This window comes from Roseivivax sp. CAU 1761 (genome assembly GCF_054482755.1).
In genome coordinates this window covers 56,018-111,114 of record NZ_JBTLRM010000001.1, presented here as the reverse complement: position 1 = coordinate 111,114, position 55,097 = coordinate 56,018, and the positions used below count along the sequence as shown (strand labels likewise).

The following is a 55,097-nucleotide window of genomic DNA, read 5'->3' as shown; positions in this document are numbered from 1 at the left end:
GCCACTGAGCGCGCCATGTCAATGCCCGTCGCCCTCATCACCGGTGCCTCGCGCGGCCTGGGCTTCGCCCTCGCCGAGGCCCTCTCCGCCAGCCATCACGTCGTCGCCGTGGCCCGCACCGTGGGCGCGCTCGAGGATCTCGACGACCGCATCCAGGCCCGCGGCGGGGCGGCGACGCTGGCGCCGATGGATGTCGGCAACCGCGACGCCATGGCGCAGCTCTGCCGGTCGATCCACGACCGCTGGGGCGGCATCGCGCTCTGGGCGCATACCGCGATCCATGCCGGTCCGCTGAGCCCGGCCGACCATCTCGACGAAAAGGACTGGGCGCGCTCGGTGGCGGTCAACGTCACCGCGATGGGGCATCTCGTGCCCTTCGTGGCGCCGCTGCTGGGGCGGGACGGCCGGGCGCTGTTCTTCGACGATCCGCGCGCGGGGGAGAAGTTCTTCGGCCTCTACGGCGCCACCAAGGCGGCGCAGATCGCGCTGGCGCGCTCCTGGGCGGCCGAGACCGCCCGCATCGGCCCGCGGGTGGAGATCCTGACGCCGCAGCCGATGCGCACCGCCACCCGCGGCCGGTTCTTTCCCGGCGAGGACCGCGCGGCGCTCGCCGATCCGCACGACGAGGCGGCCCGGCTCTTGGCCGCGCTCGCCTGACCCGCCGCGCGTCTCCCGGAACGGGGCGACGCGGCTTGCTCCGGGCGGCGCCATTTCCTATTGAATGGCGCAAAGACAGGGGCAGGTCCGACATGCGCATCCTCATCACCAACGACGACGGGATCAACGCCCGCGGGCTCGCCGTGCTCGAGGCGATCGCGGCGGAAATCGCCGGACCCGACGGCGAGGTCTGGATCGTCGCGCCGGCCTTCGAGCAGTCCGGCGTCGGGCATTGCATCTCCTATTCGCGCCCGATGATGGTCAGCGAACTGGCGCCGCGCCGCTTCGCCGCCGAGGGCAGCCCGGCGGATTGCGTGCTGGCCGGCGTCCATGACGTGCTCTCCGGCCAGCCCATCGACCTCGTGCTGTCGGGCGTCAACCGCGGCAACAACGCCGCCGAGAACACGCTTTACTCGGGCACCATCGGCGGCGCCATGGAGGCGGCGCTGCAGGGCCTGCCGGCGGTCGCGCTGTCGCAGTTCTACGGCCCCGAGAACGCCCAGGCCGACGACCCGTTCGAGGCCGCGGCGGTGCACGGCGCCGAGACCATCCGCCGGCTGCTCGACTTCACCCCCAACGCCTCGGACGATTACCGGCTGTTCTACAACGTCAACTTTCCCCCGGTCCCGGCCGCGCAGGTGCGCGGCACCCGGGTGGTGCGCCAGGGCCGCCGCCCCGATACCGGCTTCGGGGTCGAGCCGCAGCTCTCGCCCGCCGGCCGCCGCTTCCTGTGGATCGCCGGCGGCGATCAGCGCCGCCCGACCGGGCCCGGCACCGATGCCAGCGCCAATCTCGACGGCTACATCTCGGTCACGCCGATGCGCGCCGACCTCACCGCGCATGACGCGCTGGCGCCCCTCGAACGGGTCTTTGCATGAGCGACGACGCCGAACGCAAGATGCAGTTCCTCTACGCCCTGCGCTCCAAGGGCGTCACCGACCGGCGGGTGCTGGAGGCGATGGAGCGCATCGACCGGGCGCCGTTCATCCGCAACTACTTCACCGACCGCGCGCATGACGACATGCCGCTGCCGATCGCCTGCGGGCAGACCATCTCGCAGCCCTCGATCGTCGGGCTGATGACCCAGGCGCTCGACGTGTCGTCGCGCCACAAGGTGCTCGAGGTCGGCACCGGCTCGGGCTACCAGGCGGCGATCCTGTCCTGCCTGGCGCGCCGGGTCTACACCGTCGACCGCCACGCCCGGCTGGTGCGCGAGGCCCGCGAGGTCTTCGAGGCGATGGGCCTGGCCAACATCACCGCCTTCGTCGCCGATGGCAGCCACGGCCTGCCCGACCAGGCGCCGTTCGACCGCATCCTGGTCACCGCGGCGGCCGAGGATCCGCCCGGCCCGCTCTTGGCCCAGTTGAAGATCGGCGGTATCATGGTGCTGCCCGTCGGCCAGTCCGACAACGTCCAGCGGCTGATCCGGGTCACCCGGCACGAGAACGGTTTCGACTATGACGAGCTTCGCCCGGTGCGCTTCGTGCCGCTGGTCGAAGGGCTCGGCAAGGACAGCTGATGGCCGTGCAGGCGGCCCGAACGACAGACGCTCCGGCAACAAGGGGCGAAGCCGAGGACAGATGATGATTGAGCAGTTTCCCCGCTTTCGCCCCGGATCCGTGCTGCGCCGGCCGGTCAGCCTGCTGGCCCTGCTGGCCGCGACCGCCTGCGCCGGGCCCTTCGACCCCGACATCCGCGGCCGGCTCGGCGGCCCGCTCGACACCTCGCACGCCGCCGTGGCGGCGACCGAGCCGCGGCCCGAGCCCGACGATCGCGGGGTGATCTCCTACCCCAATTACCAGGTCGCGGTGGCGCGGCGCGGCGACACGCTGGCCGATGTCGCCCAGCGCGTCGGCCTGCCGCCCGAGGAACTGGCCGCCTATAACGGCGTCCAGACCGGCGACCCGCTGCGCCGGGGCGAGATCGTGGCGCTGCCGCGCCGGGTCTCCGAGCCGACCGCCGAGACCGGCGCCAAACCCAGCACGCCGACCGGCGCGATCACCTCGGCACCGCTTGGCCAGCCGAGCCAGGTCGACGTCACCACGCTGGCCTCGGACGCGCTCGACGCCGCGCCCTCGACGCCGCCGCAACCCGCCGCCAGCCCGGCCCCGGCGGGCCGCAACGACGCGGTGGAGCCGGTGCGTCACCGCGTGCAGCGCGGCGAGACCGCCTACACCATCGCCCGGCTCTACAATGTCAGCCCGCGCGCCCTGGCGGACTGGAACGGGCTCGACGCCAACTTCACCCTGCGCGAAGGCCAGTACCTGCTGATCCCGATCGCCGCCGAGAGCGCCGCGCCCGCGGCCTCCGGCCCGGCCCCGCAGAGCCCGGTCAGCGCGCCGGCCCAGCCGGCCGCGGTGGCGGTGACGCGGCCGGGCAGCGGCTCGCCCACGCCGACGCCGCCCTCGGCCACCAAGCCGCTTCCGGTCGAGACGCCGCAGCCCGCCGCCGCGCCGGCGCCGAAACCGGCCGCCCCGGCCGCCCCGGTGGGCGAGACCACGCGCGCCGCCAGCAATGCGCGCATGACCATGCCGGTCGAGGGCAACATCATCCGCGAATACGCCAAGGGCCGGAACGACGGCATCGACATCTCGGCGCCGGCCGGAACCGCGGTGCGGGCCGCCGATTCCGGCACCGTGGCGGCGATCACCCGCAACACCGAGGACGTGCCGATCCTGGTGATCAAGCATGCCGGCGACCTGCTCACGGTCTACACCCACATCAACGAGATCCGGGTGAAGAAGGGCGACACCGTGACCCGCGGGCAGACCATCGGCAAGGTCCAGGCCGGGGACCCCGCGCGGATGCATTTCGAGGTCCGCGACGGCTTCGACAGCGTCGATCCGATGTCCTATCTGCGCTGAGGCGCGCCGCCAGCATTGGCGCGCTCCGGCGCGGCGTCGGGGGCGCCCCGCGCGCACCGGCGCGGCGGCCGGCCGCGCGCGGGCCCGCCGCGCCGCCGGAAACCCGGCCGCGTGGCTCGTATGTCTGCAAGAAGAGCGTCACCGGGCGCTGCGGCGCGCGTCCCTGCCGCCGCCCCTGCCCTGCCGGGCCTGAGCCCGCGGGACCGTTAGAGGCGGATGTCGTGCCGGCCCGCCAGGTCGGTGAAGAACTGCCAGGCCACCCGGCCCGAACGGCCGCCCCGCGTCGCGGCCCATTCGATGGCCTCGGCGCGCAGCGTCTCGGCATCGATCTGCAGCCCGTAAGCGGTGCAGTAGCCGTCCACCATGGCGAGGTATTCGTCCTGGGTGCAGGGATGGAAGCCGAGCCACAGGCCGAAGCGGTCGGACAGCGACACCTTCTCCTCGGTCGCCTCCGAGGGGTTGATCGCCGAGGAACGTTCGTTCTCGATCATGTCGCGCGGCATCAGGTGGCGCCGGTTCGAGGTGGCGTAGAACAGCACGTTCTCCGGCCGCCCCTCGATGCCGCCGTCGAGCACCGCCTTCAGGCTCTTGTAATGCTGGTCGTCGCCCGAGAAGGACAGGTCGTCGCAGAACAGCAGGAAACGGTGCGGGGCGCGCCGCAGATGGTTCAGCAGCCGCCCCACCGAGGGCAGGTCCTCGCGCTGCAGCTCGACGATCTTGAGATCACCGCCCTCGGCCCGGACGGTGGCGTGCACCGCCTTCACCACGCTCGACTTGCCCATGCCGCGGGCGCCCCAGAGCAGGGCGTTGTTGGCCGGCAGGCCGCGGGCGAAGCGGCGGGTGTTGCCGAGCAGCGTCGCCTTGGTGCGCTCGAGCCCGATCAGCAGGTCGAGCGGCACCCGCGACACCTCCGTCACCGGGTCGAGCCGGTCGGGCGCGGTGTGCCAGACGAAGGCGTCAGCGATGGCGAAATCCGGCGCCGGCATCGGCGCCGGTGCCAGGCGCTCCAGCGCCTCGGCGATGCGGACCAGATCGGCGCTCATGCCTTGCCGCCCTCGTCCGCCGCCGCGGCCTCGTCGTCGGCTTCTTCGTCCTCGAACCACAGGCCCTGCGCCTTGAGATCGGCGATGCGCTTCCGCTCGACGCGGGCGACCAGCAGGATCGACACCTCGTAGAGCCCGTAGACCACCACGAAGAGGATCAGCTGGGTGATCACGTCGGGCGGCGTCACCAGCGCGGCCAGCACCAGGATCGCCACCACGGCGTATTTGCGCACCGCGCCCAACCCCTTGGCCGAGACCAGGCCCGCCTTGCCCATCAGCGTCAGCAGCACCGGCAGCTGGAAGCACAGGCCGAAGGCCACGATGAACTTGATGGTGAGGTTGAGATATTCCTGCGCCGAGCCCTGGAAGACCACCGACAGGCCCTGGCGGACTTCCTCGCCGACCACCGCCTCGCCGCCCGAGCCGAATTGCTGGAAGCCGAGGAAGAAATCGTAGGCCAGGGGCGTCACCACGTAGAAGGCGAAGGACGCGCCGAGGAAGAACATGAAGGGCGAGGCGACGAGGAAGGGCAGGAAGGCGCCCTTCTCCGACTTGTAGAGCCCCGGCGCCACGAAGCGCCACATCTGGTTGGCGATGTAGGGGAAGGCCAAGATGAAGCCGCCGAGGAGCGACACCTTCACCGCCACGAAGAAGCCCTCCTGCGGCGAGATGAAGATCAGGTCGCAATTCTGCCCGCGCTGGGCCAGCACCTCGCAGAGCGGGTCGGTCAGGAAGTTGAAGATCGGCGTCGCCACGGTGAAGCAGATCACCATGCCGACGATGAAGGCGACGACCGAATGGATCAGCCGGGTCCGCAGCTCCGCCAGATGCTCGATCAGCGGGGCGGAGCTGTCTTCGATCTCGTCGGAGGGGTCGCGGGCGCTCATGTCTCGGTCTTCCGCTCCTCGGCCGGCGCCGCCGGGGCGCTCGCGGCTTCCAGTTCCTCGGCCTTGCGCAGCGCCGCGTCGGCCTCGCGCTTCTTGCGCTCGGCCGCGGCGCGGGCGGTGGCCGCCTCGATCTTGCGCCGCTTGTCATCCGAGGCCGGCGCGGCCGACGTCTTGGGCTCGTCGTCGAGGTCGAACCGGCCCAGATCCTTGGCCGCGCTCTTGACCCCGTCCATCGCCGAGCCGAGCGGGTTGGTCGCGCTCTTGAACGACTTGGCGGCGTCCTTCACGCCGGATTCGTCCGCCGCCTCGTTCATCGCGCGCGAAAACTCCCGCGCCATGCCGCGCGCCTTGCCGACGAAGCGGCCGACATTGCGGAAGAGCACCGGCAGGTCCTTCGGGCCGACGACGATCAGCGCGACGATCCCGATGACCAGAAGCTCGGTCCAGCCCAGGTCGAACATTTAGACCTTGTCTTTCTCGCGCTCGGGCGTGACGTCGCGGGCGCTGTCGGCCCGGGCGGTCTCGGCCCGCTCGTCGTCCTCGAGTTCCTTGGACCCGTCCGACACGCCCTTCTTGAAGGCGGTGATGCCCTTGCCGACCTCGCCCATCAGGCTCGAGATCTTGCCGCGGCCGAACAGCACCAGCACCACCACGGCGATCAGCAGGAGGCCCGGAAGGCCGATATTGTTGAGCATGGTCTCTCTCCTCATGCGCGCCGCGGCCCGGGGCCACAGCACCGACATCTCTCGCCCGTTCTCTAGCCCGTCGCGGGCTTGCGGAAAAGCGGTCCGGGCATGGATTCCGGCGCCTGCGCACGCGAAAGTGCGTGACCTTGTGCCATCATCCTGTCAGGTGTCAGGATAATGACAAAACGCGCGCGCGCGGCAGCTCCGGGAGCCCCGAATCACCCATGACGCGGACCCGATGAAACGCGGCGACCGGCTCTACGCGCTGATGACCCGGCTGCGGGACGGCCGGGTGCACCGGGCCGAGGATCTGGCGCGCGCACTCAACGTGTCGCTCCGCACCATCTACCGCGACATGGAGACGCTCGCCGCCTCCGGCGTGCCGGTCGAGGGCGAGCGCGGCCGCGGCTACTCGGCGCGCGCGGCGATCACCCTGCCGCCGCTCAACCTGACCGAGGCCGAGCTCGAGGCGCTGCATCTGGGGCTGGTGGCGGTCGGCGCCGCCGGCATGGCCGATCTCGCCGACGCCGCGCGCAGCCTGTCGGCCAAGATCGAGGCCGTGCTGCCCGAGGATACCGGCATGGCGGCGCAGCGCTTCGGCTTCGCCACCTACCCCTTCGCCGAGGCCGCCGAGGGCTTCCGCCACATGCCCGCCTTCCGCCGCGCCATCCGGGCGCGCCAGAAGCTGCGCGTCGCGCTGGCCGGCGAGGCCGCGCCGCGCGACGTGCGGCCGCTGCATCTCGATTACTGGGGGCGCATCTGGACCTGCGTGGTCTGGGACGAGACGGCGGGCGATTTCGCCACCTTCCGCATCGACCGGGTGACGCGGCTGGCGCCGCTGCCGGGGCTCTTCGTGGACGAGCCGGGCAAGCGCCTCTCGGATTTCCGGGCCCGCAACGCGTAAAGGGCGCAGCCCCGGTCCCGGTGCCACGCCCCTTCCGTTTCTCCGCTGCGCGCCGGCTCAGCTCGCCTTGGCCATCCGCTTGCGCTCGTGCGGGTCGAGGAACCGCTTGCGCAGCCGCACCGCGTTCGGCGTCACCTCGACGAGCTCGTCGTCGTTGATATAGGCGATCGCCTCCTCGAGGCTGAAGGTCGTGGCCGGGGTCAGCCGCACCGCGTCGTCGGACCCCGAGGCGCGCACGTTGGTCAGCTTCTTGCCCTTCAGCGGGTTCACCTCGAGATCGTTCTCGCGGGAATGCTCGCCGATGATCATGCCCTGATAGACCTTTTCCTGCGGGCCGATGAACATGCGGCCGCGCTCCTCGAGGTTCCACAGCGCGTAGGCCACCGCCTCGCCGGCCTCCATCGAGATCAGCACGCCGGCACGGCGGCCCTCGATGGTGCCCTTGTGCGGGGTCCAGCCGTGGAACACCCGGTTCAGCACGCCGGTGCCGCGGGTGTCGGTCAGGAACTCGCCGTGATAGCCGATCAGGCCGCGCGCCGGGACATGCGCCACGATGCGGGTCTTGCCGGCGCCGGCGGGCTTCATCTCCACCAGCTCGCCCTTGCGCGCGCCGGTGATCTTCTCGATCACCGCGCCGGAATAGTCGTCGTCGACATCGATGGTGACTTCCTCGACCGGCTCCTCGAGCCCGGCTTCGCCGTCGCGCATGATCACCTGCGGGCGCGAGATCGACAGCTCGAAGCCCTCGCGGCGCATGTTCTCGATCAACACGCCCATCTGCAGTTCGCCCCGGCCCGAGACCTCGAAGGCCTCGCCGCCCGGGGTGTCCTTGACCTTGATGGCGACGTTCGATTCGGCCTCCTTCAGGAGCCGTTCGCGGATCACCCGGGACTGCACCTTCTTGCCGTCGCGGCCCGCCAGCGGGCTGTCGTTGATGCCGAAGGTCACGGTGATGGTCGGCGGGTCGATGGGCTGGGCGTCGAGCGGTTCGTCCACCGCCAGCGCGCAGATCGTGTCGGCCACGGTGGCCTTCGACATCCCCGCGAGCGAGACGATGTCGCCGGCCTGGGCCTCCTCGATGTCCTGCTGGCCGAGGCCGCGGAAGGCCTGGATCTTGGTGACCCGGAACTGCTCGATCTTCTGGCCGATGCGGCTCAGCGCCTGCACCGTGGCGCCGACCTTGAGCTTGCCGCTCTCGACCCGGCCGGTGAGGATGCGGCCGACGAAGGGGTCGGAGCCCAGCGTGGTGGCCAGCATGCGGAAATCCTCGCCCTGACGCTTCAGCTGCTTGGGCGCCGGGACGTGGTTCGCCACCAGCTGGAACAGCGCCGAGAGATCCTTGCGCGGCCCGTCAAGCTCGGCATCGGCCCAGCCGGAGCGGCCCGAGGCGTAGAGATGCGGGAAATCGAGCTGGTCCTCGTCGGCGCCGAGATTGGCAAAGAGGTCGAAGCATTCGTCGAGCGCCCGGTCGGGCTCGGCATCGGGCTTGTCGACCTTGTTCAGCACCACGATCGGGCGCAGGCCCAGCGCCAGCGCCTTGGAGGTCACGAACTTGGTCTGCGGCATCGGCCCCTCGGCCGCGTCCACGAGCAGCACCACGCCGTCCACCATCGACAGGATGCGCTCCACCTCGCCGCCGAAATCGGCGTGGCCGGGCGTGTCGACGATGTTGATCCGGGTGCCCTTCCACTCGACGCTGGTCGCCTTGGCGAGGATGGTGATGCCGCGTTCGCGTTCGAGGTCGTTGCTGTCCATCGCCCGTTCGGCCACGGCCTGGTTCTCGCGGAAGGCGCCCGATTGCTTGAGCAGTTCGTCCACCAGGGTGGTCTTGCCATGGTCGACATGGGCGATGATCGCGATGTTGCGCAGATCCATGATGTGCTGGTCCCGTCAGAAGGTGTCGCGCGCGGCCTAACCGCTCCGCCGCGATTTGACCAGTCCGCGCGGGTCCGAAATGCCGCGCCCCGCGGTGCCGCGGCGCCGCTTGGGGGCGCGCCGCTCATGCCTGCAGGGGGGGGATGGAGGCGAGTACCGGAATCGAACCGGTGTGCACGGATTTGCAATCCGCTGCGTAACCACTCCGCCAACTCGCCAGAGCCTTTGTTTTCCTAGCCTTCTGCTCGGTGAGGTTCAAGGGGTTATCACTCCGGTTATCAGGTTTCTGTTCCGTACCTGTTCTGTTCACAGCGCCCCCCAGAGCTTTCGCTTCTCGGCAGCGGTGCGGGCGCGCGTGATCTGGCGGGCGATGCCGGCGTACTTCCGGATCATTTCCTTGGAACTGTGGCCGCTGTAGCTGGCAATCTCGTCGTCGTCGCAGCCCGCCCATGCGAGTTCCATCACGCCCAGGTAGCGAAGCGCGTGTTGATCGAAGGTCATGAGCCCCAGGCGCTTGCGCTCTTTGGCCATCACGCGCGCCATGTAGTGATAGCTCATCGGCGTGCCATCGCGCTTTGTGAGGATGAAGATGCCCTTCTTCGGTGCGGCATCGAGTACGGCCTTCAACTGCGGCGTACAGGGCAGCCAAAGCGGCTTGTCGGTCTTGCTCTGTGACAGGCAAAGGCTCTCGCCGTCGTAGTCCGACCACTTGAAGCGGGTCCAATCGTAGGGACGCTGAACGCTGCCAACGCCCATCTCGAAAATCAGGCGGGGCAGCGACCTCGCCTCTTGGCGCCACTTCGTCACCGCCCATTCCGGCCACGGACGGTGCGGTTGCTCGCGATCCTTCGGCGTGCTCATCAGACGCACGCCCTTTGCCGGGTTGTCCCGCATCCAGCCGATGTTGATGGCGTGCTCGAACAGCACAGACATCACCTGAGGGATGTAGTTTGCGAACCGGGTCCGATGCCGGTTCTTCTCCATGGCCGCGATCACATCCTTTCGGATCGTGCGCGTCGCATCCTTCTTCCCGTTCTTCTCTTCAATGTAGATAAGGACCTTCTCGTAGTCCTCGCGAGTACGAGGCTTAAGGCTGGACCAGCGATCCGAGTGCCTGTAGGAGGCAATGAGGGCCGTCCACGAGGTTTTGCAGTCGACCGCGCGACCCCGGAGGATTTCCCAGTATTCTCGGTCGAACTCGGCGCTGGGAAACGGCGCGGTGATCCTACCGAGATACTTTCCGGCTTTGCGGACGTAGACGTATCCCGGTTTGGTCTCGATCAAGTACTTCTTGCCACCCCAGCGGTTCACCATTCCATGCCTCCATCCTCCATGGCCTCGCCACGCGCAATGCGTTGGAGCTCTTCGACATCCCAGCGTTGAATGCCGCCGAGGTTGCGTGGCGGGGGAAGAAAGCCGCCATCCACAAGGCCCATGAATTCCGGTCGTTTCATGCAAAACAGGTCTGCCGCGGTCTTTTCGTCAGCAAACAACGGAGCAGGTCGCGTAGTCATCCTTCTTTCTCTCTGTAGTTCGTCGGCGTGACTACCCCGTGTCGGTTTCATACAAGTTTATGTACTTGCCCAACTACGTCGCGCCGATGAGAGTGACCTGAGACCCGTTTCTTCTTCCAGTTTGAGGTAGAGTCCGTTCCTACGAGGAGACGGACAATTGAGAGATCAAGGTTCAGCGAAGAGCAGATCATCACCCCGCTTGCTCGGTTTCGGTAGCGCCTGCGCAGTCACCAGGGAGGAAGGGCGAAGACCAGTTGATCCCTGCAATAAGGTCAAGCGGCCGGTCTGAGGCTCAAACCAGGCGCAGTCAGTCATTATCGCAACCTTCGTCATCCTCGTCTCCGCCGAACAGATCGGGCTGGTCTTCGGAAGCCGAAGCCTTACCCGGAGCCTTACGTTGCTTGGGCGTCGGCGCGGGCAGATCGGAGGCGGCGAAGCACGGCCCGGCGACGACCTTGTCCAGCAACTTCTCTAACTCGGGCTCCATCGCAAGGGTCGATTCCAGAACCCACAGCAGTTCCAGAAATTCGTCGCTCATCCGAGCTGTCCAGCGGTCGGGGCGAATGTCGTCAAGCGGCGACGATTTCTTGCCGGCGCGCTTTTTCATCCGGTAGCCCAGCCAAGACTTCACGACCTCAAGGCCGGATACCTCGAAGTCCCAGACCTCGGGCGCTACCGGGCCGAAGCGACCGTCGCCCACGGCAATCTCGCGCTTGGCAGGATCGTAGGCGTATTGCTCGGGGTAGTGCTTCGGGTCGGACGACACGCCCTTGATGGTCGTCGCCTTGCCTTGCGGCAACTCGTCGCCGCGACCGTCGCCCCGGAAGCGCTCGGCATAGGTATGCAGCCAGATCAGCTTGCGGCCCAGCTTCGCCGCCTCGGCAAAGGTCGCACCGTCCTCGGTTATCGGGACGCGCGGGCCGGGCGTCTCAAGCTCGTTCCAGAAGCGCCCGGTGTAGGACTGGCCGCCGAGCAGCGCATAGACGTAAGCCGCCAAATCCTCGGGCGATGGCGTGGTGCCGTATTCTTTGCCGAGCGCGTCCAGCAGACCAGCGGTCACGTTGGGCTCGGACCCTTCGGCGTCCCGATAGAGGGGGATCACGTCCTTGCCGCCCCGCCCGCAGAATGCGTCCTTGTCCGGCACCGCTGAGCTTGCGCAAAGCCCTGCCCCCACTCCGATAACTTTTGTGCTCATAGTCATCAGGAAGATTTGCTGTTCCGAGACTATGTCCCAAAGCAATCCGCCCATACGGTCATTCAACCGATTGTCTTCAAAAGCAAAATGCCGATCCAGAAAGCGCCACTGATAGGGACGGATTTGCGGTCTTGCGTCTTTCTTTGTCAGCCCAGCTATTGGCGGCATCGCCGCGCGCGACGAATGGTGGGGATAGGCCCGAGCAACATCACGGTAGTTGTTGTTGTGAAATAAATTTGGTTTCTCCAACGCCGGCGCCGAAATCAAGCGATCCCATCTTGTTGCCAGAAGTTGGGCGCTTTCAGCAACAGGCCAAGCTCTACCAAACATAGAACCACTTCGCTGGAACGGGAATAGATCAATCACAAGCGGCCAAGCGAAATAGTCTCCTTTGCCGGAGGGAAGAAAAGGTGCGTGCCAACCACTATCGCAATCACGCCAGGCCAGACCCGAAAACCCTTCAATCGTGTCAAGCCGGGCTAGCTTCTCTTCACGATCCGCACCGTCCACTTTCGCGTAGCGAACTTTTGCCGGTTTATCGGACGATGGCTTTTCAGATCGGACACCGATAGCAACCGCAACCGGTGTCTTAATGGCAAACACATTAGGCGTCTTTCGGGTGCCGATATTGTCGCCGCCTAAGTCTACTACCCAGAGCTCATCGAATGTCCGGCGCATTGTTTCCCGGACACCGATAAAGCCCGGCCCGGCAAGATAGCTCGACGCGGTAATACACGTCACCACACCCCCGCATTTTTGTTGCTCAAAGAGCCGCCAGAGCGCCCACCGCCAGAAATAGACATAGTCGTTATACAGGTTCTTCAGATGGACTCCGGCACCGGCTTCCGACGCTGGTTCCGTAAAGTCGCGGAAGATCGGGCGCTCACCCTGTTCCTCTTGTTTCGCGCCGCCTTCGAGTTGATCACCAAACCGAACCCAACCTCCCTTGCGCTTTGTCTTTGTGTCCTCAAAATCAATCTGTTGGCGGTCATAGGGTGGGTTGCCAAGGCACACGAGTACTTCACCCGTGTTCTTTACCTTCCGCGCGGCCTCGTGTTCTTCGGTAAAGGCCCGATAGGTCAACGTCAGGATCGGCGGCTTCGAGTTTGGGCTTTCCAGCGTGTCGGCCAGGTAGATGTTCAACCGCTTGCCGAGCTTTTCTTCGGGCTCGCCCGCCGCCGCCTTGGCGTCGTTCATCGCGCCTTCCAGCGCCTGCGTCAGGCGCAGATGGGCAACGGCATAAGGGCCGACCAGCACCTCGAACCCATGCATGTTCTCGGCCATCTGCCGCGCTCGCGCCGCGACCGCGCCGGGGCCAGACCGCTTTCGCACTTTCTCCAGCCCGTGCTTCACCGCGGCGACCGGATAGGTGCCAGTGCCCACAGCGGGGTCAAGGAACACCACGCCATCGTCGGCAAAGCCGAGCTTCTTGCCGAACCGCTTTTCCAGAAGCTCGGACCCGAGGCGCACTTGCAATTCAACGACCTCGCGCGGCGTATAGTAGACGCCATAATCCTTGCGCAGCTTTGGATCGTAGGCAGCGAGGAAGTCCTCGTAGAAATACAGCCAGAGGTCGGGTTTCGATTTCAGAAAGTCGTGTGGGTCCAGCGCTTCCAGAGACCGGCGCAGCATCTCGAACCCGACCACCAGTTCGTCGCGCGCGGCCTTCTGCCCAAGAAGCTCAAGGGTCCGGGCCAGCAGGCCGTTGTTCGTGTCCAGCGTCTTCGCGGCCTCTGCCGGTTCCAGTTTCGTTGCGCCAGACAGGCGCGCCAGCAGCATCGCGTAGGTCACGGTCTGGGCGTAGGCATCCGCGAACTTGGCGTCGTCGGAATCGGGGAAGAAGAACTGTCGCCACTCGTTGGCGAGAAGCCCAACCGCCGATCCGGTCTGGGCCAGCGCGTTTTCCACCTCGGAGCGCAGGAACCGGGTCAGCGGCGCAAGGTATTGGGCCAGCGGCGTCGGCTGGTGCGGCACGACCGGCTTCCAGCGCAGGAACGGTTCCAGCAGGCGCGCGAGGTCCGCGAGGTCGGTTCCGCCGATGGCGGCCTTGCCCTTCACGGTCGGGTCGTCGGTCAGCTTCACGATGGGGAATCCGTCCGGTCGCTCGCCCGAATGGTAGAGCGCCCATTCCTCCCCGTCCGTATAGATCAGGTTCGGCAGACCTTTCAGCTTGGCCCACTGCTTCTTGTTGTGGTCGCCTTTCAGCTTCGGCGCGTCGGCCCCGAGGCCGGGGGCCTTCAACTCGACGTAGCCGCAAATCAAGCCGCCAACGTAGATCGCTATGTCGGGCCGGACCTTGTAGTCGGAGAGATGCGTTTCCGTCCGGGTCTCGACCTGCAAACCAAGCTTCGCGCCAGCGGCGACGAAAAGCGCTGCCACATCGGGCTTCAACTGGTCCTCGGGCGAGGCCGATCCGGGCAGGAGGAACTTGGCCTTCAGGTTTTCCGCGAATGTATTAAGATCGGCTGCGTTCACAACTCACCCCAAGAACTATTTTTATTTTCTACGGAATAGCAGAAGGTTGCTCACAAGGATACAACGAAAGCGAGCAACATCCGCAAGACCCAGATGATGTATATATTCGTGCGAAAATTGGAATGCGGCATTCAAGACGACCGAGACATGTATTCAAGGTGGACGTAACGCATGAGGAAACACAGTATTCGCTACGGGCCGTTCGCGGCGGGGCACGTTGCGCTTCAATGCAAGCGCGATGACCGAAGCACAGCGATAATCAAATGGACTCCAATCGGTTGTCAAGATCCGATCCCTGACAACTTCCGCCTGCACCACGAAAAGCAAAGGGCTGGGTTCTGACCCACTCTCTTCAAGAACAGGCCCTAGCTTCAAGAATCCTTGCTACAGATGACCGCGCGATACCGAGATTTCGTGCGATCTGGCGTTGACTCAATCCATACTCAGCGAGCCGTTCCACCGCCTGGCGGTCTATGCTCTGGGGCCTACCTTTGTATCGGCCGGCGGCCCTCGCTTTGGCGATCCCCTCTTTTTGGCGCTGTCTCAGGATGTCCCTTTCGAACTGACCGACGGCGCCGAGTAGGCGCATCATTAGGTCCGTGAAAGGGTCGTCGGCTTCAGGTTTGAAGCTGAGGCCTTCAGACTTGAAGTGTATCGCCGCGCCAGCCGCACGAACCTGCTCGACGATGGCCTCTAGGTCCACAACGGAACGGGCAAGGCGATCCAGCGACCACACATGTATCTCATCGCCGGGACGTAGTTGGTCGAGCATCAACTGAAGCTGAGGCCGATCTCGGTTGGACCCTGTGACCTTTTCCTCGAAGGTCCTTTCCGCATCAAGATCCTGGCGGTCGAAGTTCTGACTGTCGCTGCTGACGCGACGGTATGCGATCCGCATGTGAGCTATCTCCTGTCCATTTGGCTCTAGGGGTCAGTCGGCATCCCCTGCCGGAAAGTACGTCGACCACATTAATCGGCCGTTTCGGCGGATGGCCGGTTTGGCTCTACCCAATCCGGCCGCCTCTTGCGTGGCGGACTCAGCTGCGCACATGCGGATAAGACCTCGGAGGAGATAGAGATGGGAAGATCGTTGAAACGGCGTCGCGAAATCGGAGATGCTGGATATGTACGACCGGTTCGTGACCGGATCTTACAGACGGCTGCCGAGGAGCACCGTGATATCACGCCGGATGAGCGAACACGTCTCTATGCGGAGTCCTGGGAACTCGCGCGAGCGGGATACTACATCCGCGAAGTTCACGATGACGACGAACGAGCTATCGAAGCGGCGCAACTGACTGTACGCAGAGAGCGTAGACGTCGGCGTGAGACAGACGAGGTCGAGCGGAGACGACAGCGGTCGCTGTCCAAGGCCTACGAGGAAAACGAGCGGCAGAACCGCCTGCGAAGGCAGCGGCGGCGACAGCGAGACCGTGACGAAGATGGCGAGTCTGGACCAGGGACTATCGGGTCGTGGCTGATGTGACGTAGGTTTGCGGGACGTCACGACGTCGTTCCTCTCGGATGCGAGGTGTATGGATCCCAGTTCTGTTTGGATTCTTCTTGACAAGAGAAGTAGGATGGATCGCCGCCTCGCCGCAGCCAATCAAACCGCGCGGCCATTGCCTTTCGGCGAATGAATGCGAGGCCGAGCCATCCGGCTTCGGTGGTTGGGAACTCGGTATATCCTTCCACGAGCAGAGCGGGCTCCGCGTGGCCCGACAGAAACATGTTCCCGAGGTCGCGCAGTATTCGGTTTTCGACCAAAGTCGACGAAGTGTTCTTCTTATGATCTCCGCAGGATTTCTTTGCGGGATTTTCGCGGTTCCGACATCTGTTGCACTTCACCTCAGCAGTTTGCAACGAAGTAGATTGCTCTTGGTTCGCTTCGCCCGAAGGCTCAGCGGTATCCGGGTCCTCGGCCTCAACTATTTCCGTTGCCACCGTCGGGATGCTTTGAGCGCGCCGGTGTAGCTGACGCCCTTGCGTCGCTCTGTGATACGCGACGGCCTCGCGCGCGGTTGCCGCCCTGAGGTCCGGGCTTTTGGTCACGTAGCTGGCCAATCGGTCTGCATCTCGGATGACGCCACCGTCATACCAACCGTCACTGCCGAACCTGCCGTCGGCCATCGCTTTGACTTTCCGCATTGTGGGTTCGGAAGCTTGCGAAACGAGGTTCGCGTGGACGAGAAAGAGGCCGCCGTCTTGATGTAGGACCTCGATGCTGGTCCAGACTATTTGCCCGCCGTGTCGTCGCACGGCGTTTGAAAACGCCTGGATGTCGTCGTTCAACATATCCAGACGTTCACGCAGTTCCTCTGCGGCGCATGGCCCATGCGGATGCAGAACCTCGTACCTCAATTTATCCCGATCCGGATGTTCCGCGATGATTCCTCTCAGCACTTCGGCGCGCACCATTGCGTCGGGAATGGAGTAGTATGGGAGCATCGAGATGCGACGCGTCGAACTCGGAGTGAGAGTGCGCCTTGTGATTGCTCCCACGATCTGGATATCGCGGGTTTGCGTGTGTTCGGTCTCGATCCCGGCGTCGGCAAGGTATCGCAGTAGGCGGCGATCCTCCGCACTGAAGCCATGCGGGTAGTAGCCCTGGACAGCAAGGCGGGCTCGGTAGTCGGCTGCGGTTTCCCCGGGCAGCGGGCGCGGTTTGTCATGTATCATAGGAGCGCAGTTGGCGCTCCGAATGTCAGCGCGGGTTAACGCCAAGCGCGAGTTGCGAACGCACTCTCTCGACCCAGGCGCGCAGAGCGGCGGCGGCGTCCCGAATGGCCGCTACAGGGATCGGAGAGGGCTGCGCGCGTGCTGACCCGTGGCCGCGGAACGCAACTGCCACTCCTACTCGGGAGCGAGATCGTCGAGGACGTCGATCATCTCGAGTATCAGCTGCTCGATCCGCTCCTGGCGATCCAAGAGCTGCTGGATTGGATCCTCGTCGGTCCCCTCCGGGAAGGACAGCATGTCCTCCAAGCGCATCAGCCTGGCGCTGTTTTGTTCCAACGCCTTCAGAATGGTCGTTGAGATTTGTTCGGGCATGTTCGAGTCTCCGTAGGATTTCATGTGTGTCTTTGCGACGCGCCTGTAGCGGTCGGCTCGCGGAACACAGATACCTGCCGTCTCGCGCGGTAATCACGAGCGGCTGTGCGCCCTTCCCGCCTCGTCGCACGCCTTGTGCGCAACGAACGCCATAAGCATCTTCGATCTTCGCCAAAGCGCGGCCAAGTTCCTGAACTGGCGTCTGGCGAAGGCCTTTTAACGCTTCGACAAGGACAGGGAGATCGACACTGTGCCGGTGGGCTGCTCGTTCCGCTGGCCGATTATATGCCGCGCGCGGTCGCTCCTGGTCAGCGGCCGCACGCAAAGAGGCGGCAACGTCTGGGTCACCTTCCTTTTCTAGTCGGGCGATGACGGCTTGGTGATGGCGCCCAATAAGAACTCGATGGCCGAATTTGACCTCAAGTTGGCGCGAGATTTTTTCCTGCCGCTCCCAGCTGTGGCGGCTACACAGTACCCGTCCGTGTTCGTCGCACTCGGGCGCAACGATATGGTAGTGCGGAACGGACGAAAGATCGGCGCGTACGGATTCATGCTGAACGACGAGGAGTGGGCGGTTCCCAACTTCGAACTCGGCACGAATTGCGTGCACGGCTTCGGCGAGTTCCCAGCGTGAGACCGGCTCATTTGGAGAGAGCTGCCAATGGCGGAGGCTGTATTTCCCTCCTGAAAGAGCCGCGCGAATATCGGCGTCTTGCGCGACCGTCGCGTCACCGGAGATGATCACGGGCTCCCCATGATCGAGTAGGTACGCAACGGCGCGGCCAGCATCGCCGGATCGGATGCGAGTGCTGGCAAGGATCATCGACGGGGTCGGCGGATTCGCACGAGTTCGGCCTGCATTTCATCGAGCGCGCGAACGATGGGCTCATACATCTTGCGCAGTTCATCGATTGCCGCACTTGCGTTCCTGGCGTCGAGATGTCCCGCCTTGGCGCCTTCGTTGACGCGTCGTGCAACTTGGTTCAGATTTTTTGCGGCGCCAGCGGCTTGCCGGACCGCTGATGCCAGGAGGTCGCGTGATGGCAGCGCCTTGGTCGCATTGGGGCCCAGGACTGCTGCTCTAACAAGATCGGCAGCGGTTATCCCGTGGTTCCGAGCGCGAGCATGGAGCCGCTCCCTTTCCGTCTTGCTCACCCAGATCGTAAACCGTTTCGTACGTCCCGTCGGCATCGTGTCCTCCTCGCATCCCCGCCGAGATGTGCTGGGCGGATTAACGAGAAGTATGCGCAGCTAGATGCAAGCCGGAGCAGGATGTCGATCCGGGAGCTTCTATAGCTGCATCTTGCTGGGGGGTTCGTGGGGGCTGCGCCCCCCGACAAGGACTGGCGGCTGTACGTACGTGCGCACGGCGCCATGCCTTGCTACCGATGAAATTTCGCGCGACTTGCGACACGAGGGCGGGCGAGACCTCGACCGTTTCAGGGCAGCCGATGCGGCACTTTTGTTTCCGCGGCGGGCATTCTGCGGCGACAGCCACTGGAGTGCCCTCCACTGCTCAATTTCGCCGGAAAAGGGGCCGAGAACGCTTGCGGTTGTTCTGCCACCCGCTTTGTGACGTGCGCCCTGTACCGGAGCATCAGCTGCATCTTGCAGGGAAGGAGGGCCATCTTCCGAGTTTATCAGGTTCACCCACTGTTCGGGCTTTGTCCTGATAACTATATGAGGTTAAGGCATTGCAGCGGAAAGAAAAAGTCATGGATTTGCAATCCGCTGCGTAACCACTCCGCCAACTCGCCGAAGTGCCGCCTCTTTAGTCGCCCGCCCGCCGCGCCGCAAGAGGGCTTGGCGGCCATCGGGCGCGGCGGGCGGAATTTTCCCCGGCGCTTGCCCCGGCGGCGCGGGCCCGCGAGGGTCGGCCGGGAAATTCGCAAGAGGGGGCAGGCCATGCCGTGGCAAAACCGGGTCGATCCATGGGGCGCGTTGCATGCCGTGCCGGAGCGCGGCGCGCTGATGGGCAATCGCGGCATCCTGCACGACGCCGACGGCAGCATCGCTCGCAAACACGCGCACCCCAACTGGGTGATCTGCACGCTGGAGCCCAGGGGCGCGCCGCAGACCCTGATGGCACCGAGGCATTACACCCAGCTCTTCTTTCTCGACGAGGCGACGGCGCTGGCGGCCGGGCATCGGCCCTGCGCCTCCTGCCGGCGGGCGCGCTTCAAGGAGTTCCGCGCGCTCTGGAGCGAGGTCCACGGCACCGGCGGCGCGGAGCGGCTGCGCGCCGCGGCGATCGACAAGGCGCTGCACGCGGCGCGGCTCGAGAACCGGCGCAAGCGGACCTTTTTGGCGGCGCCGGACGACCTGCCGCCCGGCACGCTCTGCGCGGACGGCAAGGATCCCGTGCTGATCCACGAGGACGGCGCCTTCGACTGGAGCTTCGCGGGCTACCGGCGGCGGGCGCTCCCCCTGCCCGACCGCGTCGCGGTGCTCACCCCGGCCCCGGTCGTGGCGCTGTTCCGCGCGGGCTTCCGGCCGGCGATTGCGGCGCTCCCCGGGGCCTGAGCCGGACTCAGCGCAGGCCCTGCCGGGCGATCTGCTCGGCCAGCGCGGTGACCGCCGCGCTGCGGGCCGCGGCGATGACACGGACCGAGGGGTTCTCGGGCAGCGGCACCTCGATGCGGAAGCTGCCGGCGCGGTCGCCGACGCCCTCGCCCTCCTCGGGCGCCACGAAGAACTGCCCCGACATCATGAAGCCGCCGGCCAGCGTCGCGCGCATGTCCTCGAGCCGCACATCGACCTTGGCGGCCGGGAAGGTGCGGAACGGCCAGGGCTCGGGCGCCACCTGCGCGCCGGTGATCGCCCCCAGGTCGCGCGAGAGCTGCAGCGTCACCGCGCGGGCCGGGTCGTCGGCCCAGAGCGGGCCGAGCTCGGTGATCGCGCCGCCCGGCTCCTCGACGAAGATCTCCTCGCCGGCGGCATAGGTCGGCAGCGTCACCTCGACGACTTCCAGGGTCGGGTAGCGCGAGGCGACGCGCGCCTCGGGCGCCGAGGGCGGCGTCGCGAAGCGCTGGTCGCCGGGGCCGCAGGCGGCCAGCAGGCCGAGGGCGAGAAGCGGCGCGAAGCGGCAGGCGCGTGCGGCGCGGCGGGCGGTGGTCAGGGTCATGTCAGCGTCCCAGTATCAGCGAATTCGGATTGCGTTCGATGGTGCGGGCCAGCTTCTCGACCGCCGCGGCGGCCTCCTCGACCTGGCGCAGAGCGGCGCGGGCATCGCGGCTGAACTCGGCATCCGCGGAATAGGCGGCGAGCGTGGTGCCGGCCTGCCCGGCGAGGATCTGGATCTCCGAGGACAGGGCCGGCAACGACCGGCTGGCCTCGGCGATGGCCTGCGCCGCGTTGCGGGCGGAGGCCAGCGTGGCGTTGGCGTTCTCCACCAATCCGCCGGCGCGCAGCTCCTGCAAGGTCGCCCGCAGCGCCGCCAGCGACCCGTTGAGCTCCGAGGGCAGCGCCCGCGTGGCCTCCTGGTCGATCAGCCGCTCGGCGGCGTCGATCAGGTCGGTGGCGCGCGCGGCCAGTTCCTCGATCTGCACCTCGCCGGCGGAGTCGAGGATGCCGCGGGCCTCCTCGACCAGCGCCGGCAGGCCCTCGGCGGCGGCCTCGACGTCCTCGACGGCGCGGGTGATCTTGCCGGTCACGTCCTGCGCCTCGAGCTCCGCCATCAGCCGCGCCAGCGTCTCGCTGGTGCCCTGCAGCTCGTCGAGCAGGGTCGAGACCTGGGTCGGCAGGCCCTGCACGTCCTCGCTCTCGACCACACCGCGGGCCGATGCCAGCAGTTCGCGCAGCTCCACCGGCACGTTCTGCACCGCCTCGCCGGCGACCAGGCCCTGAAGCTCGGCCAGGAGCAGCTCGGCGGCGGCCAGCAGGTCGCGCACCTCGGTGCCCAGCGCCTCGAATTCCATTGCCCCGGCATCGGCGGCCAGCGCCTGCACCTCGTCGATCAGGGCCGGCAGCCTCTCCGCCGCGAGCCCGACCGAGCGCACCGCGCCGGTCAGCGTCTCGGCGGCGCCCTCCTCCTCGAGCCCGGCGGCCAGATCGGCCACGGTGCCGGCGGTGACGCGCAGATCCTCGACCAGCCCCGAAAGCTCGGTGGGCAGCGCCTGCAGCGCCGGATCCTCGGCCAGGCCGCGGGCCGCCGCGAGCAGGCCGCGCAGCTCTTCCGGCGCCGCCTGCAGCGCCTCGTCGCGCACCAGGCCCTCGACCTGCCCGAGCAGGCCCTCGGCGGCGGTCAGCAGCGTCGCGAGCCGCGCCGAGAGATCGGAGAGCGGCACCTCGCCCACCCGGGCCACAACCGCCTGGGCCTCGGCGACCAGCGGCGGCAGGCTGTCGGCGGCCCGGCCCACGGCCTCGACCGCGTCGGTCAGGGTGCCAGCGGTGTCACGCTCCTCGATCTGGGTGACCAGCGCGGAGATGGTCTCCGCGGTGCCGCCGAGATCGCTCAGCAGGCCCGAGACCTGCGCCGGCAGGCCCTGCACGTCCTCGCTGTCGACCAGCGTGCGGGCCGAGGCCAAGAGGCCGCGCAGCTCGCCCGGCACCGCCTGCACGTCCTCGGCGGCGATCAGGCCCTCGGTTTCGGCCAGCAGGGTCTGCGCCGCGACCAGCAGCTCCGAGAGCTCGGCCGAGAGCCGGTCGAAGGGCACTTCGCCGGCGCCCTGCACCACCCCGCGGGCATCCTCGATCAGCCCCGGCAGCGCGCCCGCGGCCTCGCCGATGGCGGCCACGGCGTCGCTGACCGTGCCGGTGACGTCGCGCTCGCGCAGATCCTCGACCAGCCCGGTCAGGGTCTCCGCGCTGCCCTGCAGGTCGGCGATCAGGCCGGAGATCTGGCCCGGGATGCCCTGCGTGTCGTCGCTCTCGGCAACGCCGCGGACCGCGGCCAGGATGCCCAGAAGCTCGTCCGGCGCGTCCTGCAGCGCCTGGCTGCCGATCAGCGTGGTGGCGTTGTCCATCAGCGAGATCGCCGATTGCATGACCTCCTCGATGGGCAGGTCGGAGACCCGCTGCAGCACGCCCTGCGCGGTCGCCGTGACATCGGTGATCTGGGCCGAGGCGGTGGGCAGGCGCGGGAAAGGCTCGGCCGCCATGTCGAGCTCGGCGGGATCGGCGGCGAAGACATCGACCAGCTCGACCTTGAGCCCGCCGGTCAGGATCGAGGCATTGGTGAGCCGGGCGCGCAGGCCGTCGGCGATACGGTCCTCGAGGAAGGCGAAGAGCGCCGCCTCGTCGGCCTCCTCGCCGAGCCCGATGCGGCTCGGGCTGAGCCGCGCGGTGGCCAGCAGCCGCACCTCGCTGTCGCCGAACCGCTCGCGGTCGACGATGCCGGTGATGTTGACCACCTCGCCGACCCGGAGACCGCCCAGTTCCACCGCGGCGCCCGAGGTCAGGCCCGACAGGTTCTCCTCGAACACCATCATCACGTCGACGGCCTCGCTCTCGCCGGCCACCAGGAAGTCGTCGCGTGCCGCCTCCTCGTCCGGGAAGAGCTCGTAGACCGCGCCGGGCTCGATCGGCGCGCCGCCCGATCCCAGCGTCTCGAAGGTGACCCCGCCCTGGATCAGCGAGGCGAAGGAGGTGAAGTTCAGCCGCGCGCCGGTGGCGCCCAGCGTGAAGTTGAAACCGGAAATGTCCCAGAACCGCGTCGAGCTGGTCACCAGCGAGGCGTAGTCGCCGTAGATCACCGCGTCGGCCTCGACCCCGAGCCCGTCGCCGGCGATGCGCGCGGCATCGACCATGCCGACCTCGACGCCCTTGAACAGGATCGGCGTGTCCGAGGTCGGCAGGCTGTCGGAGGAGCGCAGGGTGAACTCGACCCCCTGCTGCCCCGCGGTCAGGAGCGGCGCCGCGTCGAGCCCCTCGTAGCGGCCCGCCCAGGTGCCCGGCTCGGTGTCCCAGACGCCCCGGATGTAGACCCCGGAGAGCACGGTATCGAGCCCCGAGACGCCGCGCGCGCTGACCTCGGGCCGCACCACCCAGAAGCGCGCCTCCTCGTCGATGTAATCGGCCACGTCGGGATCGACCCGCACCGAGACCACGACTCGTTCCAGGTCGGCGCCGAAGGCCACGCTCTCGACGACGCCGACGGCCACGTCGCGGTAGCGCAGCTCGGTCTCGTTGGCGGCGACGCCGGCGGCGTTGTCGAAGGCGATGTGGATCACCGGCCCGCGCGCCGCGTAATTGCGGTAGGCGGCCCCCAGGGCCACCGCCAGCGCGACGATCGGGATCAGCCAGATCAGCGAGACCCGGTCCCAGAGCGTGGGCTTGCCCTCGGCAAGCGGCAGGTCTTCGGGCTGGGCGGGATCGTTCGGGGAATCGGTCACGTGGGGCGGGTCCGTTGCGGGCTGCGCGCCTTGTCCCAGATCAGTCGGGAATCGAAGGATTGCGCGGACAGCATGGTGAAGATCACCGACAGCGCGAAGGTCAGCGCGGCCGGTCCGGGATGGATCTGCGCCACCGCCGACAGCTGGACGAGGGCACTGAGGATGGCGACGACGAAGACGTCGATCATCGACCAGCGGCCGATGAACTCGACGATCTCGTAGAGATGCTGGCGGCGGCGGGCCGACAGGGTGGAGCCGCGCCGGGCCGAGATCGCCAGGTAGGCGATGGCCAGGAACTTGCCCACCGGGATCAGCACCGAGGCGATGAGGATGATCGCGGCGATGGCGTAGCTGCCGCTCTGGGCGATCTCCACCGCGCCGCCGACGATGGTGCTCTCGGAGCGGCTGACCAGCGTCCGGGTGACCAGCATCGGGTAGAGATTGGCCGGGATGTAGCAGACCAGCCCGGCCACCCACCACGCCCAGACGCGCTGCAGGCTGGTGTGGTCGCGCGACGACAGGCAGCTGCCGCAGCGGCCGCAGCGCGGCGTGCCCCCGGGCCAGACCCGGGCGCAGCGCGTGCAGGCGACGAGGCCGGCCTCGCGGGCCGTCACTCCCGCGGCAGTTCGAGCGATTTCCATACCGACCATGTGCAGAGGTAGTTGTCGTTGACCATCACCACCACCACAAGCGCCGAGAACATCCAGAAGGCCGGACCGAAGCCGATCTGTGCCAGATCGGCCACCTTGACCAGCGCCACGGCGCAGCCGATGGCGAAGATCTCGGCCATCGCCCAGGGCTTCAGGCTCTGGCTGTAGCGGAAGGCCTGGCGGGCATGGGCGTAGGGCGCCCGGTCGCGGACGATGGGCAGCAGCGTGTAGAGGATCAGCAGCGTGCGCAGCAGCGGGATGATGATGATCGTCGCCGCGGTGACCAGCGCGAGAAAGGCCATCGGCCCGCTGTTGAAGGCGGTGGCGGCGTCGAGGATGGTGGCCTGGTTGCCGAGCCCGGCGGCGGTGATCTCGAGAAACGGGAAGAACAGCGCCCCGGCGACCAGGATCAGCACCGTCAGGGTCAGCGCGATGATCTTCATCCCGGCCTTGCGGCGCGGCGCGATCAGCACCGTGTGGCAGCGCCGGCAGACGGCGCGCTGGCCGCGCGCCGGCATCCGCACCCGGTAGAGCAGATCGCAATGCGGGCAGGCGATCAGCTCGTCCAGCGGCGCCGGCGGTTCGGCCGGCGGATCGGCGAGCGGGGAGAGGCCGGGGGCGATCTCGGCGGACACGGGGGCGGCTCCTTTCGGGATGCGCGAACGGGGGCTGCCCGTATCGCGCCATTCTGCGCCGGACGGGCCGGGTTGCAAGGGCCGGGGCGGCGAATTCCACGCAACCGTGACCCCGGGCGCGCGCTCCGAACCGCCACAACGGCGCGTTTTCGGCATGCCGGGCATTGACCGGAGCGCGGCGCTGGGCTTTGCCGGCAGCATGACGCAGACCCCCGACCTGGTGATCTTCGATTTCGACGGCGTGCTCGTGGACAGCGAGACGATCAGCGCCCGCATGCTGGTGGCGGCGCTGGCGGATTACGGCGTCGCCATCGACGAGCCCTATGTCGCCCGGCATTTCCTCGGGCGCTCCTACCCGGTGGTGCTAGCGCGCATCCGCGAGGAATTCGCGGTCGCCCTGCCCGAGGGCTTCGAGGCCGAGTACCGCGCCGCCCTGCTGGCCGCCTTCCGGCGCGAGCTGCGGGCCATGCCGGGCGCCGCGGAGGCGCTGGAGCGGCTGGCCCTGCCCTGCTGCATCGCCACCAGTTCGAGCCCGGCCCGGGTGGCGGAAACGCTGGAAATCTCGGGGCTTGCGCGCTTCTTCTCGGGCCGCGTGACAACCGCCTCCGAGGTCGCGCAGGGCAAGCCCGCGCCGGATCTCTTCCTGCTCGCCGCGGCCCGCGCCGGGGTCGCCCCGGAGCGCTGCCTGGTGATCGAGGATTCCGGGCCCGGCCTGCTCGCCGCCGCCGCGGCGGGCATGCCGGCCTGGCACTTCACCGGCGGCAGCCACTTCGCCGCGGGCCTGCCGCCGCTGCCCGCGGGCGCCCGTCCGGAGCGCCGAATTGCCTCCTTCGCCGAGTTTTGCGATGCTGTCGCATCCTTCACGGAGATCGATACGCCCGATGACCCGCCTCGCGCCTGAGGACCTCGAAGCCTCGCCCCTCGACCAGGCGGCCCGCGCGGCGTGGCTCTACTATGTCGGCGGAATGCGCCAGGACCGGGTCGCCGAGGAGCTCGGCATTTCCCGCCAGCGCGCCCAGCGGCTGGTGGCGCGCGCCATGGCCGAGGGTCTGGTGCGGGTCCGCATCGACCACCCGATCACCGCCTGCATGGAACTCGAGGCGCGGCTTAAGACGCGCTTCGGCCTGGCCCGCGTGCGCGTCGCCCCGGATGCCGGGGCCGAGGCGCAGCGCGCCATCGTGCCGGTGGCGGCGGCCGAACTCGACGCGATCTTTGCCGGCGAACGGTCGCTGACCATCGCGCTGGGGACCGGGCGGACGCTGCGCGCGGTGATCGACGCGATGCAGAACCGCGAGGGCCGGCATCACCGGCTGGTGTCGCTGATCGGCAATGTCTCGCCCGACGGCTCGGCCTCGTTCTACGAGGTCATCATGCGGCTGGCGGACCGGGTCGGGGCGCCGCATTTCCCGATGGCCGCGCCGGTGATGGCGCGTGATGCCGAGGAGCTGGCGCTCTATCGCGGCCTGCCCCATGTGCGCACCGCCAGCACCGTCGCCGAGGCCGCCGACCTGACCATCGTGGGCATCGGCCAGATGGGCGACGACGCGCCGCTCTACGTCGACGGCTTCCTGACCCGCGAGACCCTCGAGGCGCTGCAGGACGCCGGCGCGGCGGGCGAGATCTGCGGCCATGTCTTCGATGCGCAGGGGCGCTATTTCGACCCGATCCCGGGCTACCTGCCGGTCGGGCGCCGGGCCAGCGGCCGCGTGCTCTGCATCGGCGGCGGCCCGGTGAAGCTTGCGGCGCTCGCCGCGGCGCTGCGCGGCGAGCTGATCACCGACCTCGTCACCGACGAGATCACCGCCCGCGCCCTGCTGGCCTGACCGGCGCCGCAGGCGGTCCCGCCGATAAATCTTAACGAAACGTTAACGTCTTGGCAAGCCGAATGGATTCCCGTTCGGCGCCGCATTGCCGCGCGCTTTGGCCGCGGCTGCGGACAAAACAGGCTTGACCGAATCGCGGGTTCGTGAGCATCTGCTCGATACACGGGCACTTGCTCATGTCTAGGGAGGACATCATGACAAGCACCATCCGCGCCCTCTGCGGCGCCACGGCCTTGACCACCGTGGCCTTTGCCGCAGCGGCCCAGGACACCACGCTCACCATCGCCACCGTGAACAACGGCGACATGATCCGGATGCAGGGCCTGACCGACGACTTCACCGAGAAGCACCCCGGCATCGCGCTGGAATGGGTGACGCTCGAGGAGAACGTGCTGCGCCAGCGCGTGACCCAGGACGTGGCCACCAAGGGCGGTCAGTTCGACGTCATGACCATCGGCACTTACGAGGTTCCGATCTGGGCGGCCCAGGGCTGGCTGGTGCCGCTCGAGGACATGGCCGAGGACTGGAACCCGGACGATTTCCTGCCCGCCATCGCGGCCGGCCTGTCGGTCGACGGCAAGCTCTATGCCGCGCCGTTCTACGGCGAGAGCTCCATGGTCATGTACCGCACCGACCTGATGGAAGCCGCCGGCATGGAGATGCCGGACGAGCCGACCTGGGCCGACATCCAGAAGGCCGCCGAGGCGATGACCGACAAGGATGCCGGCATCTACGGCATCTGCCTGCGCGGCAAGCCCGGCTGGGGCGAGAACGCGGCCTTCCTGACCGCCATGTCGAACAGCTTCGGCGCGCGCTGGTTCGACGAGAACTGGCAGCCGCAATTCGACAGCGAGGCGTGGAAGGAGACCCTGACCACCTATCTCGATCTGATGAACAATTACGGCCCGCCGGGCGCCGCCTCGAACGGCTTCAACGAGAACCTGGCGCTGTTCCAGCAGGGCAAGTGCGGCATGTGGATCGACGCCACGGTGGCCGCCTCCTTCGTCACCAACCCCGACGAGAGCACGGTGGCCGACAAGGTCGGCTTCGCCATGGCGCCCAACAAGGAAGGCGTCGAGAAGCGCGCCAACTGGCTCTGGGCCTGGTCGCTGGCGATCCCGTCTGGCACCGACGCCGAGGAGGCCGCCAAGACCTTCATCTCCTGGGCGACGGGCCAGGGCTACACCGAACTGGTGGCCGAGAACGAGGGCTGGGCGAACGTTCCGCCGGGCACCCGCACCTCGCTCTACGAGAACGAGGAATACCTCGCCGCGGCGCCCTTCGCCGAGAGGACCATGCAGTCGATCGACGCCGCCGACCCGACCAACCCGACGGTCGATCCGGTGCCCTATACCGGCGTGCAGTTCGTCGCGATCCCGGAATTCCAGGGCATCGGCACCGCCGTCGGCCAGGCCTTCTCCGCGGCGCTGGCCGGGCAGACCGACGCCGAACAGGCGCTGGCCCAGGCGCAGTCGCTGACCGAACGCGAGATGAGCCGCGCCGGCTACCTCAAGTAGGTCCTCCCCGGGCGGCGCCCCCTTCCGCCGCCCGCGGTCCGGCCCGTGACGGGCCGGACCCCTTGCAACGCTGATCGGTTCCGACGAGGTGCGCCATGGCGACCCAGCATTCCCGCGCGGCGGCCCGCGTGATGATCTCTCCGGCGGTGATCCTGCTCCTGGGCTGGATGCTGATCCCGCTCGGCCTCACCCTGTACTTCTCGCTGCTGCGCTACAACCTGCTGATGCCGGGCGCCAACCCCTTCGTGGGCTTCGAGAACTACGCCTATTTCCTCTCCGACCCGACGTTCCAGTCGGCCCTGGTGAACACCCTGCTTCTGGTCGGCGGCGTGCTCCTGATCACCACCGTCGGCGGCATCCTCTTCGCGCTGCTCCTCGACCAGCCGATGTGGGGCCAGGGCATCGTGCGCATCCTGGTGATCGCGCCGTTCTTCGTCATGCCCACGGTCTCGGCGCTGGTCTGGAAGAACATGTTCATGAACCCGGTGAACGGGCTCTTCGCCTGGATCGCCGACCTGCTCGGCCTGCAGCCCTACGACTTCCTGAGCCAGGCGCCGCTGATGTCGATCATCGGCATGGTGAGCTGGACTTGGCTGCCCTTTGCCACGCTGATCCTGCTGACCGCGCTGCAATCGCTCGACAGCGAACAGCTCGAGGCGGCCGAGATGGACGGCGCCGGCCCGTTCTCCCGCTTCTTCTACATCGCCCTGCCGCACCTCGCTCGGTCGATCACCGTGGTGATCCTGATCCAGACCATCTTCCACCTGTCGATCTTCGCGGAGATCCTGGTGACCACCAATGGCGGGCCCGGCACCGCGTCCACAAACCTGACCTACCTCGTCTACGCCGAGAGCCTGCTGCGCTTCGATGTCGGCACCGGCTCGGCCGGCGGCGTGGTCGCCATCATCCTCGCCAACATCGTCGCGATCTTCCTGATGCGGATGATCGGCAAGAACCTCGACGCCTGAACGCGGGCACGCATTGGAACCGCGCGGACCGCGCCCGGTCCGCATCCGCCAGAAGGGGACCGACATGGCCCGTGCCGTCAAACCGAGCCGCAAGGCCGTCAACACCGCCATCGCCTGGAGCCTCGGGCTGCTGATCTTCTTCCCGATCCTCTGGACCGTGCTGACCAGCTTCAAGACCGAGGCGCAGGCCATCGCCGATCCGCCGCTGTTTCTGAACTTCGACTGGACGCTGGAGAACTATGCCGCGGTGCAGGAGCGCTCGGACTATTTCCGGCATTTCTGGAACTCGGTGATCATCTCGGTGGGCTCCACGGTGATCGGCCTGATCATCGCCATCCCGGCGGCCTGGGCGATGGCCTTCGTGCCGGGGCGGCGCACCAAGGACGTGCTGATGTGGATGCTCAGCACCAAGATGCTGCCGCCGGTCGGCGTGCTGGTGCCGATCTACCTGATCTTCCGCGATGTCGGCCTGCTCGACAGCCGCATCGGGCTGATCATCGTGCTGACCCTGATCAACCTGCCGATCATCGTCTGGATGCTCTACACCTACTTCCGCGAGATCCCCGGCGACATCCTCGAGGCGGCGCGCATGGACGGGGCCTCGCTGCGCTCCGAGGTGCTCTACGTGCTGCTGCCGATGGCGGTGCCGGGCATCGCCTCGACGATGCTGCTGAACATCATCCTGGCCTGGAACGAGGCGTTCTGGACGCTCAACCTCACCGCCGCCACGGCGGCCCCCCTCACCGCCTTCATCGCGTCGTATTCGAGCCCCGAAGGCCTCTTCTACGCCAAGCTCTCCGCCGCCTCGACGATGGCCATCGCGCCCATCCTGATCATGGGCTGGTTCAGCCAGAAGCAGCTGGTGCGCGGTCTCACCTTCGGCGCGGTCAAATAAGGAGTTCCGGACAATGGGACGCATCACGCTCGAAAACGTCACCAAGGCCTTCGGCGAGGTCGAGGTCATCCCGCCCCTCAACCTCGAGATCGAAGATGGCGAGTTCGTGGTCTTCGTCGGCCCCTCGGGCTGCGGCAAGTCGACCCTGCTGCGGCTGATCGCCGGGCTCGAGGACGTCACCTCCGGCACCATCCGGATCGACGGCACCGAGGCCACCGACCTGCCCCCGGCCAAGCGCCGCCTGGCCATGGTGTTCCAGTCCTACGCGCTCTACCCGCATATGAGCGTGCGCAAGAACATCGCCTTCCCGATGAAGATGGCCGGCGTGCCGCAGGACGAGCAGACCCGCCGCATCGAGGCGGCGGCGCGCGCCCTCAACCTCACCGACTACCTCGACCGCCGCCCCGGCCAGCTCTCGGGCGGCCAGCGCCAGCGCGTCGCGATCGGCCGCGCCATCGTCCGCGAACCGGCCGCCTTCCTCTTCGACGAGCCGCTCTCCAACCTCGACGCGGCGCTCCGGGTGGGGATGCGGCTGGAGATCTCGGAGCTGCACACGCGGCTCGACACGACCATGGTCTACGTCACCCACGACCAGGTCGAGGCGATGACCATGGCCGACAAGATCGTGGTGCTGCGCGCCGGCCATATCGAGCAGGTGGGCAGTCCGCTGGAGCTCTACCGCCAGCCGCGCAACCTGTTCGTGGCGGGCTTCATCGGATCGCCCAGGATGAACTTCCTCGACGGCGCCGCGGCCGCCGGGCACGGCGCCCAGACCATCGGCATCCGCCCCGAGCACATCCGCCATTCCGCCACCGAGGGCGCCTGGAAGGGCACCGTCGGGGTCGCCGAGCATCTGGGATCGGACACCTTCTTCCACGTCCATCTCGACGGCCGCGAGGAGCCGATGACGGTGCGCGCCAGCGGCGAAGTCGGCCTGCATCACGGCGACACGATCTGGCTCACCCCCGATCCCGACTGCATCCATCGCTTCGACGCGCAGGGCCTGCGGGTCGCCTGACCCCGGGCCCCGCCCCGGCCGCCGCACCGGCCGGGAGCGCCGCCGCAGCCCCCCGACCGGACGCGGCCCGCCGCGGCCCGGCCCCCCTGTTCGCCCGAAAGGTTCGACCATGGCTCTTCGTCTGTCCAACGCCGCGCTCGGGGCCCTGCCCGAAGGCGTCACCGGCCCCGCCTATGACCGCGCCCGCCTCACGCCGGGGATCGTGCATGTCGGGCTGGGCAATTTCCACCGCGCCCACCAGGCGGTCTATCTGGACGACCTGTTCGGCCGCGGGCTCGACCATGACTGGGCGATCTGCGGCGCCGGGGTGCGGGCGCCGGATGCCCGGATGCGCGCCCTGCTGCTGGACCAGGACTGCCTCTCGACGGTGATCGAGCTCGAGGCCGGGACGGCCCGGCCGCGGATCGTCGGCGCGATGACCGATTTCGCGCCGGTGGCCGCCGACAACGCGCCGTTGATCGCCCGCATGGCCGATCCCGCGACCCGCATCGTGTCGCTCACCGTGACCGAGGGCGGCTATTACGTCGATGCCGATACCGGCACCTTCGACCCCGACCATCCCGACATCCGCGCCGATGCGGCGACCCCCGAGACCCCGGCCACGGTGTTCGGCGCCATCGTGGCGGCGCTCCGGGCGCGGCGGGAGGCCGGGCACGCGCCCTTCACCGTGATGTCCTGCGACAACCTGCCCGGCAACGGCGCGGTGACCCGCGACGCGGTGGTCGGCACGGCCGGCCAGAGCGACGACCGCCTCGCCGCCTGGATCGCCGAGACGGTCGCCTTCCCTAACGCCATGGTCGACCGCATCACCCCGGCCACCGGCGACCGCGAGCGCGCCCTGGCCCGGCGGCTCGGCCTCGACGACCCGGTGCCGGTGACCTGCGAGCCGTTCCGGCAATGGGTGCTCGAGGATGCCTTTACCGCCGGCCGGCCGCGCTTCGAGGAGGCCGGGGTGACCCTGACCTCGGACGTGCACGCCTTCGAGCGCATGAAGATCCGCATCCTGAACGGCGGCCACGCCATCATCGCCTATCCCGGCGGGCTTCTCGACGTGGAGATGGTGCACGACGCGATGCGCCACCCGCTGATCGGGGCGTTCTTCCGCAAGGTCGAGACCGAGGAGGTGCTGCCGCATGTCGCGCCGGTGCCGGGCTACACGCCGGAGGCCTATCTCGACCTGATCGAGACCCGGGTCAGCAACCCGGCGGTCGAGGACACGGTGCGCCGGCTCTGCTTCGACGGCTCGAACCGGCAGCCGAAATTCATCGTGCCGTCGATCCGCGACAGCCGCGCCGGCGGGGTGCCGGTCAGCGGCCTGGCGCTGCTCTCGGCGCTGTGGTGCCGCTACTGCGCCGGCCGCACCGAGAGCGGCGCCGAGATCGCGGCCAACGATCCCGCCTGGGACCGGCTGACCGCGCGCGCGGCGGCGGCGCGCGAGGCGCCGCACACCTGGCTCGAGCAGCGCGACGTCTACGGCGACCTGGCGCGCGACAGGATCTTCGCCGACGCCTTCGCGGGCTGGCTGACGCGGCTCTGGCGCGACGGCACCGAGGCGACGCTGAAATCCTATCTCGGCTGAGTCCGGCCGCCGCGCCGGCCCGGCGTCAGGCAAAGAGCGCGCGGAGCTGCGCGCAGCCGGCCTCGGCCGCCGCGATCTTGCCGTCGCGCAGGAAGCGCTGCATCCGCTCCAGCGCCAGTCCGGTGGTCTGGATGTCGAGCACGAGGCCCGGATCCGCCGGGTCGCGGCGGGCGGACAGATCGACGGCGGGCTCCGCATCGACCAGCAGATGCGCCGGCCGCGCGGCCTGGTCGCGGCCGAAATCGTAGGCCAGAAAGCCCTGCTCGGCGGCCCGGACCAGGGTCGCGAAGGTCAGCGCGTCGCGCAAATCGTCCCGCGGCGCGTGCGAGGTCAGGCGCACCACCTCGCCGAACAGGTCGTCGGTGACGTGCACCGCCATGGCGACCACCGCGTCGCCGCGCAAAGCCGCCATCGCCATCAGCCGGTCGCTGGCCCGCGCCGTCGCCAGCGCGGCGCGGTAGCCCGAGAGCCGGCGCAGGGCGCGCCGGTCGCCCTCGGCCCCGGCGGCGGCGATCAGCGCATCGAAGGCGGATTCGGCCGCACCGCCCTTGAGCCGGCGGAGCGCGATCCCCTCGGGCAGCGCCGGGGCCGCGGCGGCGAGGCTGCGTGCATCCTCGGGCAGCGACACCACGAGATCGGTGTATTTCGCCGGCGCGTCCGCGTCCGTGCCGCCGGACCAGCTGATCTCCGCGCCGCCGGCCGCCAGCATCTCGGCCAGGAGCGCCATGCGCGGCGTGGGCGCGACATAGGCCAGCGTCAGGCGGGTCCAGGGCAGGCCCAGGGCCTCGCGGGCCAGCGCCCGCACCGCGCCGCGTTCGGCCACCGGATCGCAGAGCAGGCCAGTTCTGGGGCTCAGCACCAGCCGCCCGCCGCCCTCGAGCTCGGTCTCGAAACGCTGCCGCGAGCCGCTCCAGTGCACGCGGTTCTTCAAGGGCAAAAGTCCGAGCAGCCGGCCGCTCTCCCGGTCGCGCGCCGCCAGCACCGTCCACCGCAGCGGATGGGCGCGGAAGGCCGCGCTGAGCCAGCTCCAGGACAGGAAGGCATTGGCGTCCGGGTCCTGCCGGTACAGCGCCTCCCAGTCGCGGCGCAGCTCCGCGAGGCCGGCCCCGGTATCGACGACCTCCACCGCGATCCGGTCCTCGTCGTCACGGCCCTGCACGCTCATCTGGTTCATCGTCCCGCTCCGGCGCTCACGCCGCCTCCCGTAGGATCGTCTCGAACATCTGCGCGGCCTGCTCGAAATCCCGCGCCAGGGGCCGGGTCAGCGCCCTGCGGTCCCCGAAATGCGCCGCCGTCCGGCAGAGCTGCGCCGCGAATTCCGGGTGCAGCCCGGCATCGTCGTAGCGGCGGATCCGGGCCTTCGACAACCAGCCGCGCTTGCCCACCTCCTTGACGATCAGCTTGAGGCGCTGAACGCAATGCAGCGTCAGATAGACCGACAGGTAGTCGAGATAGGCGTCGCGGTCCGCGACGCCGCCGGCGTCGAGCGCGTCCCCGACCACCTCCTGCATGACCTCCGGCGGCAGCGGCCAGGCCTCGTCGCCGATCAGCCAGGCCAGATCCTCGGCGCCGTGGCGCAGGCCGCAATACTCGAAATCGAACCAGCGCAGGCGTCCGTCGGCACCGAGCGCGGCGTTGCCGGCGCGGCAATCCCACTTCACGAAGCGCTGCGGCCCCGCCGCCACCGCCTCGCAGAGCCGGGCGCGATCGATGCCGGCCGCGCGACCGTCCGAGAACGGCGCAAGCGCCGCGCGGGCATCGACGAAATTCTCGATCCAGGCGCGATTCGCCCCGAGATGCGGCAGCGTCCGGTCCAGCCCGGCCTGCCCGGCCGCGGCCTGAATGCGCAAGATCGCCGCCACCGCCTGCTCGGCCAGGGCGCGGCGCCGCGAAGCGGGGGCGCGGGCGATCTCCTGGTTCAGGCGGCGGGTGCCGACATCGGACTGAAACACCACCTCGCCCGCCACGCCGAGGCACTCGGGCACGTCGGCACAGCGCCCGGAGAGGCGGTCGAGCACATGCGCCTCGAGATGGGCGCGGCGGAAGTTCGGCCGCCGGGTCGCGATCACCGCCCGGTCGCCGAGATACAGCCGGCAGCTCGCCCGGCCCTCGCCGCCCGGCGTCTCCACCCGGGTCACCCTGGCGCCGAACTGCGCCTCCGCCGCAGCGACGATCGCGGCCAGCCGGCGGCCTTTCCGGCGGCGCGGGCGGGGCCGCGCGTCTGCGGGCATGTCTGGGCGGCTGTCAGGGCTCACGTCCGGGCTCCGTTCCGGGCCCGGACGGGGGCCCGGGCGGGCGGCCAGGATGCCCGGCGAGTGCGGCGGATTGGCGGTGAAAAGCGCAAGTTTTCATGGTGCGGATATGCCGGCGGCCCGCACCGGAGGCGGGCCGTCGCGACAGCGCCGGGCCGCAGGTCAGGCGCCCGGATCGCCCATCCCGTCGTCCCAGCCGGTGCCCCGCGATCCATCCTCGCCGTCGTCGCAGGCGATCAGGAGACCCTCGACATCCTCGGCGGTCAGGTCGTCCGGGTGATGGCGGAAGGCCGGCAGGCTCCAGGCCTTGCCGCCGCCCTCGTCCGCGCCGCCCGTCCCTTTCGTGCCGCCGGAACCGGAGCCTTTCGTGCCACCCGACCCGGAGCTCTTGGTGCCACTGGACCCGGAGCCCCTGGTGCTACCCGAAGCGGAGCCCTTCGTGCCACCCGAAGCGGAGCCCTTCGTGCCACCCGACCCGGAGCCCTTGGTGCCGCCCGAGCCCGAGCCCCTGGTGCCGCCGGACCCCGAGCCCTTGGTGCCGCCCGACCCGGAGCCCTTGGTGCCGCCGGAACCCGAGCCCTTGGTGCCACCCGACCCGGAGCCTCGGGTGCCGCCGGAGCCCGAGCCCTTGGTGCCGCCCGAGCCGGAGCCCTTCGTGCCACCCGACCCGGAGCCCCTTGTGCCACCCGAACCGGAGCCCCGGGTGCCACCCGAACCGGAGCCCTTGGTGCCGCCCGAACCCGAGCCCTTCGTGCCGCCCGAGCCGGAGCCCCTCGTGCCGCCGGTCTCCGGCGTCTCGGAGCGGATGAAGCTGGTGAGCGCGACCTTGACCGGCTGGCCCGGGCCATGCGCGCCGATGACCTCGAGATCGGCCTCGGTGTAGAAGACCGCATTCGGGTCCTCGGGCAGCAGGATCTCGTCGATGCCCTCGAAATGGCCCCAGCCCACCGGGCTGCCACCGGCGCCGAGAAACTCCACGGTGCCCGACTGCGCGCCGGTCACCGGGTCGGTCGTCAGGTTGATCACGGAGACCGCCCCGGCATCGCTGAGATCGAGCACCGTCAGCGCCTCGGCGGTCCCGGCGCCCGCCGAACCGTCCGTGCCCGCCATCGCCTCCGCGAGATGCGCGTCGTACCAGGCCGACAGGCCCGGCCCCTCGATCCCGCCATTGTGGTAGCTCTTGCCGCCGCCGTCTCCCGACCGGCCTACGCCGCCGGTGCCGCCCGTGCCGCCGGCGGTGGCCTTGCTCTTCGACGTCCAATCCCTCGCCATGCCGCTCCGATCCCGCTGATGAACTGCGCTTGTCCCCTCGGCGGCGCCACGATCCGGGCCGGGCCGGAGGGGGGTCGGGGCAGTCTAGGCGGAACCGCCGGAAAGGGGAGATGCGAAAGCGAAGACGTGTCGGAAACCCGGCGGATTGGGCGGGGATCGAAAACAATGGCCGCGGGGCGGCGCGATTGTCCCGGCAGAGACCGGGACGCGACCCGGAGCGGCCGGACGCGGCGGGCCGTCCCGCCCAACCGTCCGGGCGGCCGCGCCCCGAATCGCGCTGCCCCGGACCCGGCGCGCGCCCGCCGCGCCCGGGCGCCCCGGTTGCCGAAACCGCGGCGGAATCCGCCAGCCCTGCCCCGCGGCGCCTGCGCGGACGGCGAAGGCCGCCAAAACCGAACCCTGCCCTTGCGTCAGGTGTGGCTTGCATGCAGTTGCAGATGCTTGGCTTTGGTGACAGCTTGCCGCCGAATTCGCGGCCGTTCGGCCGCGCGGCTCAAGGGAGGAGAGCGGGACCGTGCTCATTCGCGCCATCGACGCGATCAACGAGGTTGTCGGACGTGTCGTCGTCATCCTGGCGATCGTGTTCGCCGGAATCATCATCTACGACGTGATCATGCGATACGTCTTCAACGCGCCCACCCGCTGGGCCTTCGACGTGTCGAAACAGATCTTCGGCTTCTACTTCATCCTGCTCGGCGGCTACGCGCTGCGCCACCAGGCGCATGTCCGGGTCGACCTGCTGACCGAACGCTTCGGGCCGATGCTGGCGCGGATCGTCGACATCGCCGGCTACCTGATCTTCTTCTTTCCCTTCACCTGGGTCTTCACCATGCGGTCCTTCGAATTCGCCCGCACCTCCTGGGCCCAGGGCGAGGTCACCTACGGCGCCGTGGCGGTGCCGGTCTACCCGCTCAAGGCGGCGCTCTGCCTGGGCGCCGCGCTGCTGCTGATCCAGGGCGTCAGCGAGGTGCTCAAGGTCGTGCTCGGCCCCCGCAAAGAGGAGCTGGCCCATGGGCGGTGAAACGATCGCGCTGGTGATGTTCGGCCTGCTGGTGGTGGGCCTGATGATGGGCCACCCGCTGGCCTTCGTGCTGGGCGGCACCGCGGTGCTGGGCGCGGTGATCGCCGGCAAGACCATGGTGCTGGGCATCGTCATCAACCGCATCTTCGGCGACGTGCTCGACAATTACACCCTGATCGCCATCCCGCTCTTCGTGCTGATGGCGCAGTTCCTGTCCAATTCGGGCGTCACCGATAAGATGTTCGAGAGCCTGCGGCTGTTGATGTCGAACGTCCGCGGCGGCCTGGCGCTGGCGGTGGTGTTCATCTCCATCCTGCTCGCCGCGACCACCGGCATCATCGGCGCCTCGATCACCGTGATGGGGGTGATGGCGCTGCGCCCGATGCTGTCGAACGGCTATTCGCCGACGCTCACGACCGGGGTGATCGCCGCCTCGGGCTGCCTCGGCATCCTGATCCCGCCCTCGATCATGCTGATCCTGATGGCCTCCTATTCGCCGCTCTCGGTGGGCGAGCTCTTTGCCGGGGCGATGATCCCGGGCGTGGCGCTCGGCATCCTCTACGCGGTCTGGGTGGCGATCCTGGCGGTGATCCGGCCCGACATGGCGCCGTCGGTGCATCCCGACGACATGCCGCCGCGCCGCGACCTCTACCTGATGCTGATGAAGGAGGCGGTGCCGCCGCTGCTCCTGATCTTCGGCATCCTGGGCTCGCTGCTGGCCGGCATCGCCACCGCCACCGAGGCCTCGGCGATCGGCGCCGCGCTGGCGCTGGTCATTGTCATCGCCCGCGGCCGCTTCACCCTGCCCTCCTTCTACGACGCGCTGAAGGAGACCGGTAAGACCAGCGCGATGATCCTCTTCATCGTGGTGGGCGCCACCGCCTTCACCGGGGTCTTCAACATCACCGGCGGCCTGCGCGCCACGCAGGAGATCATCCGCGGGCTCGACATGGAGCCGTGGATGCTGCTCACCGTGATGATGCTGATCGTCTTCATCCTCGGCGCCTTCCTCGACTGGACCGGCATCGTGCTGCTGAGCTTCCCGATCTTCCTGCCCATCGTGCAGGAGATGGAGGGCGTGAACCTCCTGTGGTTCGTGGTGCTGATGGCGGTGGTGCTGCAGACCTCGTTCCTGACGCCACCCTTCGGCTACGCGCTGTTCTACCTGCGCGCCATCGCGCCGAAGGAGGTCAAGACCACCCACATCATCGCCGGCGTGATGCCCTTCATCGCGCTCATCGTGCTGATGTGCATCGTCGTGGCGCTGGTCCCCGAGACGGTGACCTGGCTGCCCGAACTTCTCTACACGCAGTAATCCAAAAAGGGAGATACGGATGACTGACACGTTCAAGACTCTGGCCGCCGCGACGGCCCTGGCCACCGGCTTCGGCGTCGCCGCCGAGGCCCAGCAGACCTGGACCATGACCACCACCTGGCCGTCGTCGCTGGAGCTCATCGAGTTCGACAAGAAGTTCGTCGAGCTCGCCAACAAGCTGGTCGGCGACGAGCTGACCATCGAGTTCTTCGAGGGCGGCAGCCTGGTCCCCGCCGGCGAGGTCTTCGGCGCGGTGCAGTCCGGCACCGTGCAGGCCGGCGCCGACTGGCCGGGCTACTGGGCCGGCCGCGACGCCGCCTTCACCCCGCTGGCCACCACGCCGTCGCTGTTCAACGCCGTGGACTACGTCAACTGGATCAACGAATGGGGCGGCGACGCGCTCTATGACGAGGTCTACGGCCAGTTCGGCATGGTCTACCTGCCCTACGGCGTGACCAACAACGAAAGCGGCTTCCACACCAACAAGCAGCTGGTGACGCTCGAGGATCTCGAGGGCATGCGGCTGCGCGTCTCGGGCAACGAGCAGGGCCGCATCCTGGAGCGTCTGGGCGGCAGCCAGGTCTCGATGGCCGGCGGCGAGGTCTACCAGGCGCTCGAGCGTGGCGTCATCGACGGCGGCGAGTTCTCGACCCCGAACGTCGACTGGTCGGCGGGCTTCCAGCAGGTGACCACCAACTGGTCGACCCCGGGCTGGCACCAGTCCGCCTCGGTCTTCGGCGTCGCCATCAACAAGCAGGCCTGGGACGCGCTGAGCCCCGAGGCCCAGGAGAAGCTGGAGATCGCCGCCGACGCCACCATGATGTGGTCGCTGGCCTTCACCGAGAAGCGCGCCACCGAGGCCTATGCCAAGTGGGACGAGGCGGTGCAGATCGACCGCTATTCCGACGAGGCGCTGGCCGAGGTGCAGAAGGTCGCCAACGAGGTGATCGTCGAGGTCTCCTGCGAGAACCCGTCCGCCGCCAAGGTCTACCTGTCGATGGTCGAGTATCTCGGCGATTACGCGCAGTGGCGCGAGGCCTCGGCGCCGTTCAACCTCGGCCGCACGCCGGACGGCCCGTCGGCCGACGAGCTGCGCGCCTGCTCCGAGGGCTGATCGCCCGCACGCGCCGCCGGGCGCGCGCGCCGCGCCCCGGCCCCGCCTGACCAGGAGGCCCGCCGCGATGCCGCGGCGGGCCTTTCCGTTTGTCGCGCTTCGGCGCGGGAGCGGGCCGAAGGATCAGGGGTCATTTCCCGGCGCCGGGCCGCGCCGGCCCCGGAAGCCGGCCATCGCAGGCGCGTCCGGCGCGCGGGCGCCCCTGCTTGTGCCGCACGGACCGCGACGTGCCGAACGCAAAAGGGGCGGACCCGAAGGTCCGCCCCTTTTGTGTTTTAGCGGTGCCGCGCCGATCAGGCGGCGGCGCTTTCCTCGGTCTCGTCGAGCGCGTCGACGGCCTTCTGCAGCTCGTCCTTGTCGACCTCCTTCTCGGAGACCTTGGCCTGCTCGGCGATGTGGTCGACGACCTTGTCCTCGAAGATCGGCGCGCGCATCTGCTGCTGCATCTGCGGGTTCTGACGCACGAAGTCGAAGAAGGCCCGCTCCTGACCCGGATACTGGCGCGCCTGCGCCATGATCGCCTGGGTCATCTCGGCGTCGGAGACCTGGACCTCGGCCTTGTTGCCGACCTCGGCCAGCAGCAGGCCCAGGCGCACGCGGCGCTCGGCCAGCTTGGTGTGCTCCTCGGTGGGCTCGATCTCGCCGTGATCGTGGCCTTTGTCCTCGGGATGCTCGTCGTGATACAGCTGGTGGGCGATCTGCTTGGCCTCGGCCTCGACGAGGCTCGGCGGCAGATCGAAGCTCACCAGATCGTCGAGCTTGTCGAGCAGCTGGCGCTTCATCACCTGGCGCGCGGCGCCGGTATACTCGGCCTCGAGACGCTCGCGGATCTGGCCCTTCAGCGCCTCGAGATCCTCGGCACCGAACTTCTTGGCCAGCTCGTCGTCGATCTCGGCGGCGACCGGCTTCTTCACCTCCTTGACGGTGACGTCGAAGGTCGCGGCCTTGCCGGCCAGGTGCTCGGCGCCGTATTCCTCGGGGAAGTTGACCTCGACGGCCTTCTCCTCGCCGGCCTTCACGCCCTTGAGCTGCTCTTCGAAGCCCGGGATGAAGGAGTTCGAGCCCAGCACCAGCGGGTAATCCTCGGCGGCGCCGCCCTCGAAGGCCTCGCCGTCGACCTTGCCGACGAAGTCGATCACCACCTGGTCGCCGTCTTCCGCCGCGCGGCCGTCCTCGGCCTCGAAGCTCTGGGCGCTCTCGGCGAGGTTCTTCAGCGCGTCGTCGACATCGCTGTCGGACGCCTTGACCACCAGCTTCTCGAGCTCGAGACCGGAGAAGTCGACCTCGGGGATCTCGGGCAGCTTCTCGTATTTCATCTCGACCTGGACGTCGTCGCCTTCCTGCCAGTCGTCATTGGTCATCTTGACCTCGGGCTGGAGCGCCGGGCGATCGCCGGAATCCTCGAAATGCTTGGACATCGCGCCGTCGATGGCTTCCTGCATGGATTCGCCGAGCAGACGCTGCCCGTACTGCTTCTTCAGCAGCGCCATCGGCACCTTGCCCTTGCGGAAGCCCTTCATCTCGATCGAGGGCTGCGCCTCGGCGAGCTTCTCGTTGACCTTCGCGTCCAGCTCGTCGGCGGTCAGCGTGATCGCGTAGCCCCGCTTCAGGCCTTCGTTGAGGGTCTCGGTGACCTGCATCTTGCGTTCGTCCTTCTCATCTCGTCTCTTGGTCGGGCGGGGTCATTGCATGCCCCCTTGCCGGACCGACGTTCCAATCCGATGGTGCGGGAGACGGGACTCGAACCCGTAAGCCAGTTACGGCACAGGAACCTAAACCCTGCGTGTCTACCAGTTCCACCACCCCCGCAATCGCGCTGAAAGGGCCGAGTGCCACCGGCAGCCCGCCCCGCAACGGAATCTCGGCGTAGATAGACTCCTCGCGGCGCCTCCGCAAGCGCGGGATGGCGCCCGGGAGCGGCGCCGCGCTGCCCCGGCGGAGGGCCGCGGGGCGCGAACCGGCTGTTCGCCGCGGCGAACGGGCTAGATGGGCCGGAATGCACAGCGAAGGAGCCCGAAATGAGCCGACGCGACGACCTGGTGGAAAGCTTCATGGCGCGCGTCGAGGCGCGCAACGCCCACCAGCCGGAATTCCTGCAGGCGGTCGAGGAGGTCGCCCGCGACGTCCTGACCGTGGAGAAGGCGCATGCCTCCTGGTCCGCCGCCCGGGTGCTCGACCGGCTGGCCGAGCCCGACCGGATCATCCAGTTCCGAGTGCTCTGGGAGGCCGATGACGGCAGCCCGCAGATCAACCGCGGCTGGCGGGTGCAGCATTGCAACGCCATCGGCCCCTACAAGGGCGGGCTGCGCTTCCATCCCACCGTGACCACCTCGGTGCTGAAGTTCCTGGCCTTCGAGCAGGTCTTCAAGAACGCCCTGACAGGGCTGCCGCTGGGCGGCGGCAAGGGCGGCGCGGATTTCGACCCGCGCGGCCGCTCGGACCGCGAGATCATGCGCTTCTGCCAGGCCTTCATGGCCGAGCTCGCGCATCATATCGGCCCCGATTACGACGTCCCGGCCGGCGACATCAATGTCGGCCCGCGCGAGATCGGCTGGCTCTTCGGCGCCTACAAGCGCCATCACGGCGAATTCCACGGCGCCCTGACCGGCAAGGGCGAGGTGTTCGGCGGCAGCGCGCTCCGGGTCGAGGCGACGGGCTACGGGCTGATCTACTTCGTCGACTGCATGCTGGCCGAGCGCGACCTGTCGCTCGAGCGCCGGCGCGTGGCGATCTCGGGCAAGGGCAATGTCTCCACCCATGCCGCCGAGAAGGCGATCCAGCAGGGCGCCGTGGTGGTCACGCTCTCGGACACGTCGGGGACGCTGCACGCGCCCGACGGCTTCAGCCAGGAGGCGGTGGAATGGGTCCGCACCCGCAAGGCCGCCGGCGACGACATCGCCGACCCGCCGCGCGATTTCGGCCTGACCTGGTGCGAGGGCGCGCAGCCCTGGCGCTTCGAGGCCGATATCGCCCTGCCCTGCGCCACCCAGAACGAGATGGATGACGACGCCGCCCGGGCCGCGCTCGATGCCGGGGTGACGCTCATCGCCGAGGGCGCCAACATGCCGCTCACCGCCGGGGCGGTCGAGGTCATCGCCGCCGCCGGCATCCCGCACGCGCCGGGCAAGGCGGCCAATGCCGGCGGCGTCGCGGTCTCGGGGCTGGAAATGAGCCAGAACGCGCAGGGCCGCTTCCTCTCCGCCGAGGAGGTCGATGCCGGGCTGCACGGCATCATGCGTGGCATCCACCGCAAGGTGGCGCGCGAAAGCCGCGGCGGCCGCATCGACTACCGCCGCGGCGCCAATCTCGCGGCCTACCGCAAGGTGGCCGAGGCGCTGTGCTTCTACGGCATCGTGTAACGGCGGCCGCCCGCCGCCACGGCCCGCCGGAGGATTCGTCCGACATGCAGACCGAACGTTTCGAGACGCCGCGCGGGACCGTGACCCGGGTCACGCTGCGCAACCGCCATCTCACCTTTCGCGCGGTGAGCTGGGGCGCGGCGGTGCAGGATCTGCGGCTCGCCGGCGTGCCGCATCCGCTGGTCCTGGGCCTCGCCGATCCGGCCGATTACGCCGCCGCGGTGGCGCCCTATTTCGGCAGCATCGTCGGACGTGTCGCCAACCGCATCGCCGGGGCGAGCGCCGAGATCGCCGGGCGGCGCCACCGCTTCGACGCCAACGAGCGCGGCGCCACGCTGCATGGCGGGCGCGCGGGCAGCGCCGACCGCAACTGGCGGATCGCCGATCTGCGGTCCGACCGGGTGACCTTCGCCGACGACCTGCCCGACGGCCATATGGGCTTTCCCGGCCGCCTGCGGGTCGGCGCGACCTACCGGCTCGACGGCGCGGCGCTGGAGATCGCGCTCGGGGCCGAGACCGACGCGCCGACATTCTGCAACTTCGCGCCGCACATCTATTTCAACCTCTCGGGCGGCCCGGCGATCGACGACCACGTCCTGACCCTGGCGGCCAATCGCTACCAGCCGACCGACGCCGCGGGCATTCCGCTGGGCGACCCGGAGCCGGTCGCGGCCACCCGCTTCGACTTCCGCGCCGGCGCGGTGCCGCGGCGCATCGACCACAATCTCTGTCTCGCCGCGGCGCGCCGCGCCCCGGTCGCGGTGGGGGCGCTCGCGGCGGGCGGCGTGACCATGCGCATCACCACCACCGAAACCGGGATCCAGGTCTACGATGCCGGGCCGCTCGCCGTCGCGCCGGGGCGCGGGCTCGACGGGCGCGGCTATGGCGGCCGGGGCGGGCTGGCGCTCGAGCCCCAGGCCTGGATCGACGCGCCCAACCGGGCCTGGCGCGCGCAGGTGGACCTGGCGCCGGGAGAGCGCTACGAGAGCCTGACGCGCTTCGCCTTCGCGCGGGACGCGGTCGCCGGGCAGGACGAATGACCGGCGGTGCGGCTTCCGACGCCGCCCGCCCTGCCCGATCGCCGCGCGTCCGGGGACCGTCATGACCAACCGTCTCGCCCTCCTTCTCGCCGCCGTCCTGCTGGCGCTGATCACCGCCGATCTCGCCCTGTCGGACGGCGAGACGCTGCTGTTTCTCGCCCGGCGCGGTTTCGCGCTTCTCCACCACGTCGCCTTCTGGCGCTGACCCGCCCCCTTCCGGAGCGGTTGACCGGGCGGCAGTTTCGGGCACCTTGACACTCTAGGGCCGGTTTGGTTGTTAGCGGTAACAGACACACCGGACATTCACCGGAGGAGAACACGCATGACGACCAGGGTTGCCATCAACGGCTTCGGCCGCATCGGGCGGAACGTGCTGCGTTCGATCGTGGAATCGGGGCGCACGGATATCGAGGTCGTGGCGATCAACGATCTCGGCCCCGTGGAGACCAACGCGCATCTGCTGATGTTCGACAGCGTGCACGGCCGTTTCCCGGCCGAGGTGACGACCGGCGAGGACAGCATCGATGTCGGCCGCGGCCCGATCCGCGTCAGCGCCATCCGCGACCCCAAGGAACTGCCCTGGTCGGATGTCGACATCGTGCTGGAATGCACCGGCATCTTCACCTCGCGCGAGAAGGCGGCGCTGCATCTCGAGAACGGGTCCAAGCGCGTGCTGGTCTCGGCGCCCTGCTCGGAGGCGCACAAGACCATCGTCTACGGCGTCAACCACGAGAGCCTGACGGCCGAGGACACGGTGGTCTCGAACGCCTCCTGCACCACAAATTGCCTGGCCCCGGTGGCCAAGGTGCTGAACGACGCCATCGGCATCACCCGCGGCTTCATGACGACGATCCACTCCTATACCGGCGACCAGCCGACGCTCGACACCATGCACAAGGATCTCTACCGCGCCCGCGCCGCGGCGCTGTCGATGATCCCGACCTCGACCGGCGCCGCCAAGGCGGTGGGCCTGGTGCTGCCCGAGCTCAACGGCAAGCTCGACGGCGTGGCGATCCGGGTGCCGACGCCCAACGTCTCGGTGGTCGACTTCACCTTCGAGGCGGCGCGCGACACCTCGGCCGAGGAGATCAACGACGCCATCCGCAAGGCCGCCGGCGGCGCGCTCAAGGGCATCCTCGACGTCACCGACCGCAAGCTGGTGAGCTCGGACTTCAACCACGATGCGCATTCGTCGATCTTCGCCACCGACCAGACCAAGGTGATGGACGGCAATTTCGTCCGCGTGCTGAGCTGGTACGACAACGAATGGGGCTTCTCGAACCGCATGGCCGACACCGCCGTGGCGATGGGCAAGCTGCTCTGAGCGCAGAGGCTCGGGCCGCCCCGGGGCGCGGCGCGCCGCCGGGTGCGGAGCGATCGACGCACCGGGCATGGGGGCTGTTGCCCCTGCCGAGCCGCGGCGCACACCCGGTCCTGGCGCGCCGCCGCGCGCCCGGCCGCCGCGCATCGGGCAACCGTCCGCCGCGCCCGGAGGCGGGCGGATTTCCCTCCGGCCGCGCACCCGGGCTCTGGGCCGGACGCTGGGCACGGGGCCGGCCGTTGGGCTCTGGGCCCGGCCGCTAGCTCGGGGCCGGCCGTTGGGCTCGGGGTCGGCCGCTAGGCTCGGGATCGGCGGCGCCCGAAGCGCGCGCAGCGCGCTTGCCGAGCGCCGCGGAGCCGGCCTTTCGGGCGGCCCCGCCGCTCCCTCGGGCGGGCTTTGACCGCACCGCGCCGCGCACCGCCAGGGGCCCGCACGAGCCGCGCGCCGCCAAGGCCGCCCAAATCCAGGCTTTGACGCACCGCGCCATAGCATAGTCGGCACAGGCGGGCCCCGGCCCTTGCGGTCCTGGGCACTCGCCCCCGGCCCGGAATCGCACAGGGCGGGCGGCGCGACGGGCGCCGGTTGCGACGCGCCGGGCACCGGTTGCGGCGCGCGGGGCGGTCGGATCAGCCGCCCGGGCGCATCGTCGCCCGGGCGGCCTCGTATCCCGGCTTTGCCGGGGCAAGCGGCACGGCCTCGACCCGGGGAGGCGCCGCGAAGGGCGCCGCCATGGTCATGCCGCTGCGGGCCGCCGCGGCGAGCGCCGCGGCGAAGTCCGCCCGGTTCGGGGCGGGGGGCGGGGCCTTCGGCCCCGCGTGTGTCATGGGCGCGTTCTGCGCCGGCGCGATCCGCGCGATGCTGTCCATCCGTGTCTCCGCCTGACCGGTCCCGGACCGAGACTGGCGCATCGCGGTTAACAGCGCCCTAGCGCGACCCCGCGCCTTGCGCGAATTTCGCCTGCAGCGCGTCGCGCACCTCGGGCGTCACGAACTTGCTGACATCGCCGCCGAGCCGCGCGATCTCCTTCACCAGCTTCGAGGCGATGGCCTGGTGCCGCGCCTCGGCCATCAGGAACACCGTCTCGATCGAGGCGTCGAGCGCGCGGTTCATGCCGACCATCTGGAACTCGTACTCGAAATCCGCCACCGCGCGCAGGCCGCGCACGATGACCTGCGCGCCGACCTCGCGGGCGCAGTCGATGAGCAGATTCTCGAACGGGTGCACGACGATCTCGATGCCGGTCTCGGCGGCGAGCTGCGCGCATTCGTGGCGGATCATCGCCACGCGCTGGTCGAGATCGAAGAGCGGTCCCTTGTCGCGGTTGATCGCGACGCCGATGACCAGCCGGTCGACGAGAAGGGCGGCGCGGCGGATGATGTCCACATGGCCCAGCGTGATCGGGTCGAAAGTGCCCGGATAGAGACCGGTTCGCATGGCCGCCCCCCTGAATTGTTCCCGCGCGGACGCAACAATATTGCGCGCGCGATTGCAAGCGGGAATGCCGGGACGGCGGCCGCCGCCCCGCCCGCCCGGGCCGCGGTCAGGCCGCGACCACCTCCTGGCGCTGCTGGCCGAGCCCGGCCACGGTCAACTCCATCACGTCGCCGGGCTTCAGGAAGCGCTGCGGCTTCATGCCCATGCCGACGCCTTCGGGCGTGCCGGTGGCGATCACGTCGCCGGGCATCAGCTTCATGAACTGGCTCATGTAGGCGATGACGGTGGCGACGCCGAAGATCATGTCCGAGGTGCTGGAGGATTGCACGGCCTCGCCGTTCAGGCTGAGCGACAGGTCGAGCGCCTGCGGATCGGCGATCTCGTCGGCGGTCACCAGCCAGGGCCCGGTGGGGCCGAAGCTCGGCGCCGACTTGCCCTTGATCCACTGGCCGTTGCGCTCGATCTGAAACTCGCGCTCGGAGACGTCGTTGATGACGCAATAGCCGGCGACGTGGTCCAGCGCCTCCTCCTCGGAGATGTAGAGCGCCTCGCGGCCGATCACCACGCCGAGCTCGACCTCCCAGTCGGTCTTCTGCGACTTGCGCGGAATGATCACCGGATCGTTCGGCCCGGACAGCGCCGAGGCCGCCTTGGAGAACAGGATCGGCTCGGGCGGGTTCTTTGCGCCGGTCTCGGCAGCGTGCTTGGCGTAGTTCAGCCCGACGCAGTAGAAGTTCGGCACCCAGGCCAGGCAGGCGCCGATGCGCCCCGGCGCCTCGATCACCGGCAGCGTCTCGACGTCGATGGCGCGGATCGCCTCCAGCGCCTCGAGGCTCACGCCCTTGCCGGCGAAGTCCTCGACCCGGCCCGACAGGTCGCGCACCCGGCCTTCGGCATCCAGAATGCCCGGGCGTTCCTGCCCCGGCGCGCCGGTTCTGATCAGTTTCATGACACCTCCCTCTTCGCTGTCCGCTCGCGGTCACCGGCTTGCCCGGTGCCGTTGCGCCAACGTTTGGCACGGTCCGGCGGCGATGCAAAGACGTGCCCCTCCCCTTTGCCGGCCATCGGCCTAATCTCTGGGCCCTGATCGCAGGCAGCGGGAATGGGGATGGCGACAGGCTTGGGCAACATGCTGGCCGACGGCGCGGCGCCGATGCCGTGGCGCAAGGTTGCGGGCGTGCTGCTGGCGGCGGTGCTGCCGCCGGTGGTGGCGGTGGCGGCCTTCGGGCCGGCGGGCGCGGTGGCCTTCATCGCGGCGATGCCGGCGCATCTGGCGGCCAAGGAATCGGGCATCCAGGTGGCGGTGCTGGTGACGCTGGTGACCGGGATCGGCGGCGTGCTGGCGCTGGGCGATCCCGACATGGCGCTGCTGGTGGCGGCCTGCCTCGCGGCGATGACCGCGATCGCCTGCCATCACGGTTTCGCCCGGCCCTGCCTGCGCGCGCTCTTCACCTGGGCGGTGTTCACCGGGCCGATCCTGCCGGCCGAGGACAAGCCGCTGCTGCTGGTGCTCTACGTCACCGCCATGGTCTGGAGCCTGGGGGTCACCAGGGCCTTCGGCGACGCCGCCGAGGATGGCCGCGGCGGGCGCTCGACCCCGGCCTACAGCCTGATCTTCGGGCTGGCGCTGGGGATCGGGCTGGTGGTCTCGGTCTGGGTCGGCGGGCGCTATTTCGGCGAGCACGGCTTCTGGTTCCCGCTGACCTTCGCGGTGCTTTGGCTGCCGCCCTTCGGGCAGCTCTTCTCACGCACCATGAAGCGCACGCTGGGCACGCTCCTCGGCACCGCGGCGGCGCTGGCGCTGGCCTGGGCCAGCGGCGAGGGCGCGGCCGGGACCGTGCTGGCCGTTCTCGCCCTGCCCTTCGCCTTCCGGATGCTGCCGCGCTCCTATCTGGTCTTCACCGCGCTGCTGACCTTCGTGATCCTCGAGGCGCTGGCGCTGGTCTCCGAGGTCGACCGCCTGGCCGCCGAACGGGTGACCACGATGTTCGCCGCGGCGGTGATGACGCTGGGCCTGGCCGCCACCATCGCCGGGGCGCTGAAACTCTTGGCCCCGGACGTGCTGGAGGAAATGCTGGAGGGCCCCGACCGCTTCACCCGCCCGGCGCGGCCGCGCCCGCGCGCCGACGACGCCTGAGGGGCGGCTCCGGCGGGCTTCCGGTCGTGCGTGCCGGCGGGCTCAGTCGTCGAGCGCCTCGGCCACCAGCGCGCCGCGCGCCCCGATCACCCGGCCCGCCAGCCGGGCGCCGCGGCGTACCCCCGCATCGGGCGCCGCGCCCTGGAAAAGGGCCGCCAGGTAGCCGGCCGCGAAACTGTCGCCGGCAGCGGTGGTGTCGACGATCCGGTCCACCGGCTCCGGGGCGATCTCGCGCTCCCCGCCCGCGGCGTCCCAGAGCGTCACCGCCCCGGCGCCGTTCTTCACCACCACCTCGGCGGCGCCGCAATCGCGGTAGCGCGCCACCGTCTCGCCGGGGGTCTCGTCGCCGAACAGGCCCTGTTCCTCGTCGAAGCTCGGCAGCACGATGTCGGCGGCCCCGGCCCCGGCCTCAAGCCCGGCCCGCATCGCCGCCTCGTCCTCCCAGAGCCGCGGCCGCAGGTTGGTGTCGAAGGAGATCCGCGTGCCGGCGCGCCTCGCCCGGCCCAGCGCCGCGATCAGCCGGGCCCGGCCCTCCGGCGACAGGATCGCCAGGGTGATGCCCGAGACGTGGATCAGCGACCGCCCGGCGCAGATCGCGTCGAGCCAGTCGCCATCCTCGGCCAGCCGCCGCGCCGCTGACTGGCCGCGCCAGTAGGAGAAGCTGCGCTCGCCGTCGCGGAGCGCGATCATGTAGAGGCCGAGCGTGCGCTCCGGGTCGCGCCTCAGCGCGTCCGTGGCGATGCCCTCGGCGGCGAGGAAGGCTGCCATCTCGTCGGAGATCGCGTCGCTGCCGATGACGCTGCCGAAGGCCACCGGCATGTCGGGGCCGAGCAGGCGCCGGGCATACCAGGCGGTGTTGAAGGTGTCGCCGGCGAAGCCGCGGCGGTAGAGCCCGTCGCCGGCCTCGGCCAGTTCGACCATGCATTCGCCGACCGTGAGAACCCCGCCGCTCATGCCGCGCGGGCTCCGCGGCAGCGCGGGTGGCGGAGCGGGGCGGTGGGACGGACGGTCACGGGGCGAACTCCTGAGGCTTGGGGCTGCGGCATTGCGGCCCGGCCTGTCTTGCCGGTGACGCCCGGGGTGTCAACGGGGATGCTGCCGCAACGGCAGCCGTCGCGGGCGCGCGGGCCGCCGGGACGCGCCCCGGGGGCCCGGCTCAGCCCCGCGGCTTGCGGGCGAGGCCCATATACTGCACCGCGAGGCTCGGCCAGGGACCGAAGCGCAGATCGCCGCGGCGGTCGACGCCGCGCGGGCCGAGCCCGGCGAAACGCCCCGGCGCCAGCCCGGCGGCGTCGAGATGCGCGCGCATCTCGTCGGGGGTCAGGAACATCGCCGGGTCGTGGGCGCCGCGCGGCAGCAGCCGGATCACCCGCTCCGCCATGGTCACCGCCCCGAACCGGGCCAGCGCGGTGCGGTTGATCGTGTCGAAGAGGAAGCTGCCGCCCGGCGCCAGCACCCGCGCCGCCTCGGCCAGCACCCGCGCCGGGTCGTCCACGTGTTCGAGCACGTCGACGCAGACCACGATGTCGAACGCCGCGTCGGCAAAGGGCAGCGCCTCGCCGCGCCCGGCCAGATAGGCGATGTCGAGACCCTCCTGCGCGGCATGGCGGGCCGCTGCGGCCACCGCCTTGGCCGCCGGGTCGAGCCCGGTCACGCGGGCGCCGCGCGCGGCCAGGGCCTCGGCCATGAAGCCGCCGCCACACCCAAGGTCAAGCACGCGCCGCCCCGGCCAGACGACGTGACGGTCGAACCAGCGCAGCCGGCCCGGCACCATGTTGCGCAGCGTGCGCAGCCAGCGCACCTCGTCCGACCACCAGCTGTCGGCGTGGCCGTCATAGATCGTCAGGTCGTTGGCATGGGGATCGCGCATCGTGTCGGGGGCCCTCGGCGGCGGGCCGCACCGGCCGGCCCATGGCCGGCGAGCTAGCGGCGCCGGCGCCCGCGTCCAGCGGCGGCCTTTACCCCGGCACCGGCTTTTCCTATATCTTCGCTCAGGTTCACCACCCAGAACAGCAAGTCAGAAGGGACGAACGATGTCCGAAGCCGGCCCCAAGCTCGAAGGCGCGCCGCTGATCGCGCCCTCCTCCACCGATCACCCGCTCTACGATCAGGTGGTCGAGGCCTGCCGGGGCGTCTACGACCCGGAAATTCCCGTCAACATCTACGATCTCGGCCTCGTCTACACCATCGACATCGATGCCGAGAACGCCGTGAAGATCATCATGACGCTGACCGCGCCGGGCTGCCCGGTGGCCGGCGAGATGCCGGGCTGGCTGGCCGACGCGGTCGAGCCGATCGCCGGGGTCAAGCAGGTCGATGTCGAGATCACCTGGGATCCGCCCTGGGGCATGGACATGATGTCGGACGAGGCGCGGCTCGAATTGGGCTTCATGTAATCCTCTTCTGTGAGACGATGGCGCGGCGTCATGCCGGCGTTACCGGGGCGTCACCCCTTGGTCACGCCGGACCGGCACATGCCGTTCCATCGGATCGACAAGGAGGTTCACGATGTCCCGTTTCCTGCTTCTCGGCGCCGCTCTGGCGCTCATTCCCGGGGGTCTCGCCGCCCAGGCCGAGACCGCGGCCACCGGCGCCGGCGGGCTGAGCTACGGCGTCCGCCCGCATTACCTGATCGACACGATGGAGGACGGGCCGCTCAAGACGGCGCTGGCGGAATGCGCCGCGCAGACGCCCGAGCGCAGCGCCTTCTCCATCGGCCATCGCGGCGCGCCGCTGATGTTCCCGGAGCACACGGTCGAATCGAACCGCGCCGCGGCGCGTCAGGGCGCCGGCATCCTCGAATGCGACGTGACCTTCACCGCCGACAAGGAACTGGTCTGCCGGCACGCCCAGAACGACCTGCACACCACCACCGACATCGTCGCCACCGAGCTGGGCGCGAAATGCACCACGCCCTTCTCCCCGGCGGCCGAGGGCGCCGAGGCCAGCGCCGAGTGCCGGACCTCCGATCTCACGCTCGAGGAGTTCCGCAGCCTGCGGCCGAAGATGGACGCCTCCGACCCCGCGGCCGACAGCGCCGAGGCCTATCTCGGCGGCACCGCCGACTGGCGCACCGACCTCTTTGCGCACGGCGCCACGCTGATGACCCATGCCGAATCCATCGCGCTCTTCGACGCGCTCGGCGCCGATTTCACGCCCGAGCTGAAGGCGCCCTCGGTCGAGATGCCGTTCGACGGGTTCAGCCAGGAGGATTACGCCCAGAAGCTGATCGATGAATACAAGGCCGCCGGCATCGCGCCGGAACGCATCTGGCCGCAGAGCTTCAACCTCGACGACGTGCTCTACTGGATCGAGGCCGAGCCCGAGTTTGGCGCCCAGGCGGTCTACCTCGTGGAATGGACCGACGGGTTCGACGAGCAGGAGCCCGGAACCTGGGCGGAGGATTTCGCGGCGCTCCGCGACCAGGGGGTCAACTACCTCGCGCCGTCGCTCAACATGCTGCTGACGGTGGGCGAGGACGGCGCGCTGGCGGCGTCGGCCTACGCCAAGGCGGCGAAGGAGGCTGGGCTCAGGCTCATCGCCTGGACGCTGGAGCGCTCGGGCCCCCTGCACGAGGGCGGCGGCTGGTACTTCCAGTCGGTGAGCGAGGCGATCGACCGTGACGGCGACTATTTCGAGGCGCTGGACGTGCTTGCCCAAGACGTGGGCGTCGAGGGCGTGTTCTCGGACTGGCCGGCGACGGTCACCTACTACGCCAACTGCATGGGCCTCTGAGGCCCAGGGCGCGGCGGGGTTGCGCCCCGCCGCGTTTGCGCGTTGGCTCCGTCCGAAGGACCGTCGGGAGGGCAGCGGATGAGCGCATGGGACGACATGATCGCGGGGCGGCTCTATGATCCGGGCGATCCCGACCTCGTGGCGCGGCGCAAGCGCGCGCAGGAGCTCATGGCGGCCTACAACGCCACCACCTACCACGATTCCGCCCTGCGCCGGCTGCTCAAGGAGGAGCTGTTCTCGGGCAGCGCCGAGAACGCCATCCGTTCTCCGGTCTATGTCGATTACGGCACCAACGTGGTGCTCGGGCGCCGGGTCTTCATCAATTACGGCTGCGTGCTGCTCGACGTCTGCCCGATCGTGATCGGCGACAAGTGCGATATCGGCCCCTACGTGCAGATTCTGACCGCCGACCACCCGCGCGACGCCGAAACCCGCGACCGCGGGCTCGAATTCGGCCGCCCGATCACCCTCGGGCGCAATGTCTGGATCGGCGGCGGCGCCATCCTGCTGCCCGGGATCAGCGTCGGCGACGATGCGGTGATCGGCGCCGGCGCGGTGGTCACCCGCGACGTGGCGGCGGGCACGACGGTCGCCGGCAACCCGGCGCGCCCGCTCGCCGGCCCCGGCGAGGCTGGGGGGTAGCGCGGCGTGTCATGGCCCCGACCGCGGCGCGGCGTGCGGCCGTCCCAGGACCGCCGCGCTCGCCGGCGCCTGCCCGGGCCGAACCAAGCGCTGCACCGCTCTCTGGCGCCGCACGGGCGAAAGGGCCACCGCCCGCCCTGCCCCGCCGCCCGCCGCGCCCCCTTGTTTCGGGCCGGCGAGGCGACTAGATCCTGTATCCAACGCCAATGGAGGTTCCGCATGTTCGGCATTCCCGGCCAGGCCCCCGTCACCATGACCGATGCCGCGGTGAAACAGATCTCGAAGCTGATGGCCCGCGACGGCCGTTTCGGCCTGAAGATCGGCGTCAAGAAGGGCGGCTGCGCGGGCATGGAATACACCATGGACTACGTCGACGCCGCGGAGGCCAACGACGAGGTGGTGGAGCGCGACGGCGCCCGGGTGCTGATCGCGCCGATGGCGCAGATGTTCCTGTTCGGCACCGAGATCGACTACGAGACCTCGCTGCTGGAAAGCGGCTTCAAGTTCCGCAACCCGAACGTGGCCGATGCCTGCGGCTGCGGCGAGTCGATCAAGTTCAAGGATGTCGAGGAACTGAGCGCCGGGCGCGGCTGACCGCCGGATCGGCACGGCCTTGACCTCGGCCCGCCGGGGCCCATGATGTCGCGGAAGTGACCGACGCGCCTCCGGGCGCGTTTTCCATGTCGGTCCCGCGCAGAAAGGGAGATTCCATGGCTCGCAAGCTCGCCGCCGGAAACTGGAAGATGAACGGCCTCGCGGCCCAGCTCTCCGAGATCGACGCCATCGAGGCGGCGCTGGATGGCGGCGACGCCGAGATCGCGCTCTGTCCGCCCTTCACGCTGGTGGCCGCCGCGGTCGCACGGGCCAGCAGCGTGGCGATCGGCGGGCAGGATTGCCATGCCGCGGAGAACGGCGCGCATACCGGCGACGTCTCGGCGGCGATGCTGAAGGATGCCGGCGCGCGCTACGTCATCCTGGGCCATTCCGAGCGGCGCACCGATCACGGCGAAAGCGACGAGGCGGTGGCGGCCAAGGTGCAGGCGGCCTGGCAGGCCGGGCTCTCGGTGATCCTTTGCCTGGGCGAAAGCCTGGAAGAGCGTGAGGCCGGTCGCACCCTCGACGTGGTCGACGCCCAGCTCGCGGGTTCGGTGCCCGACGGCGCCGAGGCCGGGAACCTCGTCATCGCCTATGAGCCGATCTGGGCCATCGGCACCGGCAAGGTCGCCTCCCCCGCCGAGATCGGCGAGGTCCACGACGCGCTGCGCCGCCATCTCGAGGACCGGCTCGGCGCCGAGGCCGGCGGCGCAATCCCGCTGCTCTACGGCGGCAGCGTCAAGGCCGCCAACGCCGCCGAGATCTTCGCGGTCGGCAATGTCGACGGCGCGCTGGTCGGCGGCGCCAGCCTGACGGCGGCGGATTTCCTGCCCATCATCGAGGCGTTGAACGCGGCCTGAGCCTCAGGTCTCGATCAGGCGCGCCAGACGGCGCGAGCGGAACAGCCCGCCATATTGCGGCGTCAGCGTGCTTTCCTCCCGGAACCGCGTGACGTCGTCGCCCTTGTGGTCCTTGACCTTGAAGACCTTGTAGCCGCCGACCAGTTCCTTGGCCTGGTTGGCCGCGGCCACCGCCGTCACCGTCATCGAGGAGGCCCGCGGCGCCTCGAATTTCTCCCCGAGCTGCGCCGTGGCGCGCTCCGCGAGGTCGGCGAAGGACCCGACATCGCGCACCTCGCCGGGCTCCATCGGGCCCTGCAGGGTCCGGTCGAGCATGTTCTGAACGTCCTCGACGCCGATCTCCACGAGATCGGTGACATGCGCCCGGCTGGAGCCGTCCTCGGTCTCGATGTCGACGATCACCGCCAGCAGGTAGACATGCTGCGAGCCCATG

General features: G+C 69.2%; 52 protein-coding genes, 2 tRNA genes and 1 pseudogene (1 of these 55 cut by a window edge). 26 read left to right on the top strand and 29 right to left on the bottom strand.

All coding sequences use genetic code 11. The annotated features are described in order from the left end of the window. Window positions 1–15: 15 nt before the first annotated feature. The 4 genes from ACXYMW_RS00530 (at window position 16) to ACXYMW_RS00515 (ending at window position 3,521) form a co-directional block, all read left to right on the top strand. Window positions 16–657: an SDR family oxidoreductase gene (locus ACXYMW_RS00530; RefSeq protein WP_459033326.1), complete on the top strand. Its 642-nt coding sequence runs from the start codon at window positions 16–18 to the stop codon at window positions 655–657. Between the two features lie 92 nt (window positions 658–749). Further along, window positions 750–1,535, top strand: coding sequence for a 5'/3'-nucleotidase SurE (gene surE / locus ACXYMW_RS00525; protein WP_459033325.1), 786 nt, complete (start codon window positions 750–752; stop codon window positions 1,533–1,535). Continuing rightward, window positions 1,532–2,176, top strand: coding sequence for a protein-L-isoaspartate(D-aspartate) O-methyltransferase (locus tag ACXYMW_RS00520; RefSeq protein WP_459033324.1), 645 nt, complete (start codon window positions 1,532–1,534; stop codon window positions 2,174–2,176). The genes surE and ACXYMW_RS00520 overlap by 4 nt, the downstream gene beginning before the upstream one ends. 64 nt (window positions 2,177–2,240) lie before the next feature. After that, window positions 2,241–3,521 carry a peptidoglycan DD-metalloendopeptidase family protein gene (locus tag ACXYMW_RS00515; RefSeq protein WP_459033323.1) on the top strand — a complete coding sequence of 427 codons (1,281 nt, stop codon included), beginning with the start codon at window positions 2,241–2,243 and terminating at the stop codon, window positions 3,519–3,521. Between the two features lie 206 nt (window positions 3,522–3,727). Here the strand turns inward: ACXYMW_RS00515 and ACXYMW_RS00510 are convergent, their stop codons facing one another. From ACXYMW_RS00510 to ACXYMW_RS00495, 4 genes are read right to left on the bottom strand one after another with little or no spacing between them, the layout of a single operon-like run. Further along, window positions 3,728–4,564: an ATP-binding protein gene (locus ACXYMW_RS00510; RefSeq protein WP_459033322.1), complete on the bottom strand. Its 837-nt coding sequence runs from the start codon at window positions 4,562–4,564 to the stop codon at window positions 3,728–3,730. Then, window positions 4,561–5,451 carry a twin-arginine translocase subunit TatC gene (gene tatC / locus ACXYMW_RS00505; protein WP_459033321.1) on the bottom strand — a complete coding sequence of 297 codons (891 nt, stop codon included), beginning with the start codon at window positions 5,449–5,451 and terminating at the stop codon, window positions 4,561–4,563. The genes ACXYMW_RS00510 and tatC overlap by 4 nt, the downstream gene beginning before the upstream one ends. After that, the gene (tatB, locus tag ACXYMW_RS00500; protein WP_459033320.1) at window positions 5,448–5,912 is read right to left on the bottom strand and encodes a Sec-independent protein translocase protein TatB; all 465 of its coding nucleotides are present in this window, start codon (window positions 5,910–5,912) and stop codon (window positions 5,448–5,450) included. The genes tatC and tatB overlap by 4 nt, the downstream gene beginning before the upstream one ends. Next, window positions 5,913–6,146 (bottom strand): twin-arginine translocase TatA/TatE family subunit, encoded by a 234-nt coding sequence (locus tag ACXYMW_RS00495; protein ID WP_459033548.1) that lies wholly within the window; start codon window positions 6,144–6,146, stop codon window positions 5,913–5,915. A gap of 229 nt (window positions 6,147–6,375) precedes the next feature. Here ACXYMW_RS00495 and ACXYMW_RS00490 point away from each other — a divergent pair, with 229 nt between their 5' ends. Next, complete coding sequence (locus ACXYMW_RS00490) at window positions 6,376–7,041, top strand: helix-turn-helix transcriptional regulator (RefSeq protein ID WP_459033319.1); 666 nt, start codon at window positions 6,376–6,378, stop codon at window positions 7,039–7,041. 57 nt (window positions 7,042–7,098) lie between these two features. On the opposite strand, the gene typA is transcribed toward ACXYMW_RS00490, so the two are convergent. The 10 genes and pseudogenes from typA to ACXYMW_RS00440 all read right to left on the bottom strand — a co-directional run bounded on the left by typA (window position 7,099) and on the right by ACXYMW_RS00440 (window position 18,342). Continuing rightward, window positions 7,099–8,916 (bottom strand): translational GTPase TypA, encoded by a 1,818-nt coding sequence (typA, locus tag ACXYMW_RS00485; protein WP_459033318.1) that lies wholly within the window; start codon window positions 8,914–8,916, stop codon window positions 7,099–7,101. 144 nt (window positions 8,917–9,060) lie between these two features. Further along, window positions 9,061–9,134 (bottom strand) — tRNA-Cys (locus ACXYMW_RS00480). A gap of 88 nt (window positions 9,135–9,222) precedes the next feature. Beyond that, window positions 9,223–10,230, bottom strand: a complete 1,008-nt coding sequence (locus tag ACXYMW_RS00475) for a tyrosine-type recombinase/integrase (RefSeq protein ID WP_459033317.1) — start codon at window positions 10,228–10,230, stop codon at window positions 9,223–9,225. Further along, window positions 10,224–10,370 (bottom strand): hypothetical protein, encoded by a 147-nt coding sequence (locus ACXYMW_RS00470; protein WP_459033316.1) that lies wholly within the window; start codon window positions 10,368–10,370, stop codon window positions 10,224–10,226. The genes ACXYMW_RS00475 and ACXYMW_RS00470 overlap by 7 nt, the downstream gene beginning before the upstream one ends. Window positions 10,371–10,737: 367 nt before the next feature. Continuing rightward, complete coding sequence (locus ACXYMW_RS00465; protein WP_459033315.1) at window positions 10,738–14,100, bottom strand: type ISP restriction/modification enzyme; 3,363 nt, start codon at window positions 14,098–14,100, stop codon at window positions 10,738–10,740. Between the two features lie 352 nt (window positions 14,101–14,452). After that, window positions 14,453–14,998 carry a recombinase family protein gene (locus tag ACXYMW_RS00460; RefSeq protein ID WP_459033314.1) on the bottom strand — a complete coding sequence of 182 codons (546 nt, stop codon included), beginning with the start codon at window positions 14,996–14,998 and terminating at the stop codon, window positions 14,453–14,455. 605 nt (window positions 14,999–15,603) lie between these two features. Further along, window positions 15,604–16,779: a hypothetical protein gene (locus tag ACXYMW_RS00455; RefSeq protein WP_459033313.1), complete on the bottom strand. Its 1,176-nt coding sequence runs from the start codon at window positions 16,777–16,779 to the stop codon at window positions 15,604–15,606. 174 nt (window positions 16,780–16,953) lie between these two features. Next, on the bottom strand, window positions 16,954–17,091 hold the full coding sequence (locus ACXYMW_RS00450) for a hypothetical protein (protein ID WP_459033557.1): 138 nt from the start codon (window positions 17,089–17,091) through the stop codon (window positions 16,954–16,956). 526 nt (window positions 17,092–17,617) lie between these two features. Further along, a pseudogene (locus tag ACXYMW_RS00445) lies at window positions 17,618–17,974 on the bottom strand (hypothetical protein); the annotation flags it as partial. Continuing rightward, window positions 17,971–18,342 (bottom strand): plasmid mobilization protein, encoded by a 372-nt coding sequence (locus ACXYMW_RS00440; protein WP_459033312.1) that lies wholly within the window; start codon window positions 18,340–18,342, stop codon window positions 17,971–17,973. The gene ACXYMW_RS00440 and the pseudogene ACXYMW_RS00445, both read right to left, overlap by 4 nt. Before the next feature lie 714 nt (window positions 18,343–19,056). Here ACXYMW_RS00440 and ACXYMW_RS00435 point away from each other — a divergent pair. Further along, window positions 19,057–19,674: a hypothetical protein gene (locus ACXYMW_RS00435; protein ID WP_459033311.1), complete on the top strand. Its 618-nt coding sequence runs from the start codon at window positions 19,057–19,059 to the stop codon at window positions 19,672–19,674. Between the two features lie 7 nt (window positions 19,675–19,681). On the opposite strand, the gene ACXYMW_RS00430 is transcribed toward ACXYMW_RS00435, so the two are convergent. The 4 genes from ACXYMW_RS00430 to ACXYMW_RS00415 are packed head-to-tail and all read right to left on the bottom strand — an operon-like array spanning window position 19,682 to window position 24,768. Then, window positions 19,682–20,275, bottom strand: coding sequence for a PqiC family protein (locus tag ACXYMW_RS00430; protein WP_459033310.1), 594 nt, complete (start codon window positions 20,273–20,275; stop codon window positions 19,682–19,684). 1 nt (window position 20,276) lies between these two features. Beyond that, window positions 20,277–23,483 (bottom strand): MlaD family protein, encoded by a 3,207-nt coding sequence (locus ACXYMW_RS00425; RefSeq protein WP_459033309.1) that lies wholly within the window; start codon window positions 23,481–23,483, stop codon window positions 20,277–20,279. After that, complete coding sequence (locus ACXYMW_RS00420) at window positions 23,480–24,133, bottom strand: paraquat-inducible protein A (RefSeq protein ID WP_459033308.1); 654 nt, start codon at window positions 24,131–24,133, stop codon at window positions 23,480–23,482. The genes ACXYMW_RS00425 and ACXYMW_RS00420 overlap by 4 nt, the downstream gene beginning before the upstream one ends. Continuing rightward, the gene (locus ACXYMW_RS00415; RefSeq protein WP_459033307.1) at window positions 24,094–24,768 is read right to left on the bottom strand and encodes a paraquat-inducible protein A; all 675 of its coding nucleotides are present in this window, start codon (window positions 24,766–24,768) and stop codon (window positions 24,094–24,096) included. Before ACXYMW_RS00415 ends, ACXYMW_RS00420 begins: the two co-directional genes overlap by 40 nt. Before the next feature lie 199 nt (window positions 24,769–24,967). Between ACXYMW_RS00415 and ACXYMW_RS00410 the strand changes: the two genes are divergently transcribed. From ACXYMW_RS00410 to ACXYMW_RS00380, 7 genes are all read left to right on the top strand, one after another. After that, a complete protein-coding gene (locus tag ACXYMW_RS00410; RefSeq protein WP_459033306.1) occupies window positions 24,968–25,669 on the top strand; it encodes an HAD family hydrolase in 702 nt (233 codons plus the stop codon). After that, window positions 25,650–26,591 carry a sugar-binding transcriptional regulator gene (locus tag ACXYMW_RS00405; RefSeq protein WP_459033305.1) on the top strand — a complete coding sequence of 314 codons (942 nt, stop codon included), beginning with the start codon at window positions 25,650–25,652 and terminating at the stop codon, window positions 26,589–26,591. The genes ACXYMW_RS00410 and ACXYMW_RS00405 overlap by 20 nt, the downstream gene beginning before the upstream one ends. 194 nt (window positions 26,592–26,785) lie before the next feature. Further along, window positions 26,786–28,108 carry an ABC transporter substrate-binding protein gene (locus ACXYMW_RS00400; protein WP_459033304.1) on the top strand — a complete coding sequence of 441 codons (1,323 nt, stop codon included), beginning with the start codon at window positions 26,786–26,788 and terminating at the stop codon, window positions 28,106–28,108. A 95-nt stretch (window positions 28,109–28,203) separates the two neighbouring features. Beyond that, window positions 28,204–29,076 (top strand): carbohydrate ABC transporter permease, encoded by an 873-nt coding sequence (locus ACXYMW_RS00395; protein WP_459033303.1) that lies wholly within the window; start codon window positions 28,204–28,206, stop codon window positions 29,074–29,076. A 64-nt stretch (window positions 29,077–29,140) separates the two neighbouring features. Continuing rightward, the gene (locus ACXYMW_RS00390; RefSeq protein WP_459033302.1) at window positions 29,141–29,971 is read left to right on the top strand and encodes a carbohydrate ABC transporter permease; all 831 of its coding nucleotides are present in this window, start codon (window positions 29,141–29,143) and stop codon (window positions 29,969–29,971) included. 13 nt (window positions 29,972–29,984) lie between these two features. Then, the gene (locus ACXYMW_RS00385; RefSeq protein WP_459033301.1) at window positions 29,985–30,989 is read left to right on the top strand and encodes an ABC transporter ATP-binding protein; all 1,005 of its coding nucleotides are present in this window, start codon (window positions 29,985–29,987) and stop codon (window positions 30,987–30,989) included. A 109-nt stretch (window positions 30,990–31,098) separates the two neighbouring features. Further along, window positions 31,099–32,568, top strand: a complete 1,470-nt coding sequence (locus ACXYMW_RS00380) for a mannitol dehydrogenase family protein (protein WP_459033300.1) — start codon at window positions 31,099–31,101, stop codon at window positions 32,566–32,568. A gap of 25 nt (window positions 32,569–32,593) precedes the next feature. On the opposite strand, the gene ACXYMW_RS00375 is transcribed toward ACXYMW_RS00380, so the two are convergent. The 3 genes from ACXYMW_RS00375 to ACXYMW_RS00365 all read right to left on the bottom strand — a co-directional run bounded on the left by ACXYMW_RS00375 (window position 32,594) and on the right by ACXYMW_RS00365 (window position 36,092). Continuing rightward, entirely contained in the window at window positions 32,594–33,742 is a 1,149-nt protein-coding gene (locus ACXYMW_RS00375; protein ID WP_459033299.1) for a GNAT family N-acetyltransferase, read from the bottom strand. Window positions 33,743–33,758: 16 nt separating this feature from the next. Next, window positions 33,759–34,799, bottom strand: coding sequence for a hypothetical protein (locus tag ACXYMW_RS00370; RefSeq protein ID WP_459033298.1), 1,041 nt, complete (start codon window positions 34,797–34,799; stop codon window positions 33,759–33,761). 183 nt (window positions 34,800–34,982) lie between these two features. After that, window positions 34,983–36,092 (bottom strand): hypothetical protein, encoded by a 1,110-nt coding sequence (locus tag ACXYMW_RS00365; protein ID WP_459033297.1) that lies wholly within the window; start codon window positions 36,090–36,092, stop codon window positions 34,983–34,985. Between the two features lie 514 nt (window positions 36,093–36,606). Between ACXYMW_RS00365 and ACXYMW_RS00360 the strand changes: the two genes are divergently transcribed. From ACXYMW_RS00360 to dctP, 3 genes are read left to right on the top strand one after another with little or no spacing between them, the layout of a single operon-like run. Continuing rightward, window positions 36,607–37,113 carry a TRAP transporter small permease subunit gene (locus ACXYMW_RS00360; protein ID WP_459033296.1) on the top strand — a complete coding sequence of 169 codons (507 nt, stop codon included), beginning with the start codon at window positions 36,607–36,609 and terminating at the stop codon, window positions 37,111–37,113. After that, the gene (locus ACXYMW_RS00355; protein WP_459033295.1) at window positions 37,103–38,428 is read left to right on the top strand and encodes a TRAP transporter large permease; all 1,326 of its coding nucleotides are present in this window, start codon (window positions 37,103–37,105) and stop codon (window positions 38,426–38,428) included. The genes ACXYMW_RS00360 and ACXYMW_RS00355 overlap by 11 nt, the downstream gene beginning before the upstream one ends. A 19-nt stretch (window positions 38,429–38,447) precedes the next feature. Continuing rightward, a complete protein-coding gene (gene dctP / locus ACXYMW_RS00350) occupies window positions 38,448–39,542 on the top strand; it encodes a TRAP transporter substrate-binding protein DctP (protein ID WP_459033294.1) in 1,095 nt (364 codons plus the stop codon). Window positions 39,543–39,835: 293 nt separating this feature from the next. Here dctP and tig read toward each other — a convergent pair whose 3' ends face one another. After that, window positions 39,836–41,182, bottom strand: coding sequence for a trigger factor (gene tig / locus ACXYMW_RS00345; protein ID WP_459033293.1), 1,347 nt, complete (start codon window positions 41,180–41,182; stop codon window positions 39,836–39,838). Window positions 41,183–41,264: 82 nt separating this feature from the next. Then, window positions 41,265–41,351, bottom strand: a tRNA-Leu gene (locus tag ACXYMW_RS00340). A gap of 209 nt (window positions 41,352–41,560) precedes the next feature. Between ACXYMW_RS00340 and gdhA the strand changes: the two genes are divergently transcribed. The 4 genes from gdhA to gap all read left to right on the top strand — a co-directional run bounded on the left by gdhA (window position 41,561) and on the right by gap (window position 45,265). Continuing rightward, entirely contained in the window at window positions 41,561–42,901 is a 1,341-nt protein-coding gene (gene gdhA, locus ACXYMW_RS00335) for an NADP-specific glutamate dehydrogenase (protein ID WP_459033292.1), read from the top strand. Between the two features lie 44 nt (window positions 42,902–42,945). Beyond that, window positions 42,946–43,941, top strand: a complete 996-nt coding sequence (locus ACXYMW_RS00330) for an aldose epimerase family protein (protein ID WP_459033291.1) — start codon at window positions 42,946–42,948, stop codon at window positions 43,939–43,941. A 61-nt stretch (window positions 43,942–44,002) separates the two neighbouring features. Then, entirely contained in the window at window positions 44,003–44,146 is a 144-nt protein-coding gene (locus ACXYMW_RS00325) for a hypothetical protein (protein WP_459033290.1), read from the top strand. Between the two features lie 117 nt (window positions 44,147–44,263). After that, a complete protein-coding gene (gene gap / locus ACXYMW_RS00320) occupies window positions 44,264–45,265 on the top strand; it encodes a type I glyceraldehyde-3-phosphate dehydrogenase (RefSeq protein ID WP_459033289.1) in 1,002 nt (333 codons plus the stop codon). Between the two features lie 623 nt (window positions 45,266–45,888). On the opposite strand, the gene ACXYMW_RS00315 is transcribed toward gap, so the two are convergent. The 3 genes from ACXYMW_RS00315 to ACXYMW_RS00305 form a co-directional block, all read right to left on the bottom strand. Continuing rightward, window positions 45,889–46,128, bottom strand: a complete 240-nt coding sequence (locus ACXYMW_RS00315) for a hypothetical protein (protein WP_459033288.1) — start codon at window positions 46,126–46,128, stop codon at window positions 45,889–45,891. 58 nt (window positions 46,129–46,186) lie between these two features. Then, complete coding sequence (gene coaD / locus ACXYMW_RS00310; protein ID WP_459033287.1) at window positions 46,187–46,696, bottom strand: pantetheine-phosphate adenylyltransferase; 510 nt, start codon at window positions 46,694–46,696, stop codon at window positions 46,187–46,189. Between the two features lie 106 nt (window positions 46,697–46,802). Then, complete coding sequence (locus tag ACXYMW_RS00305; protein ID WP_459033286.1) at window positions 46,803–47,645, bottom strand: fumarylacetoacetate hydrolase family protein; 843 nt, start codon at window positions 47,643–47,645, stop codon at window positions 46,803–46,805. Between the two features lie 159 nt (window positions 47,646–47,804). Here ACXYMW_RS00305 and ACXYMW_RS00300 point away from each other — a divergent pair, with 159 nt between their 5' ends. Continuing rightward, entirely contained in the window at window positions 47,805–48,833 is a 1,029-nt protein-coding gene (locus tag ACXYMW_RS00300; RefSeq protein WP_459033285.1) for an FUSC family protein, read from the top strand. A 42-nt stretch (window positions 48,834–48,875) separates the two neighbouring features. On the opposite strand, the gene ACXYMW_RS00295 is transcribed toward ACXYMW_RS00300, so the two are convergent. Then, on the bottom strand, window positions 48,876–49,787 hold the full coding sequence (locus tag ACXYMW_RS00295; RefSeq protein WP_459033284.1) for a sugar kinase: 912 nt from the start codon (window positions 49,785–49,787) through the stop codon (window positions 48,876–48,878). Between the two features lie 202 nt (window positions 49,788–49,989). Then, complete coding sequence (ubiG, locus tag ACXYMW_RS00290; protein ID WP_459033283.1) at window positions 49,990–50,703, bottom strand: bifunctional 2-polyprenyl-6-hydroxyphenol methylase/3-demethylubiquinol 3-O-methyltransferase UbiG; 714 nt, start codon at window positions 50,701–50,703, stop codon at window positions 49,990–49,992. 163 nt (window positions 50,704–50,866) lie between these two features. Between ubiG and ACXYMW_RS00285 the strand changes: the two genes are divergently transcribed. The 5 genes from ACXYMW_RS00285 to tpiA all read left to right on the top strand — a co-directional run bounded on the left by ACXYMW_RS00285 (window position 50,867) and on the right by tpiA (window position 54,664). Then, on the top strand, window positions 50,867–51,229 hold the full coding sequence (locus tag ACXYMW_RS00285; RefSeq protein ID WP_459033282.1) for an SUF system Fe-S cluster assembly protein: 363 nt from the start codon (window positions 50,867–50,869) through the stop codon (window positions 51,227–51,229). 112 nt (window positions 51,230–51,341) lie between these two features. Further along, complete coding sequence (locus ACXYMW_RS00280) at window positions 51,342–52,568, top strand: glycerophosphodiester phosphodiesterase family protein (RefSeq protein ID WP_459033281.1); 1,227 nt, start codon at window positions 51,342–51,344, stop codon at window positions 52,566–52,568. A 78-nt stretch (window positions 52,569–52,646) separates the two neighbouring features. After that, window positions 52,647–53,210, top strand: coding sequence for a sugar O-acetyltransferase (locus ACXYMW_RS00275; protein WP_459033280.1), 564 nt, complete (start codon window positions 52,647–52,649; stop codon window positions 53,208–53,210). Window positions 53,211–53,429: 219 nt separating this feature from the next. Beyond that, complete coding sequence (locus tag ACXYMW_RS00270; RefSeq protein WP_459033279.1) at window positions 53,430–53,804, top strand: HesB/IscA family protein; 375 nt, start codon at window positions 53,430–53,432, stop codon at window positions 53,802–53,804. 116 nt (window positions 53,805–53,920) lie between these two features. After that, window positions 53,921–54,664 (top strand): triose-phosphate isomerase, encoded by a 744-nt coding sequence (gene tpiA, locus ACXYMW_RS00265; RefSeq protein WP_459033278.1) that lies wholly within the window; start codon window positions 53,921–53,923, stop codon window positions 54,662–54,664. Window positions 54,665–54,667: 3 nt separating this feature from the next. On the opposite strand, the gene ACXYMW_RS00260 is transcribed toward tpiA, so the two are convergent. Continuing rightward, window positions 54,668–55,097, bottom strand: the 3' portion of a protein-coding gene (locus ACXYMW_RS00260; RefSeq protein WP_459033277.1) for a hypothetical protein. The gene runs 179 nt beyond the window's last position; the window shows 430 of its 609 coding nt (coding positions 180–609); its start codon lies beyond the right edge, outside the window; its stop codon occupies window positions 54,668–54,670.

Excerpts from the sequence above, each read along its gene's own strand:
- ACXYMW_RS00370 (WP_459033298.1), bottom strand. The coding sequence starts at position 34,799 with ATGCCCGCAGACGCGCGGCCCCGCCCGCGCCGCCGGAAAGGCCGCCGG.
- ACXYMW_RS00435 (WP_459033311.1), top strand. The coding sequence starts at position 19,057 with ATGCCGTGGCAAAACCGGGTCGATCCATGGGGCGCGTTGCATGCCGTG.
- ubiG (WP_459033283.1), bottom strand. The coding sequence starts at position 50,703 with ATGCGCGATCCCCATGCCAACGACCTGACGATCTATGACGGCCACGCC.
- ACXYMW_RS00515 (WP_459033323.1), top strand. The coding sequence starts at position 2,241 with ATGATTGAGCAGTTTCCCCGCTTTCGCCCCGGATCCGTGCTGCGCCGG.
- ACXYMW_RS00420 (WP_459033308.1), bottom strand. The coding sequence starts at position 24,133 with ATGGTCGGTATGGAAATCGCTCGAACTGCCGCGGGAGTGACGGCCCGC.
- ACXYMW_RS00380 (WP_459033300.1), top strand. The coding sequence starts at position 31,099 with ATGGCTCTTCGTCTGTCCAACGCCGCGCTCGGGGCCCTGCCCGAAGGC.
- ACXYMW_RS00405 (WP_459033305.1), top strand. The coding sequence starts at position 25,650 with ATGACCCGCCTCGCGCCTGAGGACCTCGAAGCCTCGCCCCTCGACCAG.
- typA (WP_459033318.1), bottom strand. The coding sequence starts at position 8,916 with ATGGATCTGCGCAACATCGCGATCATCGCCCATGTCGACCATGGCAAG.
- ACXYMW_RS00330 (WP_459033291.1), top strand. The coding sequence starts at position 42,946 with ATGCAGACCGAACGTTTCGAGACGCCGCGCGGGACCGTGACCCGGGTC.
- ACXYMW_RS00365 (WP_459033297.1), bottom strand. The coding sequence starts at position 36,092 with ATGGCGAGGGATTGGACGTCGAAGAGCAAGGCCACCGCCGGCGGCACG.
- tatB (WP_459033320.1), bottom strand. The coding sequence starts at position 5,912 with ATGTTCGACCTGGGCTGGACCGAGCTTCTGGTCATCGGGATCGTCGCG.
- ACXYMW_RS00510 (WP_459033322.1), bottom strand. The coding sequence starts at position 4,564 with ATGAGCGCCGATCTGGTCCGCATCGCCGAGGCGCTGGAGCGCCTGGCA.
- ACXYMW_RS00475 (WP_459033317.1), bottom strand. The coding sequence starts at position 10,230 with ATGGTGAACCGCTGGGGTGGCAAGAAGTACTTGATCGAGACCAAACCG.
- tig (WP_459033293.1), bottom strand. The coding sequence starts at position 41,182 with ATGCAGGTCACCGAGACCCTCAACGAAGGCCTGAAGCGGGGCTACGCG.
- ACXYMW_RS00300 (WP_459033285.1), top strand. The coding sequence starts at position 47,805 with ATGGCGACAGGCTTGGGCAACATGCTGGCCGACGGCGCGGCGCCGATG.
- dctP (WP_459033294.1), top strand. The coding sequence starts at position 38,448 with ATGACTGACACGTTCAAGACTCTGGCCGCCGCGACGGCCCTGGCCACC.
- ACXYMW_RS00440 (WP_459033312.1), bottom strand. The coding sequence starts at position 18,342 with ATGCCGACGGGACGTACGAAACGGTTTACGATCTGGGTGAGCAAGACG.
- gap (WP_459033289.1), top strand. The coding sequence starts at position 44,264 with ATGACGACCAGGGTTGCCATCAACGGCTTCGGCCGCATCGGGCGGAAC.
- ACXYMW_RS00400 (WP_459033304.1), top strand. The coding sequence starts at position 26,786 with ATGACAAGCACCATCCGCGCCCTCTGCGGCGCCACGGCCTTGACCACC.
- ACXYMW_RS00430 (WP_459033310.1), bottom strand. The coding sequence starts at position 20,275 with ATGACCCTGACCACCGCCCGCCGCGCCGCACGCGCCTGCCGCTTCGCG.
- coaD (WP_459033287.1), bottom strand. The coding sequence starts at position 46,696 with ATGCGAACCGGTCTCTATCCGGGCACTTTCGACCCGATCACGCTGGGC.
- ACXYMW_RS00490 (WP_459033319.1), top strand. The coding sequence starts at position 6,376 with ATGAAACGCGGCGACCGGCTCTACGCGCTGATGACCCGGCTGCGGGAC.
- ACXYMW_RS00390 (WP_459033302.1), top strand. The coding sequence starts at position 29,141 with ATGGCCCGTGCCGTCAAACCGAGCCGCAAGGCCGTCAACACCGCCATC.
- tpiA (WP_459033278.1), top strand. The coding sequence starts at position 53,921 with ATGGCTCGCAAGCTCGCCGCCGGAAACTGGAAGATGAACGGCCTCGCG.
- ACXYMW_RS00520 (WP_459033324.1), top strand. The coding sequence starts at position 1,532 with ATGAGCGACGACGCCGAACGCAAGATGCAGTTCCTCTACGCCCTGCGC.
- ACXYMW_RS00325 (WP_459033290.1), top strand. The coding sequence starts at position 44,003 with ATGACCAACCGTCTCGCCCTCCTTCTCGCCGCCGTCCTGCTGGCGCTG.
- ACXYMW_RS00395 (WP_459033303.1), top strand. The coding sequence starts at position 28,204 with ATGGCGACCCAGCATTCCCGCGCGGCGGCCCGCGTGATGATCTCTCCG.
- ACXYMW_RS00495 (WP_459033548.1), bottom strand. The coding sequence starts at position 6,146 with ATGCTCAACAATATCGGCCTTCCGGGCCTCCTGCTGATCGCCGTGGTG.
- ACXYMW_RS00295 (WP_459033284.1), bottom strand. The coding sequence starts at position 49,787 with ATGAGCGGCGGGGTTCTCACGGTCGGCGAATGCATGGTCGAACTGGCC.
- gdhA (WP_459033292.1), top strand. The coding sequence starts at position 41,561 with ATGAGCCGACGCGACGACCTGGTGGAAAGCTTCATGGCGCGCGTCGAG.
- ACXYMW_RS00375 (WP_459033299.1), bottom strand. The coding sequence starts at position 33,742 with ATGAACCAGATGAGCGTGCAGGGCCGTGACGACGAGGACCGGATCGCG.
- ACXYMW_RS00410 (WP_459033306.1), top strand. The coding sequence starts at position 24,968 with ATGACGCAGACCCCCGACCTGGTGATCTTCGATTTCGACGGCGTGCTC.
- ACXYMW_RS00270 (WP_459033279.1), top strand. The coding sequence starts at position 53,430 with ATGTTCGGCATTCCCGGCCAGGCCCCCGTCACCATGACCGATGCCGCG.
- surE (WP_459033325.1), top strand. The coding sequence starts at position 750 with ATGCGCATCCTCATCACCAACGACGACGGGATCAACGCCCGCGGGCTC.
- ACXYMW_RS00470 (WP_459033316.1), bottom strand. The coding sequence starts at position 10,370 with ATGAAACGACCGGAATTCATGGGCCTTGTGGATGGCGGCTTTCTTCCC.
- ACXYMW_RS00385 (WP_459033301.1), top strand. The coding sequence starts at position 29,985 with ATGGGACGCATCACGCTCGAAAACGTCACCAAGGCCTTCGGCGAGGTC.
- ACXYMW_RS00460 (WP_459033314.1), bottom strand. The coding sequence starts at position 14,998 with ATGCGGATCGCATACCGTCGCGTCAGCAGCGACAGTCAGAACTTCGAC.
- ACXYMW_RS00305 (WP_459033286.1), bottom strand. The coding sequence starts at position 47,645 with ATGAAACTGATCAGAACCGGCGCGCCGGGGCAGGAACGCCCGGGCATT.
- tatC (WP_459033321.1), bottom strand. The coding sequence starts at position 5,451 with ATGAGCGCCCGCGACCCCTCCGACGAGATCGAAGACAGCTCCGCCCCG.
- ACXYMW_RS00455 (WP_459033313.1), bottom strand. The coding sequence starts at position 16,779 with ATGATACATGACAAACCGCGCCCGCTGCCCGGGGAAACCGCAGCCGAC.
- ACXYMW_RS00530 (WP_459033326.1), top strand. The coding sequence starts at position 16 with ATGTCAATGCCCGTCGCCCTCATCACCGGTGCCTCGCGCGGCCTGGGC.
- ACXYMW_RS00355 (WP_459033295.1), top strand. The coding sequence starts at position 37,103 with ATGGGCGGTGAAACGATCGCGCTGGTGATGTTCGGCCTGCTGGTGGTG.
- ACXYMW_RS00280 (WP_459033281.1), top strand. The coding sequence starts at position 51,342 with ATGTCCCGTTTCCTGCTTCTCGGCGCCGCTCTGGCGCTCATTCCCGGG.
- ACXYMW_RS00450 (WP_459033557.1), bottom strand. The coding sequence starts at position 17,091 with ATGCGCTTGGAGGACATGCTGTCCTTCCCGGAGGGGACCGACGAGGAT.
- ACXYMW_RS00275 (WP_459033280.1), top strand. The coding sequence starts at position 52,647 with ATGAGCGCATGGGACGACATGATCGCGGGGCGGCTCTATGATCCGGGC.
- ACXYMW_RS00285 (WP_459033282.1), top strand. The coding sequence starts at position 50,867 with ATGTCCGAAGCCGGCCCCAAGCTCGAAGGCGCGCCGCTGATCGCGCCC.
- ACXYMW_RS00315 (WP_459033288.1), bottom strand. The coding sequence starts at position 46,128 with ATGGACAGCATCGCGCGGATCGCGCCGGCGCAGAACGCGCCCATGACA.